This is a genomic window from Streptococcus sp. CF8_St5-11 (assembly GCF_024295625.1).
In the GTDB taxonomy this organism is placed as follows: Bacteria; Bacillota; Bacilli; order Lactobacillales; family Streptococcaceae; genus Streptococcus.
Map to the genome: position 1 here is coordinate 173,014 of NZ_JANCOJ010000001.1, position 57,671 is coordinate 230,684.

Below are 57,671 nucleotides of genomic sequence, written 5' to 3' on the forward strand. Positions count from 1 at the left end.
AGGGCTAAAAAGGCCTCATCTGCACTTGGCGAAGCTAACTGCCAATCGTATTTTGAAGTGATCATCTAGCTTTTGGTCTCCTCTTTTTCTTATCTGAATATTATAACATGAAAGGCTAAAATGGCGGGAAATAAAAGGTCGACTTATACAAAAACCAAAATCAACATTTTGCCTTATTTTTGTTGCATTTAACTTGACTTATCACACTAAAAGAATATAATAATGTTGATAATAATCTTTTAAATATGCAATGGGATGATTATTCTGTTAAAATTTGCAACGTTTATTATCACTTTAACATTATGACGCTTGTCATTTCCCTTGTTTTTCTATCTAAACAAACGTAGTTAGAGGGTTTGAGCTGATTTTGTCGGTGGGTTTGTTTTCTTTTAATGCATAAAGAGGAGCATATAATTCATCGATCTATCCTAAACTGAGGCAGCTGGTTTCATGGAATAGAAATTAGAAGCCTTTCTATTTTGGGATATATCACTATATAGAAAAGCCTCGGAAAGGGCAGGCAGAAGAAAGGAAATGAGGCCAATTGAAATCTCTTTATAAAAAGATAGTTGCATTTGTAGCTATCATCGGCGTGGTAGCCTTGGGCTTGTCTGTGATCAAACCCGTAAGTGCAGCCACTGTTTCACCAACCGTCACCAACTTAAAGGCCCAAGCAAGTGGACAAAAAGTTATCTTTTCATTTGACTGGGATTTAACTGGTAAATCAGTTAAAGACGGTGATACGTTTACTATTGATGCTCCAGAAGGTGTCAATATCACTGAAGTTGCAACTCAATCACTCCAAGCAAATGGAGCTGAAGTCGCAACCATTTCGATGACAAACAAAAAGATTACTTTTACCTTTAAAAAAGCAATCGAATCCATGAACCAAAATGTGAAGGGTGGTTTCTCATACAAAGCAGAATGGGATAGCACTCCAGGAAATCCTGGAAACAAGACTGCCACTTCTAAAGTAGGTTCAGAATCAGTTGTCATCACTCGTCCTGATGGACCTGGCGTATTTGAATCTGTTTTGAACAAGTACAACCTTACTGGTGACTATGTAGCTAAGCAATTCAAACTAGACGCTTCTGAAAACTATGCATGGTTGAATGTTGGAGATGACTACTATCTGACAAAATGGTTCATCCGTATCAACGGGGATGGTAAGAAACAAGCCATCACAAACCCTGTTGTATCAGATAAAATCCAAGCTCCAGCAGTCGATTACTCAAAAATCACTTTTGCTCCTGCCGCAAACCACGCTGCAAATGAATTCTTTGTGGGAACTTACTTGAAACCATCCTTCACTTTAAGAAAAGGTGGACAAGTGGTGGCTTCTGGTTGGGACTTCTGGAAACATGTTAAATTCGATGCGGACGGCAATGGATTTACCGTGAATTTATCAGATGTCAGTGATGTCTTTAAAACAGCATCTAGCGATGAATTGATCGTTGAATACCAAACATTAATTCCTAAGACAACCATTCGCGTTGACAACAATGCTACATTGACAGCTGATGAAATCACAACACCTCAAACTGACCCAGCCTTCTGGAACAACACTGAATTGAACTTCTGGGTGAGCGGTGATAAAACTGTCACTGTTCAAAAAGAATGGGTTGGTGATGAGGAAGCTGACCGTAAAGATATCACGGTTCAATTGTATGCGGACGGGAAAGCCTTGGATGGGTTAACACAAACCCTTACAAAAGCTTCTGGCTGGAAAGCAGAATTTACGAAATTGCCAGGTATCAAAGACGGTAAGAAGATTGAGTACTCAGTAGTGGAAACTAACACTCCAGAAGGTTACACTTCTAAAGTTGAGAAAATTGATGATGACAACGTGATTAAAGTGGTCAACACATCAAATAAACCAACTACAACTACGACAACAACTACGACTACTACAACCACAACTACTACGACTCAAGAGCCTACAACCACAACTACTACGACTCAAGAGCCTACAACTACAACTACTACGACTCAAGAGCCTACAACCACAACTACTACGACTCAAGAGCCTACAACTACAACTACTACGACTCAAGAGCCTACAACTACAACCACTACGACCCAAGAGTCTACAACCACAACCACTACGACCCAAGAGTCTACAACCACAACCACTACGACTCAAGAGCCTACAACTACAACTACTACGACTCAAGAGCCTACAACTACGGTAACAACTACTGATGAGCCTAAGACTACTTCAACTACTTCTGAAGAGCCTAAGACTACAGTAACGACTACCGATGAACCTACGACTACTTCAACTACGACTACAACACCAGAAGAGCCAGAAAACCACAATAGTAGTGAGGAAGAAACAACAACTACGACTACAACTGTAGAACCTAAGACTTCTTCAACTACAACAGAAAATCCAAATAAACCTAGTCATTCTGGTACCACAACGACACCAAATGCGCCAGGTTCAAATGGTGGAAACAATGGTGGACGTCGCAAACCGCTTCTTCCAAATACAGGTGAAGTTGTTGCATCTGGACTTGTCTTCTCAGGAATTCTTGTCTTAGCAGGTGCTGTTGGAATCAAACGGAAATTGACTGATAACTAATCGTATCATTAGGAACAGTCCTTACTTCTATCAACCCCCTAACGAAGAAACTTCTACTCTCATTCATAGAAGTTGAAACAAATAGAGAGAACCGAAAGGTTCTCTTTTTTATCCTATTTTTCTTTAATAGATAACAAAAACAGCTCAGGGACCTTCATCCTGAGCTGTCGTTTTTCCTGTTTTACCATTTTTACTGATCCAATTTCACAACCTGTCCATCTTTGACTTTGAAATGATAGGAAATGGATTCATGATCTTTATTCTTGAAATCCAGATAATAGAAATCATAGTCACCATCTGGAAGAACACTAGCATCCAACTTTTTAGCGGCAGCTTTTAAATCCTTTTCTTGGATGGCTTGATCGTCTTCTACTGAGATCATCATACGAACCATCCCCTTTTGAATAAGGGTGGCGTACGGAATCTGGTAATAACCCGCAAAATCGTTCTTTCCTTCTTGCCTATTTTGAGCCGCCAGTTCTTCCAATTCTTCTGCAGCCTCCTTTTGATAAGAAGAATCAACATTGGAAAGAAAATGAAAATAAGAGAGCGTCAGGCCTAGATCCTGCTTTTTAAGCTTATCCAGTAGTTGGGCCTCTTTTTTCTGTACTGCCTTCTGCTCTGTAAAAACTTCTTTATAACTTGGAGTGGTTTGTCCATAGGGATCAGACCAGTCATTTTGTAAGAAAGCATGCACCTCAAGAGGTACGGTTTGACCGTCATAGGTTTTCTCCGAATAAGTAAAATCGACATTATAACCTGGAATTTCTAAAGCTTGCCAGGAAAGACGATTAATTTTGACATTCCCATGCAGACCAACCTTAGCAAGCTCACTGCTGACAACTTCCTTCGCTTTTTTATAATCACTCGGTTTCATGATCTTACAACTGGAAAGAAGGAGGCAACAAAGAATAAGTGGAATTCCTGCGAATAGTTTGAAATAGTTGGGCTTCATAGCCTGACCTCCTTGCTAAATTCGACCTAATCGATTAATTTTTTACAGCATATGAGAACATTTTTTTAATATCTTCTTTCATCTTTTTATTAGGAATTTTCTCTAAATCCATATATTTGAAGAATTCTTTATCATTTTGAACGACATGAACCTTCCCATCTTTAGTATACTCAGCTGGTATGGTAAGGTTACCGAAGGACTGGCCAAAATCTCTAGAGACCACGTAGTTCTGTACTTCATACAAGCGTCGCAATAATGAGAACTCTGTAGTATCCTTACTTTGATTTAATTCCTTTTTAAAATATTGGAAAAACTCCTTTTTATTATTCGCGAGATGTTCTTGGCCATCTTTTGAAAATTCTGCTGGTATCTTATGATACTGTAGGACATCGTACCATCCACCTGAACGCTGCTCTGGAACTTTATAAAGCAGTTCCAAAAATGAAATATCAAAGTTGAGATCTTCTGGTCCGAGAAAGTATAGGTAGGCATTCTCCCCTTTTGTATATTCTTCACCCCATTTTACAGTAGTTGGATTATTCCCTTTGCTTAAAATCGAATATACTTTCGGATAGAGTGTTTTCAATGGGATGTCCTTAGTCTCATCACTACGATCTGTAAATAACAAACGTGAATGTTGGAGCTGCAATTGTCCTCTTTCAAAATTGTATTCAAATGGATGCAAGTCTTTGTCGCTTTCTCGATTTTCTTTTTGAACTTGTTCATAACCTTTGCCTGATGAGGTTTTCCAAGCGAACTTTCCATCCTTAACATTCATTAACCCTATACGAGATTGATACTCTGTTTGTACATAGATATTTCCAGGTTCTACAATATATTTGTCTTTCTTATCGACAAGAATATCAATCGGAATGTATGTTTCTCCATCATCTGTATCCAACAACATAGAAGAAACTTTAACAGATAAGGGGATATAATTCTTATTCATATCTCGTACTATCTTAAAAACATCATATGTTTTCTTCACTAAGCGCTTGTCCTTGGTATCATAGACATCAATGAGCCAGTACTCTCCCTTTTGTGCTTTATTTGTAGTTAGGTAAGGAACTTGATTACCACGAATATAATATTGAAAATAGAGACGTGGGTCAGATTTTAATTTGTAACTTTCTTGTGCAATGTACCGTTCACTATTTCCACCATTTATAAACCATTCTACTTTAACTTTTGAATTATACGAATATGCTTCTAGCGCCTCATCCACTTCCTCTTTATTATCCCATTGAATGGCTACTGCTTTCCCACCTGCAATAAATTGGGAGTCAACTATGTTTGGACGAGGTTTCCAAGTTACAAATTGTGAGATTTCACGCTTATGAATTTCATATTGGATAAACCATCCACCTGCTAAAGTAACAAGTAATACAAATATCCAAAACTTGATTGATTTAAAAATCTTCTTCATTCTCTCTTTTCTACTTCCTGTCCGCATTTTTTCCCTTATTTGTTCGTCAGTTTTTTTTAAAAGTTTTCCGATTTTTCCAACCACATATGAATAAATTTCTTTAATAATATATTGACAACTGAAGCTTCTTATAATTTCTTAAACTAACTAACTTTTACAATAAGCTGACTAAAGATTAGGATTTTTCTCTATTTTTGAATGACCCATTTGGCGTCACCATAAACGATCGTAAACGGCCCATCCCCATCTGTTAAATAATTAATTTTATATTTACCCGACTCTCCTGCCTCAAGGACTGTTGGCTGTTTGTAATTTAAAGTATTATTCAACATATAAGCAGATTTGCCATGGCCATCATAGAGATCTACATTTGTATAATCTGGAGTATTTTCAATACTGAGAGGTGTTGTATTCGATAGGGTGAATTCGACGATCAATCGATGTTGTTTTTTCCTTGTATCGATACGGTCTTGATCATCCTGAACATCCAAATTTGGATCGTCTGTTACACTATTCAGTGTAACTTCTAAGCCATTTGCAAATACAACTGGCTCTCCAATTGCATATTTTTTGACCGGATTTTGTGGATTAAAATCTTTTAGCTTTTCACTTCCCTTTCCTTCATCAGTAACATTATCAGTATTGATGGACCAGAAGATACTATCATCATTTCCACCACCAGATTGATTAGCTTTCTGCATTTGTTGAGGAATTTGTAACAAGAGTGCCAAATTTTTAGTATCAATTTGGACTTGACCTTGGTTAGTCACCTCCATTTCGATCGTTATTTCCGTACTACCAATCATATTACCGGTTGAAAAACTCGCATTAAAATTTTCCTTTACTAAATGTTGTAAGATGGTAGAAAGCATTATATAAGAAAGATGGTCTCCTCTGTTGTCTTTTTCAGCATAGTTTTCGTGTAGTTCATCTAACCAAGCATACATGGTCTCATTTGGATTCTTGGGATCAGCACTCAATCTGTACCCTTTTCCTCTTGGTAATTGCCTTGGGCTATAGGCTGGTGTTTGAATTTTAAGGATTACCTTATTCCCCTTAACTGCATATCCCTTTAATTCGTAACTCTTTTCAGTAGGGAGAGCATTGGTCATTAATTTTAAATACATGGGACCATAGATTTTGAGGGGATATTTTTCTCCTAGGTACTCAAAATAAGTATTTGAATCAAAAGTACTATTACTTTTTTCTATTTTAGGAATAATATAGTCATTCCAGATCCTGTTATACATTTCTTCCTGACTCATTACTCCACTAGCCTTGACAACAGTGTCCATTTCATCTTGGTCAATATAAATCGCTTCAACTACTTGCAAAGCCTTTTGGACTTTTCCCTCTTCATCGAGAGGAGTTTCATTCTGTTGCAGACTATATATTGAAATACCATCGCTATCATCTGACCTCATATATTGTGGAAGTTTTTCAAACGTTATGTATCTGATACTGTTCTTTGCATCCCAATCAAATGATGCAGCTGGTCCTGTCTTGTCAAAATGAATGTTTTTTCGATCGATTTTCTTCTGTACTTCTTTATTCGAAGAACCTTGTTTTTCTACAGTTCCTTGTTTGCAGGCACTCAAACATACTGGTATAAGTACCGAACATAAGACAAGGCCCCATTTTATTTTCTTCTTCATTCCATCTCCTCCTAATCTCATCCTCATTTTACCATCAATCCCCCCTTTTGTCAGTCAAATAGATAAGAGGCTGGGACAAAAGTCCTAGCCTCTCAATTATTTTTGGATTGTCGAGCAAGACGCAGTGGTTGAGTGGGCTCTACTACGCTGATTTCATCAGATTTTACAGCCCTACTCAACTGTGCGGAGGTGGGACGACGAAATCGAATTCTAACGAATTACCAATTTCTGTCCCACTCTCTTTATTTCATATAAATCATCCCTGTACAGGCTTGCTCGGAAAGTTCGACAAAGCCGAGAGACTGGTAAAAGGCTAGATTTTCCTCGCTACGTTCAGTGGCAAGAAGCCGTTGGTAGACATTTGGGAAAGTCGCTAAAGCCTCTGTTAAGAGTTTCTTTCCAATGCCTTGACGCTGGTGATCTGGTCGTACCAAAAGGTCCTGTACAAAAATGACAGAGTGGCCATCACCTACCAAGCGAATGTAGGCGACGAGCTCTTTCTCATCATAGACTGCTAACTGCCAGAGACTAGCTTTGACAGCTTCTTCTAACATAGCTGGGTTGTTGGTATAATTGGTCCAACCGACCGAACTGTAAAGTGCGAGTAGGTCTACCATGGCTGGAATTTCTTGTTTGTAATGTAACATCTTAACTCCTTTTTAACCGATAGTGCTGGAAGAAGGCGATATCCCGATAAGGGGACTCTCGGCAAACAGCTAGCTCCATCTTGAGCATAGACTTTCGCCATCCTTCTTGGCTCTTGAAGCGATTGTCCTGTAAGGCGTAAAAGACTCGAATTCCTTGGTAGTCCTGAACTTCGAGGGCTAGATCTTCTACTGCTCTATCTAGATCATAGGCCTGTGCCAAACCCATGGAGTGAGTTTCCAAGTCCTGACCTGCTAAGAGATCAAGCGCCTTCTGAGGATCATTTTCAAAGACGACGGTCTGCAGGACGCGGCCAACCTCATTGTGCTTGACGATAGAGAGCAGGCCACCTGGTTTCAAGAGATGGGTGAATGCCTTGAGAATCACCTTGCGATCCTCCACATACTCCAAGACATTGTGGCAAAGGATGACATCAAAACTGGCATCTTCAAAGCTCTCTATCTGGTCCAGACTCCCGACGAATTGCTGATAGGGATGGTCCTGGGCCCGCAAGGCCACCATTTCCTCGTTTGGTTCCACAGCAAGGACTTGATTTTCTTTCGCTAAGTGATTGGCTACAAGGCCAAAACCACTCCCGAAATCAAGCACCCGTTTTCCCTTGATGTCCTTCAATTGTTCAAAAAGGATATCATAATAGATCTGTCCCCAGGGTTGCCGGAGGTTTTCTAAATAAGCTTGAATATTTGCGGCCATCTGGTTCCTCCTATTTGAAATTGAACATCTTGCTGGCTAGCTTGTCCGAGATGCGAGGGAAAAGGGTATAGAGCTTGTGGGTCAGGTTCAAGAGCCAAGGAAGATTGAGCTCGCGTTTTGCTTTTCCAAAGTTCTTCACGATCTTCTTGGCTACAAAGTCGGGTTCCAAAATGTAGCGGTCCACAGCTTTGACATAGCTTCCATCGGGGTCTGCCTGATCAAAGAAAGTGGTCCGAATAGGGCCTGGATTGACCGTCGTCACATGGACACCAAAGGGAATGAGTTCCAAACGCAGAGCATTGGAGAAGCCAATGGCCGCAAACTTGGTCGCCGAATAAAGGCTGGATTTGGCTGTTGCGACGAGACCCGCCATGCTGACGATATTGACAATGTGCCCCTTGCCTGCTTCCTTCATGTGCGCACCCATCAAGCGTGAAAACTGCATGAGGGCAAAGGTATTGACCTCAAACATCTCCTGCACCTGCTGGTCAGAAATGCGATCAAAGGCCTCAAAAATCCCATAGCCTGCATTGTTGACCAAGATATCGATCTGCCCATAGCGCTGATAGAGCTCTTCTACCAAATCTTGGACGGCTGAGGAATCAGTGATATCGATCCCAATGCATTCAGCTTGAGGATGACTGGCATAGAGTTGTTCCAGTTTTTCTTGATTTCTGCCTAGGAGAATCAGCCGATCTTCAGGGAGGAGCTTGACCATTTCTTGGGCCAAGCCTCCACTTGCTCCTGTTATGAGAATGGTTCGCATCTTAGATCTCCACTTCTTCCAAATCTTTGACGACATAGACATTTTCAAAAATGCTGGATGCATCCTTGCGCAATTGGCTGATGTCTTTTGATAAGAAGCGAGCACTGATGTGGTTGAGAAGAAGGCGCTTCGCTCCAGCTTCACGCGCTACTTCTGCTGCCTGCATATTGGTCGAGTGACCGTGTTTCTTAGCAATCTTCTCATCGCCCTTACCATAGGTGGACTCATGGACGAGGACATCTGCATTGACTCCAAGGCGGACACTGGCATCCGTCTTTCTGGTATCTCCAAGGATCGTGATAATCTTACCAGGTCGAGGAGCTGAAATATAATCAGCAGCAATGATCTTGGTGCCATCTTCCAGGGTGACATCTTGTCCATTTTTAACCTGACCAAAGAGCGGTCCAAATGGAACGCCCGCTGCCTTGAGCTTATCTGCGTCGAGTGTTCCTTCGAGGTCCTTCTGCATGATCCGATAACCGACACAGAAAATGGTGTGGTCCAAAGCTTCCGCGTAAACCGTGAATTTATCAGTTTCTAAAATCTTACCCAGAGAATGTTCATCGAATTCATGAAAATGGATGCGGTAAGGCAGACGAGAGCCTGATACGCGAAGACTAGTCATCACAAAGGATTTGATCCCTACTGGTCCATAGATATCCAGATCCGTCTGCTCTTCATTGGCCTGAAAGGCCCGACTAGAGAGGAAACCTGGCAAACCAAAAATATGATCTCCGTGTAGGTGAGTAATAAAGATCTTGCTAACCTTTCGCGGACGAATGGTCGTTTCTAAAATTTGATTCTGTGTCGCTTCGCCACAATCAAAGAGCCAGACTTCATTGATCTCGTCCAGCAATTTGAGCGCTAGGCTCGATACATTACGGGCTTTTGAGGGTTGCCCAGCTCCCGTTCCTAAAAATTGAATGTCCATTGTCTACTTTCTATCTATATAAATCATGGCCGTCCGGTTCTCTGAACGGAAAGAAAGGTTGCCTGGGTAGGCTTGCGCTAGCTCGAGAAGCTCCTCTTGGTTATATCCTGACAGTTTTAAGCGTCCATCTTCCAAGGTCATCAAGTCAGTTAGGGCTGAGAGGGCTTCTGTTTTAGTGACCCCTTCTGGTTCAGCCTCTTGCAAGCAGATCTTGCCATCTTTTTCAAAGACCAAACAATGTGGAAAGATCTCTGCAATTTCGAATAAAATGGCAGGGGTGATATCCTCTGTTGGATGTTCAGCAAAGACACAGGCTAGCTCTTCATTTGCGTAGGCCAAGCCATAAGACTTACCTGATAAATTGAGGCGGATAAAGGGCTTCCATTCATCAAAGCTTTGCTGAACTGTGAATAAGTCAAATGCCCGGCTCAGGTCCAAGAAATAATCCATGGCCTCCTTGGGACTCTTCTTTTGGTAGAGCTCTGCGAAATAAGCGTTGATCACACTTGGCGGAGGTGTAATCACACGAAGACGTAAGTCCTCAGGGATCGTGCTTAATAGATTTTTCAGATAGACCCGATCGAGGCTAGTATAGCCCCCATATTTTATTGCTAAATCAACGTAATCCGTCATAAAATTCTTCCAACTTCCACTTATTTTTCTCTGCGATATAGCCTTGAATGACCTCGACGCCTTCTTCAAATTCGCGCTGGTCAATGATCGCGACCGTCTCTAAGTCATGTGTCCGATAGGATTTTGAAAAGGGAACCCGAATAGTAAAGGGAACAAAGAGTTCTCTCAGTTTTTCTAGGAACAAAGCCTGCAAATCCTCACGGGCTGTCTCAGAGCGAGCTGAAATCAGGCTAAAAGGGGTCTGGGTTGGGGTAAAGTCCGTTACTTTATCCGCTTTGTTGTAGAGGGTTAAGCGAGGAATCTCCAGCATATCCAGGTCCTTCATGATCGAAAGCACGGTCTTTTCATGCTCTTCATGATTGGGATCGGAAGCATCGATGACATGGACCAAGAGATCCACATTCTTACTTTCTTCCAGGGTCGACTTAAAGCTCGATACCAACTCTGTTGGCAAGTCCTGAATAAAGCCAACCGTATCGGTCAGGGTCACTTGCAGATTGCCTGTTAGGTGGATGCTCTTGGTTGTGGCATCCAAAGTCGCAAAGAGTTCATCGGCTTCATACTGGCTCTTACTGGTCAGCTGATTCATAATGGTCGACTTTCCTGCATTGGTATAGCCGATCAAACCAATCTTGAAGACAGGTGATTCCAAGCGTTTTTCACGAAGGGTTTCCCGGTTCTTTTCAACAGCCTTGAGCTGGCGCTCGATATCGGTGATTTGATTGCGAACGCTCCGGCGGTTCAACTCCAACTGACTTTCCCCAGGTCCACGAGAACCAATTCCCCCAGCCTGACGGCTGAGCATGATCCCTTGACCAACAAGGCGTGGCAAGAGGTATTTGAGCTGGGCCAAGTGCACCTGCAACTTCCCTTCATGACTCCTAGCCCGCATGGCAAAGATATCTAAAATCAGCTGCATCCGGTCAATGACCTTGACCCCAAGGATTTCTTCTAAATTGACATTTTGACGGGGGGTTAGGCGGTTATTGACCACTACCGTCGTGATCTCATCTGCTTCGACCATTTGAGCGATTTCTTCGAGTTTTCCTGAGCCGACAAAGGTCTTAGTATCGTATTTCTCCCGCTTTTGTGTATAGGAGCCCCGGACATCCCCACCAGCTGTTTTAGCCAGGCTCGCCAACTCCTCCATAGACATGTCAAAATTGTCCATGCCTTGAAGTTCCACACCAACCAAAAGGATGCGTTCTTGTTTCTTTTCTGTTTCAATCATGCTGTAAAAACTCCTTTACATCTGCAAGAACCTGCTCCTTGAAGTGGGGGGCAGAAATGGCGTAAAATTTTACTTCCATCCGATTTCGAAACCAGGTCAGTTGCCGTTTGGCAAACCGCCGCGTATTGCGCTTGAGGATCTCACTGGCTTCTTCAAGGCTCTGCTCTCCCTTAAAGTAAGGGAAGAGTTCCTTGTAACCAATGCCTTTAGCTGCCTGAACTTCCGGATGGTCATCATAGAGCCACCGAGCTTCATCCAGCAAGCCCTCCTCTAGCATGCGATCTACTCGGCGATTGATGCGATCATAGATCAAGGATCGATCATCATCTAGACAGATGAGATAGGGTTCATAATCGGTCTCTTCGTTTGCGAGGTCCTGCCCAAAATGAGCAATTTCAAGAGCCCGCATGGCCCGACGGCGATTGAGCTGAGGAATCACAAGTCCTTGCTCCGCCACCCTTTGGTACAAGTCTTCGTCCGACAACAAGTCCAATTGGGCGCGATAGGACAGAATCTCTTCATGAGGAACTTCACCACCTAGATGATAACCTTCGAGCAAACTTTGGATGTAAAGGCCTGTCCCACCTGCAATGATAGGAAGCTTACCTCGGGCTGTGATCTCTTCAATGGCAGTCTTGGCTTCTCTTACAAAATCAAAAGCCGAGTAAGACTCGGTCACCTCCCGCACATCAATCAAATGATGGGGAGCTGCTGCTTGCTCTTCTGGTGTCGCCTTGGCTGTTCCAATATCTAGCTTGCGATAGACTTGTTGACTATCGCCACTGATAATTTCACCATTGAGGGCTTGCGCTAAATCGATCGCAAGAGCTGTTTTTCCAACAGCAGTCGGTCCCACAATCACAATTATCTTGGTTTTCATCGTTTTTCCTTGCAAAATTCACGTTTTTTCGTTACCATATATTATAACATAAATATTTAAAGTTCAGAAAAGGAGAAATTCTCATGGCTAAAGGATTTGGTAAAGGTTTTGTTACTGGTGTTGCTGGTACAGTTGCTGCTGTCGCAGGTGCAGTTTACACATTCAAGAAGAAAGTAATCGAACCAGAAGAACAAAAAGCAGCTTTCATCGAAGAAAACCGCAAAAAAGCAGCACGTCGCCGTGTCTCACACTAATCAAAAGAAAAAACTCCGGGAAACCGGAGCTTTTTTTGCTGAAAAAAAGTCCATTTTGGAAAATTTTCTTTTACTGGTAGGTTTTGTCAAGATAAGCTAATATAAGTAATGCTAAAATAATTAGAATGATATATGTTGTGTTTATTCAAACATATACTGAAACTTTCCGCCGTGAGAAAAGTGCTAGAAACACGATGGTTTCTAGCACTCGGGAGTTTTGAGAGTAAAACAGTTCGGGAAACTGTTTTAGCCTGAGCTAAGAAATTCAAGAGCGAAGGGGCTCAAAAATAATTGAACACGGGCTGCGGATTGTGTCAAAAAGATAAGTTCTCCTGGAATCTAAAGATTCTTCGTCAAACTTCCTATTTTGACTTTATCCGCAGTCGCCCTTTGTATCTTGATTTAGTCATGGAATTTCTTCGAAGTTCGCTGACGTCCGTACTCACCTAAGAAAAGTTTCTATGATGACGTTTATCTTCAATCTAAAAGCTCCGGGAAACCGGAGCTTTTAGATTGAAATTTCACCGTTCTTTGATCATCTTCGTTGCGATCTCCAAGAGTTCCACTCCCATCTGAAAATGCTCGTCTAACAAATCATAGACGGCATCTTCGGACAAGACACCACAAGGTAGATCGTCTGGAAAATCCGCTTGATTGGACAGGTCCAAATCGTCAAAATAGGCCTGACTACTATAATAATCGCGCAGTTGGATATAGCTCTCTTGATGCTCTTTTAGTCGATCCACTGCTTTTTTTGTATCTTCCAAAGTCTTAGCATAGTCATTCAAATAACCTTCCATCCTTTGGATGCGTTCAATTTTTTCCTTTGCAATTGTCATGTGTTACTCCACTTTCACCACTTCTAGATGAGGGCCACCTAAAAGTACCAGATATTTTTCAACGTGCTCTTGGCCATAGGAACGGCGAAGAGCTTCTGCATAGAGATCGAGCTGATCTCGATAGCGTTCGACCAATTGGCCAGGGACCTTGTAGTGATCCGTCTTGTAATCAAAGAGCAGGATTCGGTCTTCTAGCACGATATACCCATCCAAGATCCCCCGCACGACAAAGTCCTCTCCACTAGCCAGATCTTTCTTCAGCATGGCAAAGGGAGCTTCACGATGAACCCGAGGGGCTTCTCTTTGAAGCAAGGTCCCCAAAGGCGTCTCATAGAAAGCGAGAATGGCCTCTAGCTTGATGCGCGCTTTGACCGCTGGCTCTGCTTGGACTTGCTCCAAGGCCTGACGCAGTGTATCAAGAGTGATTGCTGCTTCAAGAGGCACGCGCTGCATGAGTTCATGGACAGCACTACCAACTTGGGCTCCTGTCACAGCTTTTTCTTGAACAAAAGTTGGAAGCTCAAAGTCAGGTTTCACGGTCTTCGCATCCATGATCTGGACGCCATTGGCATCCATGACTGGCTCGTAGAATTTCTTGATCTGACTAGGAGTACGTACACTTGGTAAATGAATGGCTGGAGCATAGAGCTGATTGAGCCGATCAACATTTTCCAAGATATCCAAGGCCCGACGAATATCCTCGGACTGACGGACATCCTTGAGCTGATCCAGGCGGGAATCCTTCTCCTTCTCTAGCGGTTCCAGCTGGTCTGGTGTCAGGTCTTCGTCTGTCACAAAACGCGTGTCATAGGCCAGAGTATTCTTGGTAAACACATCTTGAATGGCAAAGAGCCAGTCCTGATAAGAGGTCCATTCTTTTCGCTTCTCTGGATCTAGCTTGCCATTGCGACTGGTCCCCCAATCGGTATCACGCAGTTTGTCCTCTCGGCCTTTTCCTACCAGATAGAGCTTGAGCTCAGCCCGTGTCATGGCGACATAAAGAAGACGCATCTGCTCAGAAATTGTGGCCAGTTTTGTTTCTTCCACATTGCGTTGGTAGCAAGGCGTTTCGATCTGCAGACGAATAGTCTCTGGAGCAGCTGGATTTTCTGTCTCAACCGGCAAGTTCGCAATGTATTTAAAGCCAATCCCTTTTTGGCGACTGAGAATGATTGGCCCCGATTGATCCTTACGGTTAAAGGCCTTGTCCATATTGAGAATAAAGACATACTTGAATTCCAGCCCCTTACTCTTATGGACGGTCATGAGCTGGACGGCATCTTTTGGTGCTGCAAGAGGGACGCTGGCCAAATCGTGTTCATTTTCGATCACCTTGTCGATCATGGCAATGAAGCGCGACAAGCCCTTAAAGCTGGCTTTTTCATAATCATTTGCCCGAAGCGTCAAGGCATAGAGGTTGGCCTGGCGCTGGGCGCCATTTGGAAGGGCGCCGACATAGTCATAGTAATAGCGATCCTCATAGATTTTCCACAGCAAATCATAAAGCGAATGAGTTTTGGCCATAGCACGCCAAGAAGTTAAAACCTGGAGGAAGTTCTCAATTTTAGCGAAAAGCTTGGCATCGATCAGATTTGCATGCTCTGCAGTTTTTTCAAAGGCTAACTGGACCTTGTGGTAGAAGGCCACTTGCTTTTGCTCTGGAAGCGTCTGCAAGGCAATCCGTGCCAGCTCATCTTCATCAAAGTCAAACATGGGGGATTTCATGAGAGCCACTAAGGGATAATCATGCAAAGGGTTGTTGATGGTCCGCAAGGTATCCAGCATGACCATCACTTCCAGCGACTCTAGATAATGCGCCTGTCCGCTATCTGCCACAATCGGAATATGGTACTGGTCAAAGGCTTCCAGAATGGCGTCATTTCGCGTTCGAGTCGCGGTCAAGAGAGTGATCTCTTTAAAAGGCACTTTTTCCACCCGATGGAGGCGTAAAATTTCTTTGATGACAAGGAGAATTTCTCCCTTGGAAACCGTCTCGAGTCCAGAAGCAACTTCCTCGTCTTCGGTCTTTTCTTCCTGGTCTTGGGACCCATCATAGAGCAAAAATTCAGCCCGATGTTGTGGCAAGGCCATCCGCTGCTTGTCGCTTCCTGCAACTAGATAATGGGTTTGATTGTAGTCAATCTCTCCTACCTCTTCGTCCATCAAATGGCGAAAGACATCATTGGTCGCGTCCAACACCTCCACATGACTCCGGAAATTTTCCTTAAGGAGGATCAACCGCCCTTTTGCCGCTTCTTCTTGGTAGGCCTTAAATTTATCATTGAAAATCTGTGGATCTGCCTGACGGAAGCGGTAAATGGATTGCTTGATATCTCCCACCATGAAGCGATTGTGGCCATTTGACAGCAAATCCAACATCCGCTCTTGGGTGTGGTTGGTATCCTGGTACTCATCGACCATGACCTCATGATAACGCTCTTGAAAGGCTTGTCTCACCTCTGGGAATTGCTCTAAAATTTGAATGGCAAAATGACTGATGTCCCCAAATTCATAAGCTTTTTCTTGAATTTTTCGCTCCAGATAAGCGCGAGCAAAGTCTCTGATAAAGTTCCGGAGCAAGGAGAGCATGGGGCCTTCTTCTTGGTGGAAGGATTGTTGAAATTCCAGCTGATAGAGCTGATTTTCCAAGACTCTGAGGCGATTGATATGTATGGTTTTATCCTGGTTATAGGCTGTGACTAGGTCTTTTAGCTCTTCCTTACGGGCTCTATTGGTCAAGGCTCCCCCATTTGATGCCCGACTAATCGCCACGACTGCCTTTAGGACCGAAGTCAGTTGTTCTTTATTGGTGTGACCTGTCAGGATTCCAATCTGATCAAGCACCTCTTCTACAGCTTCCAAATATTTGGCCTTACCAAATGCTTGGCCCTCATTGGACAAATGAAAGGCAAAAAAGCTTTCTGCCTCATAAAGGGCCTGCTGGATGTTCTCCATCAGATCGCCTTCAACCTTTTCAAAATCAGTCTCCTCATAGCCTTTTAGGAAATGCTCTTCCAGCCATTTCTCCGGATCACTGGTCGACTGAAGAAAATCATAGATCTGGTAGACCTGCTCTTTAAACAAGGATAAATTTTTGCGCTGGCCGGTGAAATTCTTGACCATCTGCACAAAGGCTTCTTGGTTTTCCCCTTGGTAATAGCGGTCAAAAACAGTTTGAAAGACTTCATTTTGTAAGAGGCGTTGCTCACTGGCATTTTGTAAAATGCGAAACTGAGGCGCCAACCCAAGCAAATAGCCATAGCGCGTTAGGACCTTTTGGGTAAAAGAGTCCATGGTTCCGATATCGCTGGTGGCGACATCTGCGATTTGACGGGCCAGGTGTTGCTTGAGCTCTGGGTCATCGCTCGCTTGCAGGGCTTTTCCAAGTTCACTTTCCAAACGCTCCTTGAGCTCTCCTGCTGCCTTGACCGTAAAGGTCGAGATAAAGAGCTCCTTAATCGAAATGCCTCGCTGGATCTGATCCAGTATCCTTTGCACCATGACAAAGGTCTTTCCTGAACCAGCCGAGGCCGACACCAGGATATTGGTCCCCGAACTATAGATGGCATCGATCTGTTCTGGTGTCCGCTTTTGCTCTTTGGTAGAAGCTGCCTCTTGTGCCTGGAGGGCCTTGATTTCTTCTCTTGTCAAAAATGCTTGTTTGATCATTTGTTCAAGACCTCCTTCATCTTCTCGATCCAAGCGGCTTTCACCTTTTCACCGCGTATTCCTTTTTGGTCTAGTTTGGTCAAGAATCGTGCCTGACCTAGGTGACGATCGGCTTCAAATCCTGTGATGGATTTAAACTGCTCCACATATGGTGCGATATTGCGCCCATTTTCACTATAGGGATTGATGGCAAATTGCCCCTTGAGGATCCCTTCTGCTGCTGTTTTATAGAGATAAGCGTTGTACAAGAGGAGCAGGTCCAGTTCTTCCTTACTCAGCATCATGGCCTTGTTCTTATCATAGGCCTCACCCAGATAAGGCGCCTGATCTGCCATAAAGAGCCCCTTGTACTGTTGACTTTTCATGGTTTGGTTGATGGCATCCTCTACTGTCTTGGTCTTTTTCAGATCCACCACAGGATCTCCCATTTCCAAATACATGGCTCCAAAAATCCCCTGCTCCTCTTGGTATTCCTTCAAATCCTGAATCGCAGAAAGATAGGTCGGCAATTGAGAATTCAGGCCATTAAAGAACTTGTCATAGTGGAACTGCGTCAGACTGGACTTGTAGTCCACGACTCCGAGGGCTCCCCGATCCCTCAATTGATCAATCCGGTCCACCTTGCCACGTAGCTGCAGGAGACGGCCATCGGACAATGGATAAGAGGTATGGGCGCTTCCGCCAAAGAGGGTCTCCTCACCGATAGTCTCGATGCCATTTTGCTGGGCGAGGACCCGCCCTGTTGTTTTCGCAGTATCAAGAAGCAAGTTGCGAATAAACTCGGTCTCTCCATTTTCTCCATACAATTGCTGGAACTCTGCTTCTTGGCTGGTTTCTCGAATTGCCTCGTTTAAACGCTGATCAAACGCTTGATCGGAGCTATCTTTTAAGACTTTTTCAAAGATCCGGTGCAAGAAATTCCCATGACTGCGAGCGTCTGGCCGGATGGTTTCATCCTCTTGTAAGCCCAAGACATAGCGCAGATAAAAAGCATACTGGTGCTTGTAGTATTCATTCAAGGCAGAAGCAGATAATGTCAAGGCTTTGCCCTCTGGATAGAGCGCTTGAAGCGTATCCGACTGAAGCTGACGGCTCTTTAATTCCGTTGAAATCTGAGGAATCTGAATGCCTTCAGCGGCTAATTTCTTGCGCAAGACCCGTACCGCCACACCCCAAAAGCTGGCTTCTTCAGGAGACAACTCACTCGTAATTTCTTCTTGATGGAGTTCGATCACGCGCGCTAAAAGTGCTCGGTAGGTACCAATATCATCACTCGAAGCTTGGGCTTGTTTGGTCGTCCATTCGATGGCAATAGGTTTCTTGGTCAATTCGACAAGGTAAGGCGAGACACTATCTTCCATTTCATTGACCAAGCTAGGGGCCGATAGGACCAGTTGGTTGGTCGCCGCATTGAGGAGCGAAACCGCCACAAAGCGATTTTTCTTGAGATTTTCACTAGTCACCACCTGGAGCTCTGTTCCTTCTTGGGTAGCCTCATTCAGCTGCTGGCGCTCTTCTTCACTGAGTAGAGAGGTGTTCTGAGCAATCTTTGGAAAACGCTCCTGGGTCAGCCCGATCGCGTAGACATAAGGCGCTGTCAAGGGTTCAATCAAGTCATAGGACTGAACCGTCACCACATCGACCGTAGCAGGAACTGTCCGGTATTGAGACAATTGCATCCCCGATAAGAGGAGGGCCAAAAAGTCATCCACTGTCAGCTCTTGGTCCTCAAAGACCAGGTTCAACTCCTCTAAGACATGGAGAAAGGCCTTCCAGACCTGGTCATAGCGCTCCTGCTCCTCCAAAACGAGATCCTTGATCAAAGCTTGTAGATTCTGAGAAAGTTGAGCCTCTTGCAGAAACTCTGTAAAGGCGGTTAAGAGATGGGTCACCTTTTGTTTGCGCTGTGAAAAGAAGGGAGCTAGAGGTTCTACGACGCGTTCCCGGAGAGTATTAAGCTCTTCCAAATTAAACTTGCCCTGACGATTGCTAGTAAAAGGCTTGTGAAATTTTGTAGCACCCTTTACTTCCGCAAAGCGAAGGTATTGCTCAAAAGCATCGACTTCTTCTTGCGTCAGATCACTATACAGACCCGTTTTTAACAGATTGATGACGTCTTCTGTCTGGTAATTGAACTGCTTGATCCGACCTAATGATTCAATGACCTGAATCAAGGGATGGTGGACCATAGATTCACTTCGTCCCAAGTAAAAGGGGATCTGATACTGGTCAAAAATGGTCTTGAGCTGCAGTTGATAAGCTTCTACATCGCCTAACAAGACTCGAATATCCCGATAGCGGGCCCCATCATGAAGACGCTGACGGATGGATTTAGCGACAAATTCCAACTCTTCTTTTTGCGTGTTGGTTTGCCAGAGTTGGACCGCTGTTCGATCGTGTTCCTTGAGCTCATTTTCCACTTGTGAAAAATCGTAGCGCGCTTCTAGCATGCGGGTAATGCGACTAAAGGAGTCTTCGATCGCTTGCCCACAATACTGGGGCTGTACCTCAAAATTCTTTGCCAGCTGAAGGAGAAAGTCAACACTGGCTTGGTAAAGATTGCCCTCTCTAAAGCTTGCCCGATAGGCTTTTTCACTGGCATAGACCCCGATGAAAATCTCCACCCCTTTTCGGTGAAGGAGACTGATCAAAGCCTCTTCTTCTGCAGAAAAACGCGTGAAGCCATCGACAACGATCGCCACATCCTGTAATTGCTCTTCCAAGTGCCCTGCTTCGACCTGATTGCGGAAAAAGGCCATCTTGGACTGGGATTCATACCGGTGCTGGACCAGCATCTCAGAGACCGCTTCAAAAATCGCCAAGAGGTCCTCTCTTTTTTCAGCTTCCTCGAGCAACTCTAAATCGGTAAAATCCATTTGGGCCGTCTGTAATTCATGATAGAGCTGGACCAATTGCTGGATAAACTGAGGATCCTTGCGCAGGGCCCCGTAAACTTTAAGATCCTGGTCCTTCATGTGGGAAAGAGCTTTAAAAAATAGCATACCGAGACCGATGTCATCTAAGGGTTGCTCTTCAAAGACCTGGTTCAGGATGAAATAACGGGCCATTTGGGCAAAGCGCGTGACGGTAATGGCAAAAGAAGCCTGACCTTCTAAATAGGACAAGACCTTGGCTTCTTTTTCAAAAGAAAGAGAGTTGGGCGCAATGTAAAACACACGCTTGCCCTGTTCTACTAACCCTACGGCTTCTTGTGTCAGGACCTGGATCAAGGGGGTCCGAACATCCGTATAGAATAATTTCATCCGATCCGTTCTCCTTTTGGCATTTTCTTGAGAGCTTGTTATCTTCTTATTATATCATTTTCACAGGAGGGACTAAAGCAAGAAGTCATGCTCCTCTTGGCCCAATATTAGGAGATTTATGCTACAATAAAAGTTGAAGAGACAGAAAGGATACCACCTATGACCAGCATTTATGATTTTTCTTTAGAAAACCAACAAGGAGAGGAGATTCCCCTTTCCCACTACCAAGGCAAGGTCCTCATCGTGGTCAATACAGCAACAGGCTGTGGCTTGACCCCGCAATACCAAGGACTGCAAGATCTATACCTGCGCTACCAGGAAAAAGGGCTTGAAATCCTAGACATTCCCTGTAACCAATTCATGGGGCAGGCACCAGGAACTGCAGAAGAAATCAATAGCTTCTGCAGCCTCAACTACCAGACCACCTTCCCACGATTCGCCAAAGCCAAGGTCAATGGTAAAGAAGCCCTTCCTCTTTATGACTGGCTTAAAAGCCAAGCTGCCGGGCCACTAGGCAAACGCATCGAATGGAACTTCGCAAAATTTGTCATCGACCGACAAGGCCACGTCGCCCAACGCTTCTCCTCCAAAACAGAACCAGCTGCTATGGAAGACTTGATCCAAGAATTACTTGAGAAATAAGCAAAAAGCCTGAAAGTGAAGTCAGGCTTTTTGATGAATGACTATTTATTTTCGAGACTTTCCGCTGTGAGAAAAGTGCCTGAAACAATAACGTTTCAGGCACTCGGAATTATTGAGACCTTAGGCTCAATAATTAGTCATGGAACTTCCTGGATTGCTGAAATCATCCACTGGATAATTTCACCTGACGTCCGTACTCACCTAAGGAAAGTTTCTAAGAAGTCATTATCCATAAGCCAAAAAAGCCTGAGCCAACGCTCAAGCTTTTTTTATTAATCAATTTCAAGTCCACCGGTGTAGAGGCGGTAATAGGTTCCACGTTCTGCCATCAAGGAAGCATGGTTGCCTCGTTCGATAATACGTCCGTGGTCCATCACCATGATGACATCGGAATTGACAATTGTCGATAGACGGTGGGCGATGACAAAGACTGTCCGACCTTCCATCAGGCGATCCATCCCTTCTTGCACCATTTTCTCTGTCCGCGAGTCAATCGAAGACGTCGCTTCATCCAGAATCAAGACAGGCGCATTGGCAAGGGCTGCACGGGCAATGGCGATTAATTGTCGTTGACCATTTGATAGGCCAGCCCCATCATCCGTCAAGACTGTCTCATAGCCCTGATCCAAGTGCTTGACAAAGGAATCCACATTGGCAATCCGAGCTGCTTCAAGGATTTCTTCCCGTGTTGCATCAGCACGGCCATAAGCGATGTTTTCCGCTATCGTACCAGTAAATAAGTGGGTATCTTGAAGAACGATTCCGAGGGAACGACGAAGAGAATCTTTCTCAATCAATTTAATATCGATTCCATCATAAGTGATCATTCCGGATTGGATATCATAGAACCGGTTGATCAAGTTGGTGATAGTTGTCTTTCCTGCACCAGTCGCTCCGACAAAGGCCACTTTTTGTCCCTTATCCGCGTACAAGTTGATGCCATGAAGGATTTGTTTCTTCCCATCATAAGAGAAATCAACATCATCAAAGACCACATTTCCGACCATCTTCACAAGCTGGTAATCTCCATTCGGACGTGGGTGTTTCCAAGCCCATTTGTTGGTTTTCTGATCGGTTTCGACCATTTCTCCATCGACCAGTTCATAATTGACCAGCGTCACTTTTCCTTGGTCGACTTCTTCTTCTTCATCCAAGAGATCAAAGACACGATCTCCACCAGCCAAGGCCATGAGGACAAAGTTCAATTGTTGAGAGACCTGGGCAATGGGACCTGTGAAGGAACGGTTCAATTGCAGAAAGGCCATGAGACCACCAATGGTTAAACCACCGACGCCGTTTAGCGCAAAGAGTCCACCGATCAAGGCTGTCAGAACAAAGGAAACATTTCCCAAGTTCCCAAGAATCGGCATGAGGACATTGGCATAGCGGTTGGCTTGGTAAGAGGATTCAAAGAGTTGGTCATTGATCCGATCAAAATCTTCAATGCTTTCTCTTTCATGCACAAAGGCCTTGACTACCTTTTGACCAGACATCATTTCTTCAATAAAGCCGTTCTCAATCCCCAAGTTCTTTTGTTGGGCCCCAAAGTAACGACCTGATTTACCAGAAACATCCTTGATGATAAAGACCATGACGATAACCATGAAAAGAACAATCAAAAACAGGAGTGGACTAACCGTCAGCATGGTAATCGTTACCCCAAGGATGGTAATCGCTGAGGATAGAAGTTGAGGAATGGATTGTTCAATCGCTTGGCGAAGGGCATCAATATCATTGGTATAGATAGACATGATGTCCCCATGTTGGTGGGTATCAAAGTAACGAACGGGCAGTTTTTGCATGCGAGCAAACAACTGATTTCGAAGACTTCTAAGTGAGTCTTGTGAAACAGTCGCCATAATCAAGGTAAAGCCATAGTTGGCAAGTACCCCGATCAAACAGATCAAACCAACTCGTGTCAAGAAGGACAAGAGCGGTCCAAAATCATGGCTGTTGCTTGTCAGCATGGGCTCCACATAGACATCGACCAAGGACTGAATCGAAGCTGTTACATTGACCGTCGCAAGAGACGATAGAATGATTAAGATAAAGGAAACAATCAAGGATACCTTGTAGTTTTTCCAAAGGAAGTCGAGCAGGCGAAGGATAGAGCCTAGATTTGCTTTTTTCTTAGTTTTCATCTGCTTCTCCTTTCCCTTGTGTTTGCATTTCATATACTTCTTGGTAGATGGCATTGGTCGCAAGCAATTCCTCGTGACGACCGATCGCATCGATTTGGCCATCATTCATCACAATAATACGATCTGCATCTTGAATAGAGGAAATCCGTTGACCAATGATGATTTTGGTAATCTCTTTCAAGCTGGTTGCCAATCCTTGACGAATCAAACTATCTGTCTTGGTATCGACCGCTGAAGTCGAATCATCCAAGATCAAGATCTTCGGATTCATAAGAAGGGCACGCGCGATACAGAGACGCTGGCGTTGACCACCAGAGACGTTGGATCCCCCACGCTCAATCATGGTGTCATAGCCCTCTTTGAAATCTTGAATAAATTCATCGGCTTGGGCAATCTTACAAGCTGCGATGATCTCTTCATCCGTCGCCTCTTTATTTCCCCAGCGCATATTTTCTTTAATCGTACCAGAGAAAAGAACATTGGTCTGAAGAACCATGGCCACTTGCTTACGAAGGGAATCAAGATCGTATTCTTTGACATCGTGGCCTGCTACTGTCACCCGACCAGACTCGACATCATAGAGACGAGGAATCAACTGCACCAAGCTTGATTTTCCTGATCCTGTTCCTCCCAAGATACCAATCACTTCCCCTGAACGAATAGAAAGATTAATCCCTTGTAAGACATGGGTCTTGTCGCCATTTTCATCGGTATAAGCAAAGGTCACATCCTCAAAGTTGATGGAGCCATCAGCAACTTCTTTGATCCCATTTTCTGGAGAGTCAATCGTCGTTTTGGTCGTCAAGACTTCATTGATCCGCTCGACAGAGGCCATGGAAATCGACAACATGACAAAGATCATCATAAACATCATGAGCGACATGAGAATGGTCATGGTGTAGCTAAACATAGAAGTCAGATTCCCAGTGGAGAGTTGGCCACCAACGATCAGATGAGCCCCAATCCAAGAGATCAAAAGGAAAGAAGCATACATGGAAAGCATCATAGCTGGGCTACTCAAGACAACGATACGGATAGCCTTCATAAACATGTTATAAATCCGGCGTGAAGCTTTTTTGAATTTAACGGTTTCATCTGCTTCCTTAACGTAGGACTTCACCACTCGCATATTGGTGATGTTTTCCTGAATGCTGTTGTTGAGATTGTCATAAGCTTCAAATACTTCTGTGAAGAGTGGATAAACAATCTTCATGATGATGCTTAAGACAGCTGCCAAAAAGATGGTCACATAGACAAAGATCATGGCCATTTCCGGATTGATCAAGAAACAAGCCACAATGGCAAAGATCAAATTGAGCGGTGCCCGTACACAGATCCGGATCACCATTTGATAGGCATTTTGCACATTGGTTACGTCCGTCATCATCCGAGTGACTAACCCACCTGATGAGAACTGATCAATATTCTCAAATGAGAAGGTTTGAACCTTTTTGAAAATGGCCCGACGAAGGTTTTTAGCAAAACCAGCCGATGCATAGGCGCCATAACGGGCAGACTGCATCCCACAAAAGAGGGAGCAAAAGGCACAGACCAGCATGAGCCCACCGTAAAACAAAATATTGTTCATGTTTCTTTGTTGAACACCTTGGTCCAAAAGACTCGCCATGACAAAGGGAATCGAAATCTCAAACATGACTTCAAAGACCATGAACAAGGAAGCCAAAATCGAGGGCTTCTTGAATTCCTTGATCTCGGAAATTAAGGATCGAATCATTATTACCTCCAATGTTATTCATACTTTTTCCTGCGGTAGAAGCAAAGCTTCTTTCCATCGAAAATAGGTCAAAACACACAAAATTCCCTGAGGGAAAGACCCTAGGGATTACGCGTTTTTTATAGTTTTCATTGTAACCTAAATTGCAAAAAAATGCAAGATTTTTAGACAGAATCCGTTTTTCTGTTGATCTAGTACAAAAGAGGCTGGGACAAAAGTCCTAGCCTCTCAATTGTTTTTGGATTGTCGAGCAAGACGCAGTGGCTGAGTGGGCTATACTACGCTGATTTTATCAGCTTTTACAGCCCTACTCAACTGTGCGGAGGTGGGACGACGAAATCGAATTCTAACGAATTACCAATTTCTGTCCTACTCTCTTTTCTATTTATTCAGCTAAGAGCACTTCTTTGATGGTTTGTTTTTGGAGTTTTCTGTTGGATAGATAAAACAGGCTTTCATAAACCACCGCAAAACCAAGCAAGGTCCAGAAGCACACATTCCCATCAAAGTGATGCTCAATCTTTTCAGGAACCGTATCTTTGATCACACCGATCAAAATTTCCATGATACCGTATTGGTAAACCGTCCCAAGAACAAATCCTAGATAAGCCCAGAAACGATAGGGAGCGAGAATATGACTTTGGCATTCACGATCGGTGTAGCCAAATGCCTTCATCAAAGCTAAAGTTTCGCGACTTTCTGAGACAACAATCCCCAATGACAAAAAGAGTATCGAGAAAGAAAGGATCAAGCCGATCATGATCATCATGGTTTGGATGATGTCATCTGTGTAATCTCTTAAGCCAAAGGACAATTGGACCATGGCCGCAAAACACATAGAGCCAAAGACCACAAAAAACAAGATCGATTTTCTCCCCCATATCAGTGACGAGGACAGCTCTTTTAGGAAAGATTTGTCTTTCTTGGGAGCCCTCTTTCTCCTTTTGACCTTGATCGGACTTGGGGACTTTTTCAATAAACGAAGCGCCGGGGTTTGTAGTTGTCTTCTAGCATATCCAATCGCGAGAAGCATAAAGAAGGTCGTTGGCAGGATCACCAAAGCAAGCAAGAGCTGCCAGTGAAAATGAATGGTGATTTCTGGCAAAATCCCCTTCTCATTACGAAAGTCATAAAAATGTCCCATCATGAGAAATGAAGCGAAATAGCCAAGAAGCGCTCCAGCTCCAAAACTGAGTCCAAAGGCCCAAAATCGTTTCGCCAACTGGCCATTGCTATAGCCCAAAGCCTTTAAAATCCCTAATTGTTCCTTGTGGTCATCAACAAATTGTTTGATATAAAAACACATGAGAAGGATCGACGTCAAGGACAAGACGACCCCACTGACCATGGCCACCATCCAGGAAAGCGAAACCTGGGCATCATAGTAGGTCTGAATCATGGGATTGGTTTTCGAAATCTCCACCTGCTCGATATCCAGGTAAAAATTCAAGAAGAGATTGGCCACAAAGACCGCACAAGCCCCAATGATACTGACGACAACTAATTTTCGAATATCTTTTACTGAAAACATAGCTTACCATCCAATCTCATAGGCAGTCTGAGGCTGATCATTGGTCACAATTTCGGTAATCTTGCCACTATTGACACGAATGATGGTTCTGGCCATATCCGCAATATTTTGGTTGTGCGTCACCATGATGAGGGTAAAGCCCAGCTTTTCCTTCAATTTCCAGATATAGTCGAGAATCTTGCGCCCTGTTTCTTCATCGAGAGCTCCCGTCGGCTCATCTAAGAAGAGTATCTCTGGCTTTTTGGCCAAGGCCCGGGCAATAGACACTCTCTGCTGTTCCCCACCAGACAATTCACTCGGATACTTGTCCAGCTTATCGCCAAGTCCCAAATCCTTGATGATCTGCAAAAAATCATGATTGTCTGCCAGATCAGCTCCCATCTTTACATTCTGTCTGACCGTCAGATTCGGCAATAGATAATACTGCTGGAAAATAAAGGCAATCTTCTCACGTCTAAAGTCCGTCAATTGAGCATCCGTGAGTTGTGATAAATCTTGTCCTTGAATGAGAATATGCCCTTCGTCTACCTTTTCTAAGCCTGATAACACATTTAAGAGAGTTGATTTCCCCGATCCAGAAGGGCCAAGGATAACCACATCATCCTGGTCTTGAATCTGCAAATCAATCCCCTTTAAAACCTTGGTTTGGCCGTAACTTTTGTGCACATTTTCTAGTTGAATCATTTCTTTCCTACCATTTCTTTGATGAGAGATTGACAAACCTCTGTCAGTAATCCAATCACTTCTTCCATGCCGAACTGATAAATACCAGAAGCAACCATAGAGGCCATCCCGTGCGAGTAGATAAATAGATGCTGGTACAAGCGACTAGCCTCCTCTACAGTCAAAGGATAGTCTGCAACGATCGAATCCAGAACCAATTGGTAACTATGATCCTTCATGGGAAGAAAATCTTGAAAGCGACGAATCGGCTCTTTGCTAGGATTTTGGAAAAGCAATTGAAAGAGTTGGGGTTCTTTTGAGGCGAAAAGGATATAAGCAACCCCGACGGATCGAAAAGGCTTCTCATCTTCCAAGGCCTTACGAATATACTCCACCACGACCATTTCCGCAGCACCAATAACCTCTGCTTGTAACTCAGCCATATTAGCAAATTGCCCAAAAATGACTCTCGGTGTGGCTCCTAGTTTCTCCGCTAATGCTCGAGCCGTCAAACTAGCCATTCCCTCTTCTCTCACCAACTGTAAAGCCGTCCCAATGATAGCCTCTTTACTAAATTTGACCTTAGGTGGCATAAGACTCCTTTCGCGCAACATCTGTTGCGCAACGCTTGTTGCATAAAAGAATACCATAAAAAAGAAAGACTTGTCAAGAAAAATCTGAAAATCACAAAACAAAAAACCAGACCACCGATAAGAGTGGAATCTGGTTTACTAACAAGATTCTAAGGCAAATCATTTCCCGCCGCCAAGTAGATTTGGTACCATTCCTTGCGAGTTAGGGTGACTGTTGCTGCTTTTCCTGCTTCAAGGACATGCTGGGGCTTGGTCGTTCCGATGACCGCCTGCATCTTACCAGGATAGCGGAGGACCCAGGCAAGGGCGATAGCTGTCGGTGTGACCTGATATTTTTTCGCCAAGTCAGTAAGGACGTGATTGAGGGCCGCAAACTCTTCCTTGCCGACAAAATTCCCCTTGAAATAACCATGCTGGAGGACAGACCAAGCTTGAATCACCGTATCGGTTAAGCGACAATACTCAAAGACACTGCCATCTCGCACAGCTGCTTTTGGCCCTTCCATGTTGACATGAAAACCGGCTTCAAAGCTAGGCGTAAAGGCGGCACTCAACTGCAACTGGTTGACCTTGAGTGGTTGTTTGACAGCTGTTTTGAGCAATTCCATCATCATAGGATTTTGATTGGACACCCCAAAATGACGGACCTTGCCCGCTTTCTCCAAGTGATCAAAAGCTGCCGCCACTTCTTCCGGCTTCATGAGGGCATCCGGTCGGTGAAGGAGGAGACTATCTAAGCGCTCGATCTGCAGACGCTCGAGGATGCCATCGACGGAGTCCAAAATATAGTCCTTCGAAAAATCAAAATAGGTAAAGCCGTCTTTGCGAATCCCACACTTGGACTGAATCCACATCTGGTCCCGAAGATCCGGACGGCGCTTGAGAACCTTCCCCAGCAGGACCTCACACTGGCCATCGCCATAGATATCTGCCAGGTCAAAGGTGTTGATCCCAATCGACAAGGCTGCCTCCACCAAGGCCTCCACCTCATCTTCACTCATCTGACTGATCCGCATCATCCCAAGGACAATCGTGGACAGACGCTCATTTTCAGTAAACTCAATATAGTTCATGTCCGCCTCCTTTTCTGTAGTTCTATTGTAGTGAAAAGGCTTGCAAAAGTCAATCTGAAATCAAAAAGCCCTCAGAAACAACTGAAGGCTTACAGATTGAAATAGAATGCCTCATTCGTCGTCATCCAACTCCACTTCTCCATGGATTCGGATGTATTCTTCATTTCTGCGGTCATCTTCTGCCCAAACTGGGTCTCTCACATCATCCATAAATGGAATTTCCTCCAGACTCAGCTCATTAGCCTGTTCATAACTCATCGATAGGATATCTTCATGCCGATTTTTAAATTCCTCCACACTTAACCAGCTCTCTTTGTCATCTTCGCTGATTTGACCCTCAATGGCAGTCGCAATTTCTATCGCCATAATATAGAAAGCACGTTTATCAACGGTTAGGAGTTCAAGGTGCTTAGTAGCGATTCTTAAACATTCACCTTTCTCACGAAAGTCCGACATCATAGCATCTTCGTAGTCTAGCTCTATATCTTCATATTTATGGGATAAAAAATCATATTTTATCCCTTCCTTAATCTGAACATTACTCCATCTATTATCATGCATCCACTTATTTAATTTTAAGTGGATAGAAAGTTTCTCGATTGGTAAATCTAGATACCCTGCATACGACAAGTCAGGTTCTATTCCATCTTTTTCCCCAAACCACATTCTCTTTGCTAGTTCTAAATAATCAAACGGAATTTCTTTTGTATAGTCACCTTTAATATAAATTCTCAATCTTCTTCCTCGTCGTCATAAACACGTTCACCATGGATTTTGATGTATTCCTCACGAAGTCGTTCTTCTTCATCCCACAAAGGATCCTCTACAAGTTTCAAACTTTTCAGTTCCTCCACGCTGATATCAGTTGCTTGATCGTAACTTAGTGATAAGACATCCTTGTGCAACTCCTTAAAAGTCTCTACATTCATCCAGGTCTGCTTATCATCCTCACTGATCTGTCCATCAATAGCAGAAGCTACCTCGACTGCCATGATATACATAGCACGTTTATCAACCGTTAAAATATCCGCATGAGAGGTTGCGATACGTAGATAATCCCCACTCTTCCATCCGTAATGAAATTATTTTCAAATTCCAATTGAATATTTTCATCAGAAAACGAATTCCAAGGATCGCTCTTGTTGTATGGTATATGATTCCATCGTTGATCCTTAAATCGCCATTTATCAAATTGAACTCCAAAAAAGAAATCATCTTGTAGCATCTCATCATCACCCACATTAGAAGTAGTAATCAAATGGCCATTCCATTCTTTAAACCACATCTTCCAAACAAGATCTCTTGTCGTAAAGGTTATTTTTTTCTGAAAATTACTCTTGATATATAGTCTCAATCGTCATCCTCATCGTCATAAATACGTTCGCCATGGATTTTTATGTATTCTTCACGAAGACGTTCTTCCTCTTCCCATAGAGGATCTCTTACTGGCACCATTGTCTTTAATTCTTCCAAACTAATTTCAACCGCTTCATCATAAGTCAGTGAAAGAACATCCTTGTGCAACTTCTTAAAAGTCTCTACATCCATCCAGGTCTGCTTGTCATCCTCGCTAATTTTTCCATCAATTGCACTTGCTACCTCGATTGCCATGATATACATAGCACGTTTATCAACCGTTAAAATATCCGTATGAGAGGTTGCGATACGTAGATAATCCCCACGTTCTCTCCACTCTGTAATGAAAGTTTTTTCAAATTCAAGGGATATGTTTTCATATTTAAAGGAATTCCACGGATTTTTTAAATCATAAGAGGGAATATTATTCCATCTAGAGTCACAAAAACGCCATCTATCAAAGCTTACTACAAAGTAAAAATCATCTTGTAACATGGCATCATCACCGACATTTGAGTATGTAATAGGATGACCATTCCATTCCTTAAACCACATTTTCCAGAGTAACTCACTTGTCGTAAAGGTTATTTTTTTCTGAAAATTACTTTTGATATGGAGTCTCATTCGTCTTCCTCATCGTCATAAACACGTTCACCATGGATTTTGATGTATTCTTCACGAAGGCGCTCTTCTTCTTCCCATAAAGAATCTCTTACTGGCACCATTGTCTTTAATTCTTCCAAACTAATTTCAACCGCTTCATCATAAGTCAGTGAAAGAACATCCTTGTACAACTCCTTAAAAGTCTCTACATCCATCCAGGTCTCTTTATCATCCTCGCTAATCTGCCCATCAATGGCAGATGCTACTTCAATAGCCATAACGTATAAAGCGCGCTTGTCAACCGTCAAAATATCTACATGAGTTGAGGCAATTCGAAGAAACTCCCCCTTTTCGCGGTCGTCGGAAATAAAAGCATGTTCAAATTCAAGTTCAATATCTTCATATTGCAAGGACAACCAAGGATTGCTCGGAATTATAAAAGAAGCCTTATCCCATCTTTCGTCAACTGAAGCCCATTTGCGCAACTCTGCTCCGAAATAAAAGTCATCTTGTAGCATCTCATCATCCCCGACATGTGAGAAACTTATTTCTTGACCATTTCTTTCTTTAAACCACATTTTCCATGCGAGTTCTCTGTACCCAAATGGCACTTTTTTAGTATAGTCTCCTTTGATATATAGTCTCATAAATCTGAGATATCGCCTCCATGTGCTAGTATATATTCTTTTCGACGATTAGCTTCTTCCTCCCAAAGAGGATCGTCTACAACATCCATCGTTTGAATTTCTGCCAAACTTCGTTCATTTGCTTCTTCAAAAGTTAGAGATAGAATATCCTCATGTTTTCTTTTAAACTCCTCAATTGTCAACCAGCTAGCCTTCCCATCCTCGCTAATTTGCCCATCAATCACCTTTGCAATTTCTATCGCCATAATGTACATGGCGCGTTTATCAACTGTCAAAACTTCTAGATGGGTAGTTAAAATACGAAGATAGTCCCCTTTTTCATTATAATCTGTAGCAAATGCGTCTTCAAACTCTATCTCAATACATTCCTCAATATGTGAAAAGAGGCTTCGTACCCCTTCCTTTAGGGGGACACTAGACCATCGCTTATCTGCAGTACTTTTCCTCAAGGATAAATTTACAGAAAAATCCTCTTGTAGTTGCTCATTGTCTCCAGCATTTGAGTACGATACTTGCTTTTCTTCTGGAAACCACATTTTACCAGCAAGCTCTAGATAACCATAAGGTATCTTTTTTATATAATCACCTTTGATGTAGAGTCTCACTCGTCGTCCTCATCATCTAATTCCACCTCTCCATGGATTCGGATATACTCCTCGCGCTTCCTATCCAATTCTTCCCAGAGGGGCTCGTCGATGGCTTTCATAACCTTTATCTCTTCTAAACTAATATCGACTGCTTCGTCGTAGGTCAAATGTAGTAGGTCTTTATGTTTCGTTTTGATTTCTTCAACACTCAGCCATGTTTCTTTATCGTCTTCGCTGATTTGACCGTCAATGGCAGACGCCACCTCAATCGCCATGATATAAAGAGCTCGCTTATCAACCGTTAGAATATCTTTATGAGTCGTGATGATTCGTAGATAGTCTCCTTTTTCTCGTCCATCACTTTCATAAGAATATTCAAAATTTAAATTTAAATTTTCACGCTTAAAAGTCGCCCAGGGATCGTTGCCAACACTAAAATCAGCCATTCCCCAACGCTCATCGTTTGAAGAAAATTTATCTAAAGTCAAACTTAAATAAAAATCATCATCACGTGCATAAGAAAAACTAACCTGCACTCCCTTGCGTTCCTTGAACCACATTTTCCAAGGATATTCCATACATGCTTGATAGATGCTAGTTTCATAGTTGCCTTTAAGGTATAATTTCATAGTTCCTCCTATTTTTAATAATTATTTTGATATGTTTTCCAAATTCTATTAATTATTTCTTCTTTAACGCCCTTTTCTAAATTCTTTAAATCCGCATCTTTATTTACAAAGTTCTGTATAGATTCTTTTCCACTAATTTCACCAACCTCTAAATGAGAATTAACACCGTACCCCGACTTTCCACTTCCAGATTGAACCTGGAACACTCCATCACCATTAGTACCACTGCTTGGCTCCCAATCCACACGAAGCTTCACTTTTCGATTTCCTACTCGGGCTTCAATTAGTTTACCACCCTTGCCAGAAATGGTTCTACTAGTCGGTCTATTGGCCTTCCAGCTGTCATAGTTGCTAGAATAATTGACTTGAATTTCAGCGTTTGCGCCACCTGTTTTACTAATTGCGGATCCTGTAGATACTACGCCACTTAATATGAGTGCATTGCCTGCATCTAAAGCAAGCTCTGCTGTAGTTGTTCCAGCAATAAAGCTTGCTCCACCTGTCTCAGGAGCTAATACTAAACCTCCAGTTTCTGCTGCTACGCTAGCAAAGTCAAGCAGTAAACCTGATAACATCTGACTAACTCCACCCCAAAATTCAGCAGAATTAGCTTCAAAATTTTCTTGAAGAAGTTCTTGATATTTTTCATTGATCATTTTCGTAGAAGCACTATCATACTTCCCATTTTTTAGCACAGAAAAATTATCATTTTTTTGATAATGACGATCTTTATAAGCGCTATTATCAAAAATTTCAATTAAATTCCCTTCATTGTCAATTTTTAGAGTATGGTTATAATCATCAATTATTTTTTTCCACTGTGACCGATCATGTCCTTTTAAGCGTTTGTTTAACTCTTCCCGATAATAGGTATCACCATCCTCTGATAATAACATATCTCTCGACGCTTGATTTAAAGTCTTTGTTAAGGCATCCTGATAGTCTCTTTTAGCGTAGGAAACAACTTTTGTTTGTTTCATTTTGTCAAACCAAGTCATGTCTACACCATCCGCATAGTAATTTCCGTTGCTATCAACTATAATTTGACTTAGTTGTCCTGCTCCTTCAATCGCTAAATTAAGAATTTCAAGACTGTCTGAAAAATACTGATTGACTTGCTCAACAAACCACTCTAATTTTTCAATTTTTTCTTCAAGATCTTTGATTTGCATCCGTGTTTTATCAGCCAATTCGTGAAGTACTCTATTTTCTGATAAATTTTGATCCAGATTCGCGGTAAGAAATGCTCCTACACGATTGAAAAAATCCTCATTCTTTCTAATTAGATCTTGATACTTTGAAAGCTGTTTTTCCCAACTCTGTTTTTGTGTCTTCAAATCATCTAAATCTAATTCTCCATATTTTGATACAACTGTATCTGCGTTTTTGTATGAATTTAATTCAATCTGAATATCGTCGATCGCTTCTTGTAATTTTTTGATACACGGGATAATAATATTCCCAAATAAATTTTTCCCTGCCTCATATGCAGCACCTTGAAGTATTCCTGCTTCGATTTCTGCAATTAAATGATCACTTCCACTAGTAAGTTTTTCTGTAATCTGAGTAGCAATTTGAATATTACTGCTCATAGCTTCAATCAAAGCAGCAGATTCTGATGAACTGTATCTCACTCCCACGGCAAACTATTCCTTTCTCTTATCAATTTTTCTCTCTGAATGTCTAAGTTTTTTAAAACATTCCGAAACTCTTCACTGACACCATCCATCTGTCTAACCACATAATTTCTTGCAATTAAATCCATTTCATTCTTTTCTTGAAAAAATAAGATATTTTGAGATGAAATAGACAACTTTTCTTCTGCTTCTCGTGTGATCAACGAAAGATCTTCTAAAAATTCATCTAAACTTTGTTGATACTCACGACTTAAATTTAAAATAAAATCTTCTTGTCGCTCTGTTTTCACAATTTCTTGGAATAGTTTATCTCGCTTATTTTTATTAACATCCTCCATCATGGTTAGCTTTCCCATCTTTGAGCCTGTTCTACATCACGTTTTTCAAGCACAGCGGCAATTTGAGGAAATTTATTAGCTTGAATTAGAACAGCTTCACTAAATTTACCCACAGCTTGAAGTAAGTGATTATTTACTTCTTTTCCCTTCTCCATACCTGCAATACCAGCAGAATAACTAAACTCTACTTGTTTATTCTCATTTTGTGATACATCAACAACAGCCAACTCACCAATAGCCGCTTGCGCATCAATTGGGCTGGATTTTATTTGGAGTTTATCCATATATTCACCCTCAAATCTTATTATTCCCCTCCATCATATCATAATTTGAAGAAAAATACTCTTTCTTCCATGAAAAAACATACTAATTTTTCTGTAATTTATTAATAGTTAGAGACAAGTCTTTCAAAAGAATTGTAACCTCCATTCAAAAAGCCCTCAGCTGTAACTGAGAGCTTGTTTGATTAGCGATAGCTAAGAGCACGTTTGATGGTCTTCCACGGTCCGAGGTCATCGGTCTGGAGGATTAAGCTCGCGTAGATTCGAGCAATGAGCACTGTTCCCACGATGGTAAAGAGAACCGCAATTCCTAATGAACCCCAAGCTTCAAGACCAGTCGCATAGCCATTGATGGTACGGAAAGGCATGAAGAAGGTGGAAATGAAAGGAATGTAGGAACCGATCTTCAATAAGAAGACATCACCAGCACTTCCCAAGGTAGTCACACCAAAAAAGCTAAAGAGGACTAACATCATCAGTGGCGAAATCGCTTTTCCTGAATCTTCAGGTCGTGCAACTGTGGAGCCTAAGAAAGCAGAGAGCACCACATACATAAAGACTCCAAGGATAATGAAGAAGACGGTATTGAGCGAGATCGCTTCTGCTAGGTGCTGGGTAATTGGAGAGTTTGGAGCGAGAATGTCCTTGACAACAGGGATATCTGCTCTAAAGATCCAAACCGCTACTAAACCAATCACATAGACAAAAATATGGGTAAAGATCACTCCGAAGAGTCCGAGCATGCGTGCGAAGAAATAATCGGTTGCTTTGATACTAGAGAAGACCACTTCCATAATCTTGGTTCCTTTTTCACTGGCTACTTCTTGGGCTGTGATACCAGAGTAGAACATCAAAATCATATAAAGCAACATTCCTAGAGCACCTGCAACCATGGTTTGCACCATTTTCAAGCCTTCTTTTTTCTCATCAATTTTTTCTTTGAGAGAAACCTGTTGAGACAAGGCTGTCAGTTGCTCTTTGCTTAGATTAGCGCGGGCCATATTGAGCCCTTGTTGGACCTGGCTTAATTTCGCAGAGACAAGGGATTTCAATCCCATTTTCATGGCTTGGTCGCCCACATAAGTCGCTTCTAGCTGGCCATCTTTTTCATCGACCGTTAGGTAAGCAGCTGCTTTCTCATCCTTGATAGCTTTTTTAGCTGCAGCTTCATCTTTGTAGTCTAAGTTCAAGCCATCGGTTCCTTTGAGGCTTTCTTTGACAGCTGGCACTTCTGTCACCAAGGCTACCTGGTTTTTGGCTTCTGTAGAAGAACCCGTCAGATAATTGATTCCAATGCTCAACCCTAAAAAGAGGAAGGGACCGAAGACCATTAAGAGGAAACTCCATGATTTCACTTGTCTGATATAGGTTTCTTTCATTACGACAAACATCTGTTTCATACTTCTACTCCTGATTCAAGTTTAAAGATCTCATCAATAGTTGGGGCTTGGTGGTCAAAGGTCGCAAGATAGTGGCCCTTGGTCAAGCGGTCAAATAATTCTGGACCAGCTGATGCATCATCCAAGATCATCTTCCAAGTCCCTTGCTTGGTCATGCTGACCTTGGTCACGTGTGGGAGAGCTTCTAGCTCTTCTTTACTAAAGTCGTTTGAGACGAAGAGGCGAGTCTTGCCATAGCTATTCCGGACCTCTTGGACAGGCCCTGAAAGGACAACCGAACCATCACGGATCATTAGGATATCATCACACAACTCTTCGACATTGGTCATGACGTGGTCAGAAAAGATAATGGTTGCCCCACGCTCTTTTTCTTCAAAAATGACCTGCTTGAGCACTTCTGTATTGACCGGATCCAAGCCGCTAAAGGGTTCATCTAAAATGATCAATTTAGGCTCATGGATCAAGGTGATGATCAATTGAACCTTCTGTTGGTTCCCTTTTGAGAGACTCTTTATTTTATCGGTCAATTTTCCTTTTACTTGGAGTTTTTCCATCCAGGTCGGTAATTTTTCCTTGACCTCAGCAGTGCTCATTCCTTTTAAGGCAGCCAAATAGCGGACCTGCTCAAAAATCGTGAGTTTTGGCATAAGACTACGTTCTTCTGGCAAATAGCCAATTTCCTTGTAGGTTTCTTGGGTGATCGCTTTGCCACCTAGGCGAATCTCGCCACTGTAGTCCAAAAAGCGCAAGATACTGTGGAAAATAGTTGTTTTCCCGGCACCATTTTTCCCAACTAAGCCAAGGATATGCCCTTGTTGAGCTGTCAGATCTACTCCGAAGAGAACCTGCTTATTCCCAAAGCTTTTTTCTAAATTTCTAATTTCTAACATAGATGACTCCTCTACTCTTTATAATAACGTTTGGTAATCTTGTATTGTGAGACCAAGATATAGACATAAATCAGTGATACCACTACTAATGCTAACAAGATATCTGTATGGAAAGCAATGCCAACTAAGAATATCGCAATTAAGGAAATCGGTAAGATATAATTGCTTAACTTAATGATAATTTCATAGTTTTCCTCGTAGCTAATCTGCTTTTCTGCTTCATCCATCATACTCATCATAAATTCACGCACTTCCTTGGCATTGGCATTGCGGGGAATCGGTTTTCCATAAATCAGATGGAAGGTCTTGCGAAAGAAGATATCCGATAGGAAAAATAGGGCAATCAAGACAAGAAAGAGATAGAGCATGGTAAAGTCTCCAAAGATAAAAGCCATGTCCCCAGCGCCAGGTCTATCTAAGTAAACCAATTGACTATAAAAAATGACGAATAAAAAGTAGGGCAAGATCATGATGCCTTTAAAAATGGTCGCTAAGCCATATAGTTTTTTCTTCTGGATGTCATAGTGATAGGCTTCATCATCGTCTTCTATTTGGAGCATTTTTTGATGGACTTTTCTCGCGCACATCAGTAAGGTTATCGTGAGTATAAATGCGACTAAGAATAAAACTGCTGAGCCCAAAAGAAGTACTTCTTTACTAAAGAAGGATTGGATTTCTAGGGGCTTTTCGGATCCAAACATTCCTGTCAAAAAACTGATAACTCCTCCTATCAAGCCGGAAACTGTAATGATCCCTACATTTCTCCAAAAACGAAAACGGGCTGACCTTTCTTTATACTTCTTTTTCATTGTTATTCCTCTTCCTCTACTAGACTAAAAACATTTTCCACCGGTTCCTTGAATATCTGGGCGATGGTGATGGCAATGATAACCGAAGGGGTGTACTCCCCTCTCTCCAAGAGACTGATCGACTGGCGCGAGACTCCAGCTAGCTTGGCTAGCTCAGATTGGTTGAGACCATCACGCGCCCTCAGCTCTTTCAGTCGATTTTTTAAGATCATGGCTTTCGCCCCCTTATAGTTGAATACCTTGAATATCTTCGATGCGAACTAATTTGGTTTCCCTCTGTTGTTTATGAATCACACGGGTCAGTTTGACCCAATCTTCATCGATATCTATAATTTCATACTCAAATCCAACACCATCTACTGTAACAGTGGCCGTTTGGCCTTTCAATTCTTCTAAAAGTCTAGACATGTCTTGATTTCCTTTCACTTGTTTTTCTAATCGTCTGATGCGTTTGTTCAACCTTTTTATCTTCTTTTCTGAGCTTCCATAAATGATAAGCAGAAAAGGGATAAATAGAATCCATATAGCTCCCATAAGAATACCTCCTCTTCTTTCAACTAAAATCATTGTAACACTTCTTTTTCTTTTTGACAAGTATATTTGTCAAAAAAATAAAAATATTTGTCAAAAATAGCAGGATGGTTGACATGGATATTTTGAGGTAAGAAATAAAAGGCCCGCATTTGCACACCTTTTAGCGTTCCTTTTTCCATTGACAAGATTTAGAAAAAATTTTTATAATGAAGAAAATATTACTAAGGAGAATCTACATGACGATTCGTTTAGCTCAACCAAATGATATTCCCCACTTGCTTGACCTCTTAGAACAGATTCTTTCCGTCCACCACCAAGTCCGTCCAGATATTTTCAAAGAAAAAGGTGGCAAATATAGTGAAGAAGAGTTAAAACAGTTAATGGCGCAAAAGCAGACACCGATTTTCGTCTACGAAAATGAAGATGGCCAGGTCCTTGGACATCTCTTCGTCACCATTAAAGAAGTCTCTGACAATCCTGTGCTTCATCCGATAAAAACCCTCTTCATCGAAGACTTGTGTGTCGATCAAGCAGCGCGTGGGCAAAAGATCGGCGATCAACTCTATCAATTCGCTGTCAACTATGCCAAGAAAATCGGCTGCTATAACCTAACTCTCAATGTTTGGAATGACAATGAAGGAGCCCTTCGCTTCTATCAAAGACAGGGAATGAAGCCTCAAGAAACTGTCATGGAAACAATCTTATAAAACTGATTAAAAAACCGTTGATGCATCTCATCAACGGTTTTTCCTATACACATTTGTTACCGCACTTCTGCGTTTACCTTTTCTTCTAGTGAAGCTTGGATTTTTTCCATGTAGCGTGCGACTTCTTCGTCTGTCAAGCTATCTTCTGGATTTTGGAAGGTCAAGCTGTAGGCCATAGACTTCATGCCAAGTCCTAGTTTTTCACCGGAGAAGACGTCAAAGAGTTTGATAGCTGTCAAACGTTTCACACCTGCAGCTTGAATGGCATCGACTACCTCTTGGTGAGTCACTTCTGCTTTGAGGAGAAGGGCGATATCACGGCTCACAGCTGGGAATTTGGTGATTTCCACAAAGGCTGCGGCTGGTTGAAGGGCTGCTTCAATAGCAGATAAGTTCAATTCTGCCACATAGGTTTCTGGAATGTCATAAGCCTTAGCTGTTACAGGGTGGACTTGTCCCAAGACCCCAATCACCTGGTCACCAAGTGAGAGCAAGGCTGTACGACCTGGGTGGAGACTCTTGATTTCAGTTGTTGCTGTATAAGTCACATCAAGACCCAAGCGAGCAAAGAGGGCTTCCAAAATTCCCTTGGCATAGAAGAAGTCAACTGGAACAGCTGCAGTTTGGAAGTCTTTTTCAGCGACTAGGCCAGTTAAAGCAAAGGCAAAGCTGTTGATTTCGTTTGGCAAGTCTTCTTTTGGATTGCCTGTCTGTTCAAAGACTTTTCCGATCTCGTAGAGGGCCAAATCTTTGTTCTTGCGAGCGACGTTGTAAGCTACGGTATCTAAGATCCCTGAGATCATATTTTGACGGAGAACTGAACGATCCACAGTCATTGGCCACATGAGCTCTGTTAAATTACTTGGAGCAGTCGCAAATTCAACTGCTTTTTCAGGAGTTGTCAAGGCGTAAGTGATGATTTCAGTCAAGCCTGCTCCTTCTGCAATGGTCCGAACTTGGCGACGCAATTTTTGAGTCGCTGTCAATTCACCTGCGGTCCCGTCATCTTTTGGAAGAGTTGCTGGTAATTTGTCATAACCATAAATCCGAGCGATTTCCTCAAAGAGGTCCGCTTCAATGGTGATGTCCCAACGGCGACGTGGAACGCTGACAGTAAAGGCTTCAGCGTTTCCAGAAAGACCAAATCCAAGGCGACGGAAGACATCTTCGACATCCGCGTAGGAAAGCTCTGTCCCAAGGACACGGTTGACGTCTGCAAGGGTAGAAGAAACTTCCACATCAGAAGTATCGAGCTGGCCTGCTGAAACGATTCCCTTACGAACAGTGGCACCTGCAAGCTCTGCAATCATGCTCGCTGCCGCATCAAGGGCTTCATTGACAGTTACCACGTTGATGCCTTTTTCAAAGCGAGAAGATGATTCAGAACGAAGGTTGAGGCGACCACTAGTCTTACGGATCGATTTGCCATTGAAGACAGCCGCTTCAAGAACAACACGAGTAGATTTTTCAGAGATTTCTGTAGCTTCTCCACCCATGACACCTGCAAGAGCTACTGGTTTGTCCGCAACCGTAATCACGAGGTCACTTGCTTCTAACTCGCGTTCTTCCCCATCTAAGGTTACCAATTTTTCACCAGCACGCGCTTCACGCACACGGATCTCGCTTCCTTCAAAGGTATCCCAGTCAAAGGCATGCATCGGTTGACCAAAGTAAAGCAGGATATAGTTGGTCACGTCGACCACATTGTTGATCGGACGGATACCTTCGTTCATGAGGAGATTTTGCAACCATTGTGGACTTGGTGCGATGGTTACATTGTCCAAGATACGAGCTGCATAATAAGGAGCCTTGTCTGTGTCAATGCTGACAGAAAGAGCATCGGCTGCAGCTTGGTCTGTTTCAGTCAACGTAAAGTCTTTGAAATTGACTGCCTTATCATAGATCGCTGCTACTTCGTGCGCTACTCCACGCATAGAAAGAGCGTCTGCACGGTTGGGAGTGATGGAAAGTTCGATGATTTCATCATCCAAGTCTAGGTAAGAGAAGACTTCATCCCCTGGAACAGCATCTTCTGGCAAGATTTGGATGCCATCTGCGAATTCTTTTGGTACAACAGAGTCAGAAATCCCTAATTCACCAAGTGAACAGATCATTCCGAGAGATTCCAAACCACGGATTTTCCCTTTTTTAATCTTGTAGTTGTCCGCGATACGAGCACCTGGAAGAGCCACCATGACCTTGATGCCTGCTCGAACATTTGGTGCTCCACAGACGATTTGACGGGCTTCTTCTTCACCCACATTGACTTGGCAGACATGAAGATGAGTTTCTGGCACATCTTCGCAAGACAAGACTTCTCCGACGACAATTTTTGAGAGACCAGCAGCAGGTGATTCCACACCTTCTACCTCGATCCCTGTGGTTGACATTTTTTCAGCCAACTCTTCTGATGGCACATCCACGTCCACCAATTCTTTTAACCATTTATAACTAACTAACATATGTAAGATACCAAGGGCTAAGCTGAAATCTAGATGACTTTCCTAGATCTCTATCCACCCTCGTTTTGATCCTTTCATTTTGTGTTTTCCAGCTTGAGGCTGGCTTAGGAAAAGGACTCAAGCCTTTCCTTTCTCTAGAATAGAAGTTTCTCGTCCATTCTATATCAGTTTCTTTCTCAACAACCAGTCTGTATCCACGGTATCTCCGGTTATATACTGGTGTTCACTAAATCGTTCAAATCCAAAGCGATAGTAAAAATCTTGCGCCTTAAAATTGCGTTCCCAGACACCTAGCCAAGCCCACTCAAAGCCACGGCTCTTGGCTTGATCCAGCGCAAAGCTAAACATTTCCTTGCCATAGCCCTTGCCATGATGTTCTTTTTTGACATAGATCCGCTGGATTTCAAAAGCATTGTCCATCTCTACTGGCTCTGTTTGTGCCTCTCCCCAGTTAAACTTGAGAAAACCACAAATTTCCTGATTGTGATCAAGGACAAAATAGGTCTCTGATTCAGGTTCTGCCAAATCCTTTTGGATTTGCTCTAGCGATAAAACCGTCTGGTAATAATCTTCCATATCGGCATCAGCGATGTAGGGACCAAAGGTATCCCCATAGGTTTCCACCTCTAATTCCCTTAAAATTTGAAATTCATTCGGCTTAACTTTTACTAACATGATGATTTAAATTGTTCTGAAAAACGGATATCCCCTTGATAGAAGCCACGGATATCATTGATTCCGTAACGAAGCATAGCCACACGCTCTTGACCAAGTCCAAAGGCAAATCCTGAATAAACTGTTGGGTCAATACCACTCATTTCAAGGACACGTGGGTGAACCATACCGGCTCCCATGATTTCAATCCAACCAGTTTTCTTACATACGTTACATCCAGCTCCACCACATTTGAAGCAAGAAACGTCTACTTCAACCGATGGCTCGGTAAATGGGAAGTAAGAAGGACGCAGACGGATTTGACGTTCTGCCCCAAACATCTTTTGCACGATCAATTGAAGCGTTCCTTGAAGGTCTGCCATAGAAATGTTCTTCCCAACGACCAAGCCTTCGATCTGATGGAATTGATGGCTGTGGGTCGCATCATCAGTATCCCGACGGAAAACACGCCCTGGAGAGATCATCTTCAATGGTCCCTTGCTGAAGTCATGCGCATCCATTGCCCGCGCCTGTACTGGTGAGGTATGGGTCCGAAGCAAGATTTCTTCTGTGATATAGAAGGTATCCTGCATATCCCGCGCAGGGTGATCTTTCGGCAAATTCATGCGTTCAAAGTTGTAGTAGTCTTGCTCTACTTCAAAGCCGTCCACGACTTGGTAGCCCATCCCGATAAAGATATCTTCGATTTCTTCACTGGTTTGGGTCAAGATATGACGGTAACCACTAGCAACCGGACGACCGGGAAGGGTCACATCGATGCTTTCGCTAGCTAGTTTCGCTTGGACTTTCTTTTCTTCCAAGAGTTTGGTTGTTTCTTCAAAGGCAGCCGTCAAGACATCGCGGGCTTCATTGACGTGTTTCCCGATAACCGGACGCATCTCTGCAGAGACATCTTTCATCCCTTTGAGGATCTCAGTCAGAGATCCTTTTTTCCCAAGGACAGAGACCCGTAGTTCTTGCAATTCTTTTTCATTTTCAGCAGAGATCTGCTTCAAAGCTGCCAGCGTTTCTTCACGAAGCGCTTTTAATTGTTCTTCAATCGTTGACATATTTCCTCCATCATGGTCCATCTACAGACATAGAAAAAAACCGCGTGCCTTCTCCTAATCGGAGCGTTGACACGCGGTACCATCCGTTTTTTATCTGTAAACCAGACCTTAATTTCTAAATCCTTGCGCAAGTGAATTCACCCAGCTTTCATGCAAAGAGCTTTCAGTCACGGCTCTTCTCCCTGTCGCACTTCCCTTGAGGTACTAGTCTTGCAGATTTCTATTCAATTACTATCTAGTTTATCAGATTTTTAGTTAAAAAACAAGTTAGATGAGACTAATTTCAATAGAAGAAGGAACAGGACGCAATGCATTATTTATTTGCCTGGTCTGCTTCATCTGCTTTCCTTTTCATTAGAAGAGTTGCTGCTTGGTTAAAACCATCACACCAGCTATACCATTTTGCTTCATACTTCTCTTGAGGTAAGATACGATGTTTTAAATCCAAAACAGAGTCTATCTTTCTTTCCTCGCAAGCTTGCGCATAGAGAGCATACAAGTCATCGCCACCATCTCTATCAAACTCAGCAGAAATCGTATCCCGACCTGCTAATAAAGCCTGATAAGCCCTATGATGCCCGTCTGTAATCAAGAAGCGATTTCCAAATGCAAGAACACTAATTGGATCCACATTGATGATTTCTGCCGACTGATCCAGCATCTGGATAGCTTGTAACTTCTTTTCTGATAAATATAGTTGGGTCGGATGAAGATCTGTTATCTTGACTTCCACTTCTTTCTCCTCTATCATGAGTAACAAAGCTGGTCGTGAGCACTGGTAAACATTTTTAAATGTCACAATTTAAAGACCTACCAATGCTAAATTCCCCTGCCATTCTTGTGATTCGATTCCTTTTTATTTAATGACTTGTCCAGCATCTTTCAAGACAGATTCTGGAATAGTAATGCCCAATTCATCTGCGACTTTTTTATTGATGACAGATTTTCCTTGGCTAAAGATTTCAACAGGTGTATCCGCAGGTTTTTGACCTTTCAAGATCTTCGCAGCCATTTTACCAGTTGCTACTCCAAGATCATGTTGGTCGACAACGACTGAACCAAGACCACCAGCTTCTACCATAGCTGTCGCACTTGGGAAGATTGGTTTTTTAGCTGTTTTGTTGGCTTCGACAACTGTTGAGAAGGCTGATGCGATAGTATTGTCGATTGGAACCCAGATGGCATCGACTTTGCCTGACATTACAGACACAGTGGAAGCAATTTCGTTTGTAGAAGGAACAGAATAAGGAACAACCTTGTAGCCTGCTTTTTCAGCTAATTTTGTAAATTCTTCTACTTGAGATTTGGAATTATCTTCACTGGTTGAGTAGAGGATCCCAATGGTTTTCACGTTCGGAGTCAATTCTTTGATCAATTTCAACTGTTGCTCAGTTGGATTGTGGTCAGATACCCCAGTGATATTGCCACCTGGTTTTTTCAAATCTTTGACCAAGTTTGCGCCGACCGGATCAGTGACAGCTCCCATAACGATGGGTTTGTCTTTGGTTGCACTAGCCAAACCTTGAGCAGATGGAGTTGCAATTCCAATCAAGACTTGGTTATCCTTGTCTACCAATTGTTTACTCATGGTTGCAACTTTGTTTTGGTCGCCTTCTGCATTGAGGAAATCAATGTCCACTTTGTCTTTGTCATAACCTTCTTCAGCTAAACCATCTTGAATCCCTTTGTAAATCAAATCAAGCGAAGGGTGGCTGACCAACTGCAAGACCCCAACTTTAGCCTTTTCATTGCTGCTTGCTGCCTTGTTATCCTTACCTGCTGTAGCTGAATAGATCGCTGTCCCAATGACTGCTGCTGCAATCAAACCAATAATTCCCATTAAACGTTTATTTTTCATTTTTAATACCTCTTCTATTATTTCATTTTCTTCTTTTTTCCATCATCTAAAGACTGCGACGCCATCGTTTCTTCATCTCTTTTCTCCCTTCTCATCTAAAACAAAAAATACGCCCACACATAGCAAAAGCTATGTGAGGACGTGTCATCGCGGTGCCACCTCACTTATGGGAAAAGGATAGTCTCCCCCATATCTCTGTCTTGTCTAGCAACAAGTTGCACGATAAGGTGTGCCAACCGAATTTTTATTGTTTCAAATTCATCTCATCATTAGTCCAATTTCATAAACTGCCGCTACCCACTCTCAGCAACCGTAGGCTCTCTTGAAACTTTCATTTACTACTTTTCTAATTTCTTACATTTTAAAGTTTTCTTTCAAAAATGTCAATACTTTTTCAGTATTTTTTTGGAAACGTTCGCATTTTCTATTGAACAGCCCCTAGCTTCTTTCTGGGATTTCCTCTCTAATTTTGATATAATTTACTAGAATAAACGCTAGAATGATGAGGAATCCCATGTCTTTTGATGGATTTTTTTTACACCATATGGTGCAAGAATTGAAGGCCGAACTCTTGAGCGGTCGCATTCAAAAAATTAACCAACCCTTCGAGCAAGAATTGGTGCTCCAAATCCGAGGCAATCGGAAAAATCAAAAACTCTTGCTCTCAGCCCATTCTGTCTTTGGACGGATTCAACGGACCCAGACCAACTTTGAAAATCCTGCCTTTCCCAATACCTTTATTATGGTCATGCGTAAATATCTTCAAGGCGCTGTCATCGAAGGGATTGAGCAATTGGAGAACGACCGGATTCTCGAAATCCGTGTCTCCAATAAAAACGAAATTGGAGATGCCATTTCTGTCAGCTTAATGATCGAAATCATGGGCAAGCACAGTAATATTATTCTCCTGGACCGCACCAGCAATAAAATCATCGAGGCCATCAAACATGTCGGCTTCTCACAAAATAGCTACCGGACCATTCTTCCTGGATCAACCTATGTAGCCCCTCCGAAAACCGACGCGGCCAATCCTTTTACAATTGGAGATGAAGCCCTCTTCGCCCTTCTTCACAAGGAAGAGTTAAGTCCCAAAAACCTTCAAAAATGTTTCCAAGGTTTGGGGCGAGATACGGCTCAAGAATTAGCCAAGCGACTTGAGACCGATGAAAAATTAAAGACCTTCCGGACCTTTTTCAAGACACCTTCTGAGCCTCGCCTAACGACCAAATCCTTCTCGGCTATCCCCTTTGCGGATGCGACCAGTCAAACGTTTGAGACACTTTCAGATCTGCTAGATGACTATTACCGAGACAAGGCTGAGCGCGATCGGGTGCAACAACAAGCCAGTGAATTGATCCGCAAGGTCGAAAACGATCTTGAAAAGAACCGAAAAAAATTAGCCAAACAAGAAGCTGAGTTAGCGGCGACCGACAATGCGGAAGAATTCCGCCAAAAAGGAGAATTGCTGACAACCTTCCTCCACCAGGTACCAAACGACCAAGACCAGGTTGTCCTGGACAATTACTATACCAACGAACCCATCACCATCCAACTCAATAAGGCTCTGACCCCCAACCAAAATGCCCAACGCTACTTCAAACGCTACCAGAAGTTAAAAGAAGCCGTCAAACATTTGACCATCCTCATTCAAGAAACCAAGGAAACCATTTCTTATCTTGAAACGGTTGAAACAGCCCTTTCTCAAGCGAGCCTGGCTGAGGTGGCAGAGATTCGAGAAGAGCTAATCCAGACCGGCTTTATCAAACGGCGCAACCGCGAAAAAATTCATAAACGGAAAAAACCTGAGAAATACCTGGCGAGTGATGGAAAGACTATCATTTTAGTGGGTCGCAATAATCTGCAAAACGATGAACTGACCTTTAAGATCGCTAAGAAAGATGAACTCTGGTTCCATGCAAAAGATATCCCGGGAAGCCACGTCGTCATTACAGGAAATCTCGATCCATCGGATGAAGTGAAGACCGACGCTGCAGAGTTGGCGGCCTACTATTCCAAGGCCCGTCTCTCAAACCTGGTCCAAGTAGATATGATCGAAGCTAAGAAACTCAATAAACCAACTGGTGGAAAGCCCGGCTTTGTCACCTACACAGGCCAGAAGACTCTGCGGGTCACCCCAGAAGAAGAAAAAATCAAAGCCATGAAACTAACGGACTGATTTCAAAAATAAAAGAGAGTGGGACAGAAATCGGTAATTCGTTAGAATTCGATTTCGTCGTCCCACCTCCGCACAGTTGAGTAGGGCTGTAAAAGCTGATGAAATCAGCGTAGTAGAGCCCACTCAACCACTGCGTCTTGCTCGACAATCCAAAAATAATTGAGAGGCTAGGACTTTTGTCCCAGCCTCTTTTTATTCTGCTTTATTGATGTCTTCTTTGACCTCATCAACATTGAATTTGGCAAAGAGGTACTGACGGTCTTGAACTGGGAAACGTTGATCCAGCTGATCGATGGCTCCCACCTCTACAATCCCTTCTGTGATGACAAAATCCATGACATGGCCACCAAAGGTGTGGTCATCTGAAATAAAGTGCAAATGATAACCAGCCACGCTCACGCCATGGAAAATTTCTGGTGTCCAAAAACCGACGATGGTTCCAGTGACATTTTCCCGTGTATACTCTGGCTGATGGGTTGCAACCTCTGCAAACTTCATCTCTGGTGTTGATTTTGGAATCATACGGACATGCATCTTGGCAAAGTCACCACGAATCTTAATGGAGCGGAAAAGATTTTCCCCATCGTAATAAGATTCAATACGGGCTTCCAATTCCTCGTCCGTCATTTCAAAGCGTTGGCGGAAAATGACTTCTGCTTGGTGAGGGACGACTGCTGCATAAGGAACCTTGGCATCCGGAGAAACTTCGACTATTTCAGGATGGTCCCCTGATCCCTTGGCCTGATATGCCTTACCATCTAATACGATCAACTCTCCATCAATAGAATCAAGCGTCCCAACTCCTAGATCTCCGTGTTCCAAGAGTTCTCCAATCGTAAATGAACCCCCGTACAGACCCGCCATTAGGGCACCTAAGGTATTGTATTGAAAAAGTTTCACTGGTTCCATGTTTTTCTCTCCTCATTCTATCTTCTACCAGTATACCACAAACTATTCCGAATCTTCACGATATGGTTTTGATTAGAGGCTATCATAGAGGGTTTGCATCTGCACATCGTCTGGTACGATCGCCAAATACTGGTTCGCCACTTCACGCGCCTTCGTCACATCTCCAGCCTCACGCAGCAAATAAACATAGGCTTCGAGGAATTCTGGGTTGTCTTTTAAATCCTCATAAAGCTCTTGGTAGGCTGAGACGGCCTCTTCTGTTTTCTCCAAAGCAGCCAAGGCACGGGCAATGTTCCACCGAGTGACAACTGTTTCTACTTCTTCATTTTGCCAAGCCAAGACTTGGTCAAAGCGTTCCTGTTCTAAATAAAGGGTGGTCAGGCGAAGAGCAATCTCTTCGAGATCATCTGCCACTTCTTTAGCCTCTAATAGATAAGCTTCTGCTTGCTCAGGCTGGTGAAGTTCATAAGAAAGCTGAGAAGCAAGGAGCTTCAATTGGGCATCAAATGGATTCTTCTGGATCCCTTGTTTAGCAATCTCAAGTGCTTTTTCACGGTCATTTTCAGACTGTAAAGCTAAAGCATAACCATACTCATAGCCCTCAAAATCAGGCGACAAGGTATCAATTTGTTTGTAGTAGATCAGGGCTTTTTGGAATTCTTCTTGGTCAGACAATAAGGTCGCTAATTCGTAAGCAATCTGGTCATCAAACTCAATCTCCAGAGCTTTCTCTAAGAAGGGAACAGCTGCTTCAAACTTACCAAGATTGGCATAGGCAAAACCAATTCGTTGATAGGTGGAAATTCCTGTTGCTTCCAAAATCTCCCGATTGTCCAACTGGGCATACTCTTGGATAGCCTCTTGGTAGCGTTCCAATTCCAGATCAATTTCAGCTAGGCCTAATTGAATGATGGGATCATCAGACAGACGGGCTGCTTCAACTAATTTTTCACGCGCCACATCTGCTAAGCCTTCCATCTGATAGAGATCCGCCTTAACCAAGAGACTGGCCACATACCAGTTAGAGTCTGGCTCAATTTCTTCTAAATAAGCAAAGGCCTCTTCCATTTGACCTTCCTCTGCAAGGATGGTTGCCAAACTTAGATACACTTCTGGATAGGTTTCTGCAATCTGTTCATAGATCTCCTTTGCCTGAGGGTAAAAACCGATACTTTCAAGATATTGACCTAAATCCAATAATTGTGCTTCACTATCTTCTAACAAAGCCTGTTGAAATTGAACTTCTGCTTCTTCTAGCTCCTGCCGATCGAGAGCCTCTACCATTTGTTGACTATGACTCACTGTGTGTTTCCTCTTCTACTTCATTATGTTCTTCATACAAACCACTGACAACCTTATACCATTCAAAGATAGCTCCGATCACCACCTTAGCAGATGCATAGACTGGAATTCCAAGGAAAACTCCCCAGATTCCAAACATAGATCCTGACGTCAAGAGCACAAACAAAATGGTAATCGGATGGATATTTAACTGGCTTCCCAAAACCAAAGGTGATACAAAACGTCCTTCAATGGTTTGCTCCACTGCAAATACAATCAAGACCTTGATAAACATCTCTGGTCCTGCTACCAAGCCCAATACTAAGGCAGGTAACATGGCTAAGAAACTACCCAAGTATGGGATCAAATTCAAGATTCCCGCAGAGATCCCCAGTGTCACCGCATAGCGCAAGCCAATGATCTTAAAGAAGATGATGAACATAATGGCGACGACAATGGCTACCGTAATTTGCCCTCGAACGTAGTTGGAGAGTTGGGTATTGACATCTGAGAGAACTTGTTCAGCCGATTTACGAATCTTAGTTGGTAAGAAGCGAACAATGTGGCCCTTTAAATTATTTCCATCTCGAAGAAGATAAAAGACAATAAAAGGCATAATGATCAAGGCAACAATAACTTGCGAAGCCACTCCGATCAAGTTGCTGACCCAATTGACAGCCCGCCCAGAGATCGAACTGGCCCAAGTAGTAATATTTGCAGACAATTCCTTGGTGATCTCATCTAACTGAGGTTTGATATCTGAGGAGACGCGATTGTCTAGAAAATCGTCGATGGTTGCATTGGCCTTCTCCAAATAGGTTGGCAGGTTATGAAAGAAACTCACCACTTGTCGTTGGACAGCTGGAATCACGACAGCCAGACCCCAGATTAAGAGCACTGCAATCAAGAAAAAGACGAAGGAAATCGCAAAAATCCGCTTAAGACCTTTTCTTTCAAGAAAGTCGACAATAGGATTGAGCAAGTAATAGAGCAAACCAGAAATAATGACTGGCAGCATGACAGCTCCTGCAAACTCAAAAATCGGAATAAAAATAAAGGTGATCTTACTCAAGACCAAGAGGTTCAGACCCAAGAGCAAGGTAACTAAAAATACGGTAATAGCCTTGTTGTCTAAAAACCATCTAAAAAACCAGGACATACTAAACTGTTTTTCTTTATTATCCACGGAAAACTCCTTTTCATTTCAACATGTATCTATTTTAGCATTTTTTGAGCGCGAAGTTACGAAAAAACTAGTAAAATCAGAAAGAAAGGCCCTCTCCTTTTCAACTAGCAATTGCCTTCCAATAGGACCTTTGATATAATAAACCTAACAAATCTTACGAGGTGACCTATGTCTCAAACCATTTATTTCGGTACCTATACCAAAAAAGAATCCAAAGGAATTTACAAGGCACAATTCGACCCTGAAACAGGGGCATTGAGCCATCTTGAACTAGTGGTAGCTGAGCCTAATCCAACCTATATCGCTTTTTCTAAAAAAGGCAATCTTTATAGTGTCGGAGCTGAAGATGGAAAAGGGGGAATCGCTAGTTTTACAGCCGATTTTCAGCCGCTCAATCACGTTGTCGAGGAAGGGGCTCCACTCTGCTATGTCTCTGTCGATGACAAGCGTCAACTGATCTATGGAGCCAACTATCACAAAGGCCAAGTTCTCGTATACAAGATAGAGGCAGATGGGCGTTTGTCCTTTGTCGATGAGGACACTCACCAAGGAAGTGGTCCCCACGCCAATCAAGCAAGTCCGCATGCCCACTATGCAGACCTTACGCCAGATCAGTACTTGATCACGTGTGACCTAGGAACAGACAGTTTGCATGTCTATGATGTCAGTGAGGAAGGAAAACTTACCCTGATCAATCAGTACCAAACAGCTCCAGGTGCAGGACCTCGTCACCTTGTCTTTCATCCCCACTACAAGACTGCTTATCTCATCAATGAATTAAATGCCACAATCGACGTCCTCTTTTATGACGGTATGGGTGAATTCGAACACTTCCAAACCGTTTCCACACTTCCATCCGACTACGATGGTCAAAAATGGGCTTCTGCTATCAAGCTCTCAGCCGATGGAAAATTCCTTTATGCATCTAACCGTGCTCATAATTCCATCGCTGTCTTTAAAGTTGTAGCAGATGGCAGCTTAGAACTCATTGAAATTGTTCCAAGCCAAGGGCTCAATCCACGTGATTTCACTATTAGTCCAGATCAAAACTACCTCATCGCAACCCATCAAGATTCACCTAACGCAAGCGTCTTCAAGCGAGATCTAGCTAGTGGAAAATTGACTCTCCTATCCCACGACTTCTATGTCCCAGAGGCTGTTTGTACTGTTTTTCATTAAGTCGTTTTAGTTGTCAAAGCTCTAAAAAAATGATTAAATAAATGAGAAAAAGGCGCGAGCCTGATTTCATAACTTATATTTTAGGAGATCCAAGCATGAATCCAATGGACTTATTTAACCAAGTAAAAGAAATGATCGAAAAGAAAGATTTCGATGCTGCAAAGAAATTTGTTGAAGACAACAAAGACAACCTCGGTGACTACCTTGAACAAGCAAAAGGGCTTGTTTCTGGAAATGAAATGGTCAGCGGTGCCTTGGACAAAATCAAAGGCTTATTCTAATAACACGACTCCTCAACGCTGTAGTTGAGGAGTTTTTGTTTGGCTCGATAACAAAAAAATCCTTGAGAAAACTCAAGGATCTTTTTAGTCTAGTAAACTAGCTTATTTTTTCAAGTTGTAGAATGATTTCAATCCACGGTATTCAGCTACTTCACCAAGTTGATCTTCGATGCGAAGCAATTGGTTGTATTTAGCGATACGGTCTGTACGTGAAAGTGAACCAGTCTTGATTTGTCCTGCGTTTGTTGCAACTGCGATGTCAGCGATTGTTGAATCTTCAGTTTCACCTGAACGGTGTGATACAACGGCAGTGTAACCAGCTTCTTTAGCCATTTCGATAGCATCGAATGTTTCAGTAAGAGTACCGATTTGGTTAACTTTGATAAGGATAGAGTTAGCACATTTTTCTTCGATACCACGTGAAAGGTAGTCAGTGTTTGTTACGAAGAAGTCGTCACCAACCAATTGAACTTTACCACCAAGACGTTCAGTAAGAGCTTTCCAACCGTCCCAGTCGTTTTCATCCATACCATCTTCGATAGTGATGATAGGGTATTTATCAACCAATCCTTCAAGGTAAGCGATTTGTTCTTCAGCAGTACGAACAGCAGCTCCTTCACCTTCGAATTTAGTGTAATCGTAAACTTTGCGTTCTTTATCGTAGAATTCTGATGATGCACAGTCAAATCCGATAAATACGTCTTTACCTGGAACATAACCAGCAGCTTCGATAGCAGCGATGATAGTTTCTACACCATCTTCAGTTCCGTCGAAACGAGGAGCGAATCCACCTTCGTCACCAACGGCTGTTTCAAGACCACGACCTTTAAGGATTTTCTTAAGTGCGTGGAAGATTTCAGCACCCCAACGAAGAGCTTCTTTGAATGTTGGTGCACCAGCAGGTACGATCATGAATTCTTGGAAAGCGATTGGAGCATCTGAGTGAGAACCACCATTGATGATGTTCATCATTGGAGTTGGAAGAACTTTAGTGTTGAATCCACCAAGGTAGCTGTAAAGTGGGATTTCAAGGTAGTCAGCAGCTGCACGAGCAACGGCGATAGACACACCAAGGATTGCGTTTGCTCCCAATTTACCTTTGTTAGGAGTACCGTCAAGAGCGATCATAGCACGGTCGATAGCTTGTTGATCACGTACATCATAGCCGATGATAGCTTCAGCAATAATGTTGTTTACATTGTCAACAGCTTTTTGAGTACCAAGACCACCGTAACGAGATTTGTCACCGTCACGAAGTTCAACTGCTTCGTGTTCACCAGTAGAAGCTCCTGATGGAACCATACCACGTCCATGAGCACCTGATTCAGTATAAACTTCTACTTCAAGTGTTGGGTTACCGCGTGAGTCTAGGACTTCGCGAGCGTAAACATCAGTAATAATTGACATTTCTTACTCTCCTTATTGAGTTATATTTTTTACTCCTCTATCATATCGTAATTAGGCTATTTTTTCAAGAAAAAACAAGGAAATCTACAAAAATTGAGAAGTTTTTAACAAGAAAACGGTTCCACTTTCTTTTTTTCTTCTATTTCCCTCCTTATTTAATTTTTTCGCATTCTTCTATTCTTCTGCTGCGCTTTATGCTATACTAAGCTTATGACAGATATTAATAAAACAATTTTAGAAAAAGCTGCTGGTCCTACTCGATTCAATCCGGATGAGCAACGTCGATTTTTGGAGACTTATGAGGAGCGGGTGATTGCTTCATGCACCTTGGAGGAGGCAAGGGACAAGATATACCTGGAGCAGTATTCGACAATCCTCACTGATATTTCAGATCGCTTTCATCCTGTTTTGGTCAAGATCTCCCCAGCTTTGGATGAAAACAGCCAGCTACAATATTTGAAAAAAACCAAGGATCTTGGACTTGTGGCAAGCATCGTTTCGGATGACTGTCGTCATTCTCCCTTTGGTCTCATCATCCATACTGACCACCCATCTGGAATTTCACCAACAAACATGAATCTCCAGTATCCAAATTTATTTGAAAAGAAAGAAGAGACTGCCAGTCCAGAAAAGAAATCATTTTGGAAACGTCTCTTTAGCTAAAGAAAAACCAATGGAAGGGAACATCTCCTTTCCATTGGTTTTTTAGTTTGCTTTTATTTTTAAAAGGTTCCCAATATTTCGAGCACAGGAAATCAGATTCCTTTCAGCATGAGCGAGTGCATCTGCTACCTCACAAGGACCAGGTACGATAGAGAAGGCAGCTTCAATGTGATGACTAGGAAAAGCAGGCAAATCCTCCGCTAAGCTACCACAAATAGCTATCACTGGGATCTTCTCTGGTGTTCGTTTGGCCACCCCGACAGGTGCCTTCCCAGAAAGGGATTGGAGATCCATCCTACCTTCCCCAACAACGACTAGATCAGCTTTTTGTACTTTGTGATCAAAGTCAATCAAATCGAGGCTTTTTTCAATTCCTGAGGAGATCTGACCACCGGAAAAAGCGACCAAGCCAGCAGCCATGCCACCTCCAGCTCCGGCACCAGGCATGGACAATATTCGTGCATCTACTAATTGGTAAAAACCCTGCATAGCCTGATCAACAGCTGGAAACAGAAGGGGATTTAATCCCTTTTGCCCACCAAAGATATAGGTCGCTCCTTGACTGCCACAGAGAGGATTGGTTACATCCGTTAAGACTTGGAGCTCGATGTCTTCTAAAACTTTTGGAACCGCACTGGTATCTATTCTAGCCACACGACCGAGCGAAGCCCCGACAGGACGAAGCAGATGGCCTTGTTCATCATAGAAGGCTACCCCAAGTCCAGCAGCCATCCCAATCCCACCATCATTCGTTGCAGAACCGCCAATTCCCACACAGATTGTTTTAACCCCTTGGTCAACCAATTGCAAAATAAGTTCACCAATGCCTCGTGTTTCCAGTTCAAGAGGATTGCGTTTTTCAGCTGGGATAGAGCCTAAGCCAACAAGAGAGGCCATCTCAAAAAATGCCATCTCATCTTTTTGGTAGTAAGCCATTGAAACAGGCTTCCCAAATGGTCCTGTTACCTGAGTATGCTTCTTGGTTAAATTCAGAACTTCAGCAAGTGTATCCATGGTTCCTTCACCACCATCCCCTATGGGAAGAAGGTCAAAAGTTGCATCTGGTAGAGCCTCTTGAAATCCTTTTTTTAAGGCTTCTGCTACTTGTTTGGCGGATAAGGATTCTTTAAATGAATCCGGTGCTAGTAGGATATGCATCCTGTTTCCTTTCTATGCTGGTCTAGAATTTCAAGAACAAGGCTTAGATCGCTCGTTTCAATACGGTATGGAGCTCGTTCGGCTACGATTGGCTTTGCCATAAAGGCAATCCCGATTCCGGCTGTTTCAATCATGGGAAGATCATTGGCACCATCTCCCATAGCAATCGTCTGACTTCGTGGAATATGATTTTCTCTCGCCCATGTCAGGAGGGAGTCTTTTTTTCTTTCAGGGGTCACAATCTCTCCGAGCACTTTCCCTGTCAGACGGCCATCAAAAGTCTGCAAACGATTAGCACGAACCAGATCAATTCCTAAAGACCTCGCGATAGGATCGATGACTTCATGAAATCCCCCTGAAACAAGGCCAACCTTGTAACCTCTTTGATGAAGTTCAGTGATTAAGGTCTTAGCTCCCGGTGTAACGTCCATCTGCTCTATAATTTTCGGAAAAATAGAGGCCTCTAAACCCTTCAATAAAGCGACACGCGCCTGTAAAGATGCTTTAAAATCCAACTCTCCATTCATTGCTTGTGCTGTAATCTCTGCTACTTTTTGTCCCACGCCAGCTTCTTGAGCTAGTAAATCAATTCCTTCTTGTTGAATCAAAGTTCCATCTACATCCATAACGAGGAGACCTGTTACTTCTTTCATCGCTTTCCTTTCTTATTTCTCCCTTACTATACAAAAATAGGGTTTAAATTTCAAGTTTCAATGATCATTTGAAGATAAAAAAACGACCTCCTAAAAAGTCGTTTTTTTGTTATTAGAAGCGAATTTGCTCCCGGGTTTTTTCATAGGAAGTAACAAAGCGATCGGTTACACCAGCTTCTACCATTTCCAAAGCATCTGAGATGACTTTGAAGGAAGCTGCATAGTCGTATTCTCTTTCAAAAATATAGAGTGACTCGTCAAAGGCTGCCTGCACATGATCATCAAAGGAACGATAGCGATTTGAGTATTGCAACAACTGCTCTGTTAAAGTAGCATTTTGTACAATTCGATAAGTCGCTTCTTCCAATTCATTCATATCATTGGTCAAAATATCTAACAAACGATTGGTTGATTCGATGTTGATTTTATCCCCTTCCAACTCATCCATCAAAGCCTCTGTATTGTTGCTTGCTGTGAAGAATAATTCCAAGAATTCTTGAGGGATTCCTGGCAAGTTTCGCTTGTCCATATAGCGTTTAATGGCATGCAAACGGTTGGCATAGATATTGACTTTTTGGCGAGCATTGGCATCGTCTTTTTCAATTTTTGAAAGGGAATCACTTAAGCTGATTTGCTCATCTTCGATTTCTTTCAAGCGAGCCTCAATAGCTTCTAACTCTTCTTCTACGATAGAATAAGCTTTTTGTGTTTCAGATGAATCTTTCAAAGCATCTTCTACCACATTTTCTTGTGAAGATAGCTCAGCTTCTAACTCTTTTAATTGTTGACTGAAAGCTTCATTCAAGACGAATGTTTTACCAAGGCGTTCCACTTCTGCTGCAAGGTTGCTATTGTTATCTTTTGCGTGTTTCAAATAGCCAGGCAGTTGTTTCACTAACTTCTTCACGACTTTTTGTGATTCGATTTCACGAGTAAAGATGTGATACAATGCATCGATTTCCTCTTGAATTTGCTCATTTTCGTAAATAGCATTGTCCAATTCAAGCGCGGATACATTTGCCATATTGTTCTTCAAGGAAGCATGCAACTGTTGGAAACGAGATTCAATATCTGTTTCAGTGAAGTGGTAGCCAGATTCCAAAAGCTTGCGGTAGCCACTTTCCAAATCCTCTAATTGGTCTGGAAGTTTTGACTGAAGAGCAGTGACAATTTCTGGCACTCGCTCAACAATTTGTTTTAAGGCCACAATATGATTCTCAGCTGTATCAAGGATTTCAGCCGCTTCAACAGGGTCACCTGAAGAATTCAAGGTGACAAATTGTGAAAACTCAGATTGAATATTCCCAATTTGCTTTTCAATTTCAGGAAGCGCACTGCCATAACGATCTGGGTCTGAAGTGACTTCTTTTTGAAGTTCTTCAAACATATCCAAGGCATGAACCACACGACCGCTATTCTTTTGTTCCTGCTCTTCCAGATCAGAAAGGGCTTTGCGAATCGCCTTGATATCTTCGTCGATCAATTGGATCTGA

53 protein-coding genes and 1 pseudogene (2 of these 54 only partly in view) are annotated in these 57,671 nt (G+C 42.7%); 8 read left to right on the forward strand and 46 right to left on the reverse strand.

The window, feature by feature from the left end:
- A protein-coding gene (gene recJ / locus NMM13_RS00850) for a single-stranded-DNA-specific exonuclease RecJ (protein ID WP_254726924.1) crosses the window boundary here: on the reverse strand, positions 1-65 show its 5' end (the start). The gene continues 2,161 nt to the left of window position 1, outside the view; 65 of the gene's 2,226 nt are visible here — the first part of the coding sequence; its start codon is at positions 63-65; its stop codon lies off the left edge, out of view.
- Between the two features lie 479 nt (positions 66-544).
- Between recJ and NMM13_RS00855 the strand changes: the two genes are divergently transcribed.
- Positions 545-2,584 carry a Cna B-type domain-containing protein gene (locus tag NMM13_RS00855; protein WP_254726928.1) on the forward strand — a complete coding sequence of 680 codons (2,040 nt, stop codon included), beginning with the start codon at positions 545-547 and terminating at the stop codon, positions 2,582-2,584.
- A 190-nt stretch (positions 2,585-2,774) separates the two neighbouring features.
- On the opposite strand, the gene NMM13_RS00860 is transcribed toward NMM13_RS00855, so the two are convergent.
- The 10 genes from NMM13_RS00860 to miaA all read right to left on the reverse strand — a co-directional run bounded on the left by NMM13_RS00860 (position 2,775) and on the right by miaA (position 12,420).
- Positions 2,775-3,539: a hypothetical protein gene (locus tag NMM13_RS00860; RefSeq protein ID WP_254726931.1), complete on the reverse strand. Its 765-nt coding sequence runs from the start codon at positions 3,537-3,539 to the stop codon at positions 2,775-2,777.
- A 34-nt stretch (positions 3,540-3,573) separates the two neighbouring features.
- A complete protein-coding gene (locus NMM13_RS00865) occupies positions 3,574-5,049 on the reverse strand; it encodes a hypothetical protein (RefSeq protein ID WP_254726934.1) in 1,476 nt (491 codons plus the stop codon).
- A 104-nt stretch (positions 5,050-5,153) separates the two neighbouring features.
- Positions 5,154-6,620 (reverse strand): hypothetical protein, encoded by a 1,467-nt coding sequence (locus NMM13_RS00870; RefSeq protein WP_254726937.1) that lies wholly within the window; start codon positions 6,618-6,620, stop codon positions 5,154-5,156.
- A gap of 242 nt (positions 6,621-6,862) precedes the next feature.
- Complete coding sequence (locus NMM13_RS00880) at positions 6,863-7,267, reverse strand: GNAT family N-acetyltransferase (protein WP_254726939.1); 405 nt, start codon at positions 7,265-7,267, stop codon at positions 6,863-6,865.
- Position 7,268: 1 nt separating this feature from the next.
- On the reverse strand, positions 7,269-7,979 hold the full coding sequence (locus NMM13_RS00885; RefSeq protein ID WP_254726941.1) for a bifunctional 2-polyprenyl-6-hydroxyphenol methylase/3-demethylubiquinol 3-O-methyltransferase UbiG: 711 nt from the start codon (positions 7,977-7,979) through the stop codon (positions 7,269-7,271).
- Positions 7,980-7,989: 10 nt separating this feature from the next.
- Positions 7,990-8,745, reverse strand: coding sequence for an SDR family oxidoreductase (locus NMM13_RS00890; RefSeq protein ID WP_254726944.1), 756 nt, complete (start codon positions 8,743-8,745; stop codon positions 7,990-7,992).
- Between the two features lies 1 nt (position 8,746).
- Positions 8,747-9,676, reverse strand: a complete 930-nt coding sequence (gene rnz, locus NMM13_RS00895; RefSeq protein ID WP_003011107.1) for a ribonuclease Z — start codon at positions 9,674-9,676, stop codon at positions 8,747-8,749.
- A 3-nt stretch (positions 9,677-9,679) separates the two neighbouring features.
- A complete protein-coding gene (locus tag NMM13_RS00900; protein WP_254726947.1) occupies positions 9,680-10,309 on the reverse strand; it encodes a cystathionine beta-lyase in 630 nt (209 codons plus the stop codon).
- Entirely contained in the window at positions 10,293-11,540 is a 1,248-nt protein-coding gene (gene hflX, locus NMM13_RS00905) for a GTPase HflX (RefSeq protein ID WP_254726950.1), read from the reverse strand. Before hflX ends, NMM13_RS00900 begins: the two co-directional genes overlap by 17 nt.
- Positions 11,533-12,420: a tRNA (adenosine(37)-N6)-dimethylallyltransferase MiaA gene (gene miaA / locus NMM13_RS00910; protein ID WP_129824091.1), complete on the reverse strand. Its 888-nt coding sequence runs from the start codon at positions 12,418-12,420 to the stop codon at positions 11,533-11,535. Before miaA ends, hflX begins: the two co-directional genes overlap by 8 nt.
- Before the next feature lie 83 nt (positions 12,421-12,503).
- On the opposite strand from miaA, the gene NMM13_RS00915 reads away from it, so the two are divergent.
- Positions 12,504-12,674 carry a DUF3042 family protein gene (locus NMM13_RS00915; protein WP_003002781.1) on the forward strand — a complete coding sequence of 57 codons (171 nt, stop codon included), beginning with the start codon at positions 12,504-12,506 and terminating at the stop codon, positions 12,672-12,674.
- 521 nt (positions 12,675-13,195) lie between these two features.
- On the opposite strand, the gene NMM13_RS00920 is transcribed toward NMM13_RS00915, so the two are convergent.
- Genes NMM13_RS00920 through rexB form a run of 3 tightly spaced genes read right to left on the reverse strand, consistent with a single transcriptional unit; the run spans position 13,196 to position 20,445 of the window.
- Complete coding sequence (locus NMM13_RS00920) at positions 13,196-13,513, reverse strand: DUF4298 domain-containing protein (RefSeq protein ID WP_254726953.1); 318 nt, start codon at positions 13,511-13,513, stop codon at positions 13,196-13,198.
- 3 nt (positions 13,514-13,516) lie between these two features.
- The gene (addA, locus tag NMM13_RS00925) at positions 13,517-17,182 is read right to left on the reverse strand and encodes a helicase-exonuclease AddAB subunit AddA (RefSeq protein WP_254726956.1); all 3,666 of its coding nucleotides are present in this window, start codon (positions 17,180-17,182) and stop codon (positions 13,517-13,519) included.
- Complete coding sequence (gene rexB / locus NMM13_RS00930; protein ID WP_254726960.1) at positions 17,179-20,445, reverse strand: ATP-dependent nuclease subunit B; 3,267 nt, start codon at positions 20,443-20,445, stop codon at positions 17,179-17,181. Before rexB ends, addA begins: the two co-directional genes overlap by 4 nt.
- Before the next feature lie 159 nt (positions 20,446-20,604).
- Between rexB and NMM13_RS00935 the strand changes: the two genes are divergently transcribed.
- On the forward strand, positions 20,605-21,087 hold the full coding sequence (locus tag NMM13_RS00935) for a glutathione peroxidase (protein ID WP_049498000.1): 483 nt from the start codon (positions 20,605-20,607) through the stop codon (positions 21,085-21,087).
- A gap of 272 nt (positions 21,088-21,359) precedes the next feature.
- On the opposite strand, the gene NMM13_RS00940 is transcribed toward NMM13_RS00935, so the two are convergent.
- From NMM13_RS00940 to NMM13_RS01035, 20 genes and pseudogenes are all read right to left on the reverse strand, one after another.
- Complete coding sequence (locus NMM13_RS00940) at positions 21,360-23,228, reverse strand: ABC transporter ATP-binding protein (RefSeq protein WP_061590967.1); 1,869 nt, start codon at positions 23,226-23,228, stop codon at positions 21,360-21,362.
- A complete protein-coding gene (locus tag NMM13_RS00945) occupies positions 23,218-24,963 on the reverse strand; it encodes an ABC transporter ATP-binding protein (RefSeq protein ID WP_254726963.1) in 1,746 nt (581 codons plus the stop codon). Before NMM13_RS00945 ends, NMM13_RS00940 begins: the two co-directional genes overlap by 11 nt.
- 385 nt (positions 24,964-25,348) lie before the next feature.
- Complete coding sequence (locus tag NMM13_RS00950; protein WP_254726966.1) at positions 25,349-26,494, reverse strand: ABC transporter permease; 1,146 nt, start codon at positions 26,492-26,494, stop codon at positions 25,349-25,351.
- A 3-nt stretch (positions 26,495-26,497) separates the two neighbouring features.
- A complete protein-coding gene (locus NMM13_RS00955) occupies positions 26,498-27,178 on the reverse strand; it encodes an ABC transporter ATP-binding protein (protein ID WP_254726969.1) in 681 nt (226 codons plus the stop codon).
- The gene (locus NMM13_RS00960; RefSeq protein ID WP_227197886.1) at positions 27,175-27,750 is read right to left on the reverse strand and encodes a TetR/AcrR family transcriptional regulator; all 576 of its coding nucleotides are present in this window, start codon (positions 27,748-27,750) and stop codon (positions 27,175-27,177) included. Before NMM13_RS00960 ends, NMM13_RS00955 begins: the two co-directional genes overlap by 4 nt.
- A gap of 149 nt (positions 27,751-27,899) precedes the next feature.
- A complete protein-coding gene (locus tag NMM13_RS00965) occupies positions 27,900-28,823 on the reverse strand; it encodes an aldo/keto reductase family oxidoreductase (protein WP_254726972.1) in 924 nt (307 codons plus the stop codon).
- 111 nt (positions 28,824-28,934) lie between these two features.
- Positions 28,935-29,558 carry a hypothetical protein gene (locus NMM13_RS00970; protein ID WP_254726975.1) on the reverse strand — a complete coding sequence of 208 codons (624 nt, stop codon included), beginning with the start codon at positions 29,556-29,558 and terminating at the stop codon, positions 28,935-28,937.
- Positions 29,555-30,177 (reverse strand): annotated as a pseudogene (locus tag NMM13_RS00975) (hypothetical protein). The gene NMM13_RS00970 and the pseudogene NMM13_RS00975 overlap by 4 nt, the downstream one beginning before the upstream one ends.
- Positions 30,174-30,803, reverse strand: a complete 630-nt coding sequence (locus tag NMM13_RS00980) for a hypothetical protein (RefSeq protein ID WP_254726978.1) — start codon at positions 30,801-30,803, stop codon at positions 30,174-30,176. Before NMM13_RS00980 ends, NMM13_RS00975 begins: the two are co-directional and overlap by 4 nt.
- Positions 30,800-31,429, reverse strand: a complete 630-nt coding sequence (locus NMM13_RS00985; RefSeq protein WP_254726981.1) for a hypothetical protein — start codon at positions 31,427-31,429, stop codon at positions 30,800-30,802. The genes NMM13_RS00980 and NMM13_RS00985 overlap by 4 nt, the downstream gene beginning before the upstream one ends.
- Positions 31,426-32,034, reverse strand: coding sequence for a hypothetical protein (locus tag NMM13_RS00990; protein WP_254726984.1), 609 nt, complete (start codon positions 32,032-32,034; stop codon positions 31,426-31,428). Before NMM13_RS00990 ends, NMM13_RS00985 begins: the two co-directional genes overlap by 4 nt.
- Complete coding sequence (locus NMM13_RS00995; RefSeq protein ID WP_254726986.1) at positions 32,031-32,645, reverse strand: hypothetical protein; 615 nt, start codon at positions 32,643-32,645, stop codon at positions 32,031-32,033. Before NMM13_RS00995 ends, NMM13_RS00990 begins: the two co-directional genes overlap by 4 nt.
- A gap of 14 nt (positions 32,646-32,659) precedes the next feature.
- Positions 32,660-34,285: an LXG domain-containing protein gene (locus NMM13_RS01000; protein WP_254726989.1), complete on the reverse strand. Its 1,626-nt coding sequence runs from the start codon at positions 34,283-34,285 to the stop codon at positions 32,660-32,662.
- A complete protein-coding gene (locus NMM13_RS01005; protein ID WP_254726992.1) occupies positions 34,276-34,623 on the reverse strand; it encodes a cingulin in 348 nt (115 codons plus the stop codon). The genes NMM13_RS01000 and NMM13_RS01005 overlap by 10 nt, the downstream gene beginning before the upstream one ends.
- A 2-nt stretch (positions 34,624-34,625) precedes the next feature.
- Positions 34,626-34,904 carry a TIGR04197 family type VII secretion effector gene (locus NMM13_RS01010; protein ID WP_254726994.1) on the reverse strand — a complete coding sequence of 93 codons (279 nt, stop codon included), beginning with the start codon at positions 34,902-34,904 and terminating at the stop codon, positions 34,626-34,628.
- A gap of 182 nt (positions 34,905-35,086) precedes the next feature.
- Positions 35,087-36,301 (reverse strand): ABC transporter permease, encoded by a 1,215-nt coding sequence (locus tag NMM13_RS01015; RefSeq protein WP_254726997.1) that lies wholly within the window; start codon positions 36,299-36,301, stop codon positions 35,087-35,089.
- The gene (locus tag NMM13_RS01020; RefSeq protein ID WP_254726999.1) at positions 36,298-37,191 is read right to left on the reverse strand and encodes an ABC transporter ATP-binding protein; all 894 of its coding nucleotides are present in this window, start codon (positions 37,189-37,191) and stop codon (positions 36,298-36,300) included. Before NMM13_RS01020 ends, NMM13_RS01015 begins: the two co-directional genes overlap by 4 nt.
- Before the next feature lie 11 nt (positions 37,192-37,202).
- Positions 37,203-38,000 carry a DUF3169 family protein gene (locus NMM13_RS01025; RefSeq protein ID WP_023918608.1) on the reverse strand — a complete coding sequence of 266 codons (798 nt, stop codon included), beginning with the start codon at positions 37,998-38,000 and terminating at the stop codon, positions 37,203-37,205.
- A gap of 2 nt (positions 38,001-38,002) precedes the next feature.
- A complete protein-coding gene (locus NMM13_RS01030) occupies positions 38,003-38,212 on the reverse strand; it encodes a helix-turn-helix transcriptional regulator (RefSeq protein ID WP_023918610.1) in 210 nt (69 codons plus the stop codon).
- Between the two features lie 13 nt (positions 38,213-38,225).
- Positions 38,226-38,534, reverse strand: a complete 309-nt coding sequence (locus tag NMM13_RS01035; protein WP_254727610.1) for a hypothetical protein — start codon at positions 38,532-38,534, stop codon at positions 38,226-38,228.
- A 236-nt stretch (positions 38,535-38,770) separates the two neighbouring features.
- On the opposite strand from NMM13_RS01035, the gene NMM13_RS01040 reads away from it, so the two are divergent.
- Positions 38,771-39,241: a GNAT family N-acetyltransferase gene (locus tag NMM13_RS01040; protein WP_254727002.1), complete on the forward strand. Its 471-nt coding sequence runs from the start codon at positions 38,771-38,773 to the stop codon at positions 39,239-39,241.
- A 56-nt stretch (positions 39,242-39,297) separates the two neighbouring features.
- Here NMM13_RS01040 and pheT read toward each other — a convergent pair whose 3' ends face one another.
- From pheT to trpX, 5 genes are all read right to left on the reverse strand, one after another.
- A complete protein-coding gene (gene pheT / locus NMM13_RS01045) occupies positions 39,298-41,703 on the reverse strand; it encodes a phenylalanine--tRNA ligase subunit beta (protein WP_254727006.1) in 2,406 nt (801 codons plus the stop codon).
- A 159-nt stretch (positions 41,704-41,862) separates the two neighbouring features.
- Positions 41,863-42,378 (reverse strand): N-acetyltransferase, encoded by a 516-nt coding sequence (locus NMM13_RS01050; RefSeq protein ID WP_254727007.1) that lies wholly within the window; start codon positions 42,376-42,378, stop codon positions 41,863-41,865.
- A complete protein-coding gene (gene pheS, locus NMM13_RS01055; RefSeq protein WP_003018892.1) occupies positions 42,372-43,427 on the reverse strand; it encodes a phenylalanine--tRNA ligase subunit alpha in 1,056 nt (351 codons plus the stop codon). The genes NMM13_RS01050 and pheS overlap by 7 nt, the downstream gene beginning before the upstream one ends.
- A gap of 313 nt (positions 43,428-43,740) precedes the next feature.
- Entirely contained in the window at positions 43,741-44,160 is a 420-nt protein-coding gene (locus NMM13_RS01060) for a chromosome partitioning protein ParB (protein WP_254727010.1), read from the reverse strand.
- A gap of 123 nt (positions 44,161-44,283) precedes the next feature.
- Positions 44,284-45,285: a tryptophan ABC transporter substrate-binding protein gene (trpX, locus tag NMM13_RS01065; protein WP_024055230.1), complete on the reverse strand. Its 1,002-nt coding sequence runs from the start codon at positions 45,283-45,285 to the stop codon at positions 44,284-44,286.
- 514 nt (positions 45,286-45,799) lie between these two features.
- On the opposite strand from trpX, the gene NMM13_RS01070 reads away from it, so the two are divergent.
- Positions 45,800-47,461 carry an NFACT family protein gene (locus NMM13_RS01070; protein WP_254727013.1) on the forward strand — a complete coding sequence of 554 codons (1,662 nt, stop codon included), beginning with the start codon at positions 45,800-45,802 and terminating at the stop codon, positions 47,459-47,461.
- A 192-nt stretch (positions 47,462-47,653) separates the two neighbouring features.
- Here NMM13_RS01070 and budA read toward each other — a convergent pair whose 3' ends face one another.
- The 3 genes from budA to NMM13_RS01085 all read right to left on the reverse strand — a co-directional run bounded on the left by budA (position 47,654) and on the right by NMM13_RS01085 (position 50,837).
- Positions 47,654-48,370, reverse strand: coding sequence for an acetolactate decarboxylase (gene budA, locus NMM13_RS01075; RefSeq protein WP_021153550.1), 717 nt, complete (start codon positions 48,368-48,370; stop codon positions 47,654-47,656).
- 72 nt (positions 48,371-48,442) lie between these two features.
- On the reverse strand, positions 48,443-49,672 hold the full coding sequence (locus NMM13_RS01080; protein WP_031574535.1) for a tetratricopeptide repeat protein: 1,230 nt from the start codon (positions 49,670-49,672) through the stop codon (positions 48,443-48,445).
- Entirely contained in the window at positions 49,662-50,837 is a 1,176-nt protein-coding gene (locus NMM13_RS01085) for an AI-2E family transporter (RefSeq protein WP_254727017.1), read from the reverse strand. Before NMM13_RS01085 ends, NMM13_RS01080 begins: the two co-directional genes overlap by 11 nt.
- A gap of 168 nt (positions 50,838-51,005) precedes the next feature.
- Between NMM13_RS01085 and NMM13_RS01090 the strand changes: the two genes are divergently transcribed.
- Together NMM13_RS01090 and NMM13_RS01095 are read left to right on the forward strand one after the other, a co-directional pair.
- The gene (locus tag NMM13_RS01090) at positions 51,006-52,016 is read left to right on the forward strand and encodes a lactonase family protein (RefSeq protein ID WP_254727020.1); all 1,011 of its coding nucleotides are present in this window, start codon (positions 51,006-51,008) and stop codon (positions 52,014-52,016) included.
- 95 nt (positions 52,017-52,111) lie between these two features.
- On the forward strand, positions 52,112-52,297 hold the full coding sequence (locus NMM13_RS01095) for a hypothetical protein (protein ID WP_049497454.1): 186 nt from the start codon (positions 52,112-52,114) through the stop codon (positions 52,295-52,297).
- Between the two features lie 102 nt (positions 52,298-52,399).
- Here the strand turns inward: NMM13_RS01095 and eno are convergent, their stop codons facing one another.
- Entirely contained in the window at positions 52,400-53,704 is a 1,305-nt protein-coding gene (eno, locus tag NMM13_RS01100; protein ID WP_070466265.1) for a surface-displayed alpha-enolase, read from the reverse strand.
- A 210-nt stretch (positions 53,705-53,914) separates the two neighbouring features.
- Between eno and NMM13_RS01105 the strand changes: the two genes are divergently transcribed.
- Positions 53,915-54,367 carry a DUF1694 domain-containing protein gene (locus tag NMM13_RS01105; protein WP_118095388.1) on the forward strand — a complete coding sequence of 151 codons (453 nt, stop codon included), beginning with the start codon at positions 53,915-53,917 and terminating at the stop codon, positions 54,365-54,367.
- A gap of 42 nt (positions 54,368-54,409) precedes the next feature.
- Here the strand turns inward: NMM13_RS01105 and NMM13_RS01110 are convergent, their stop codons facing one another.
- The 3 genes from NMM13_RS01110 to ezrA all read right to left on the reverse strand — a co-directional run.
- Positions 54,410-55,525 (reverse strand): glycerate kinase, encoded by a 1,116-nt coding sequence (locus NMM13_RS01110; RefSeq protein WP_254727023.1) that lies wholly within the window; start codon positions 55,523-55,525, stop codon positions 54,410-54,412.
- On the reverse strand, positions 55,510-56,178 hold the full coding sequence (serB, locus tag NMM13_RS01115; RefSeq protein WP_049497451.1) for a phosphoserine phosphatase SerB: 669 nt from the start codon (positions 56,176-56,178) through the stop codon (positions 55,510-55,512). Before serB ends, NMM13_RS01110 begins: the two co-directional genes overlap by 16 nt.
- A gap of 112 nt (positions 56,179-56,290) precedes the next feature.
- Positions 56,291-57,671, reverse strand: the 3' portion of a protein-coding gene (gene ezrA / locus NMM13_RS01120; RefSeq protein WP_129299116.1) for a septation ring formation regulator EzrA. The gene runs 344 nt beyond the window's last position; 1,381 of the gene's 1,725 nt are visible here — the last part of the coding sequence; its start codon lies beyond the right edge, outside the window; the stop codon is at positions 56,291-56,293.

Coding starts and splice junctions, on each gene's coding strand:
- NMM13_RS00980 (WP_254726978.1), bottom strand. CDS start 30,803: ATGAGACTCCATATCAAAAGTAATTTTCAGAAAAAAATAACCTTTACG.
- NMM13_RS00915 (WP_003002781.1), top strand. CDS start 12,504: ATGGCTAAAGGATTTGGTAAAGGTTTTGTTACTGGTGTTGCTGGTACA.
- NMM13_RS00985 (WP_254726981.1), bottom strand. CDS start 31,429: ATGAGACTATATATCAAAGGAGACTATACTAAAAAAGTGCCATTTGGG.
- NMM13_RS00995 (WP_254726986.1), bottom strand. CDS start 32,645: ATGAAATTATACCTTAAAGGCAACTATGAAACTAGCATCTATCAAGCA.
- pheS (WP_003018892.1), bottom strand. CDS start 43,427: ATGTCAACGATTGAAGAACAATTAAAAGCGCTTCGTGAAGAAACGCTG.
- pheT (WP_254727006.1), bottom strand. CDS start 41,703: ATGTTAGTTAGTTATAAATGGTTAAAAGAATTGGTGGACGTGGATGTG.
- NMM13_RS00960 (WP_227197886.1), bottom strand. CDS start 27,750: ATGCCACCTAAGGTCAAATTTAGTAAAGAGGCTATCATTGGGACGGCT.
- NMM13_RS00935 (WP_049498000.1), top strand. CDS start 20,605: ATGACCAGCATTTATGATTTTTCTTTAGAAAACCAACAAGGAGAGGAG.
- NMM13_RS01025 (WP_023918608.1), bottom strand. CDS start 38,000: ATGAAAAAGAAGTATAAAGAAAGGTCAGCCCGTTTTCGTTTTTGGAGA.
- NMM13_RS00890 (WP_254726944.1), bottom strand. CDS start 8,745: ATGCGAACCATTCTCATAACAGGAGCAAGTGGAGGCTTGGCCCAAGAA.
- NMM13_RS01105 (WP_118095388.1), top strand. CDS start 53,915: ATGACAGATATTAATAAAACAATTTTAGAAAAAGCTGCTGGTCCTACT.
- NMM13_RS00900 (WP_254726947.1), bottom strand. CDS start 10,309: ATGACGGATTACGTTGATTTAGCAATAAAATATGGGGGCTATACTAGC.
- NMM13_RS01010 (WP_254726994.1), bottom strand. CDS start 34,904: ATGGATAAACTCCAAATAAAATCCAGCCCAATTGATGCGCAAGCGGCT.
- NMM13_RS01005 (WP_254726992.1), bottom strand. CDS start 34,623: ATGATGGAGGATGTTAATAAAAATAAGCGAGATAAACTATTCCAAGAA.
- NMM13_RS00950 (WP_254726966.1), bottom strand. CDS start 26,494: ATGTTTTCAGTAAAAGATATTCGAAAATTAGTTGTCGTCAGTATCATT.
- NMM13_RS01015 (WP_254726997.1), bottom strand. CDS start 36,301: ATGAAACAGATGTTTGTCGTAATGAAAGAAACCTATATCAGACAAGTG.
- addA (WP_254726956.1), bottom strand. CDS start 17,182: ATGATCAAACAAGCATTTTTGACAAGAGAAGAAATCAAGGCCCTCCAG.
- NMM13_RS01095 (WP_049497454.1), top strand. CDS start 52,112: ATGAATCCAATGGACTTATTTAACCAAGTAAAAGAAATGATCGAAAAG.
- trpX (WP_024055230.1), bottom strand. CDS start 45,285: ATGAAAAATAAACGTTTAATGGGAATTATTGGTTTGATTGCAGCAGCA.
- NMM13_RS00880 (WP_254726939.1), bottom strand. CDS start 7,267: ATGTTACATTACAAACAAGAAATTCCAGCCATGGTAGACCTACTCGCA.
- NMM13_RS00920 (WP_254726953.1), bottom strand. CDS start 13,513: ATGACAATTGCAAAGGAAAAAATTGAACGCATCCAAAGGATGGAAGGT.
- NMM13_RS01040 (WP_254727002.1), top strand. CDS start 38,771: ATGACGATTCGTTTAGCTCAACCAAATGATATTCCCCACTTGCTTGAC.
- serB (WP_049497451.1), bottom strand. CDS start 56,178: ATGAAAGAAGTAACAGGTCTCCTCGTTATGGATGTAGATGGAACTTTG.
- eno (WP_070466265.1), bottom strand. CDS start 53,704: ATGTCAATTATTACTGATGTTTACGCTCGCGAAGTCCTAGACTCACGC.
- rexB (WP_254726960.1), bottom strand. CDS start 20,445: ATGAAATTATTCTATACGGATGTTCGGACCCCCTTGATCCAGGTCCTG.
- NMM13_RS01070 (WP_254727013.1), top strand. CDS start 45,800: ATGTCTTTTGATGGATTTTTTTTACACCATATGGTGCAAGAATTGAAG.
- NMM13_RS00885 (WP_254726941.1), bottom strand. CDS start 7,979: ATGGCCGCAAATATTCAAGCTTATTTAGAAAACCTCCGGCAACCCTGG.
- NMM13_RS01035 (WP_254727610.1), bottom strand. CDS start 38,534: ATGGGAGCTATATGGATTCTATTTATCCCTTTTCTGCTTATCATTTAT.
- NMM13_RS01110 (WP_254727023.1), bottom strand. CDS start 55,525: ATGCATATCCTACTAGCACCGGATTCATTTAAAGAATCCTTATCCGCC.
- rnz (WP_003011107.1), bottom strand. CDS start 9,676: ATGGACATTCAATTTTTAGGAACGGGAGCTGGGCAACCCTCAAAAGCC.
- hflX (WP_254726950.1), bottom strand. CDS start 11,540: ATGATTGAAACAGAAAAGAAACAAGAACGCATCCTTTTGGTTGGTGTG.
- NMM13_RS01050 (WP_254727007.1), bottom strand. CDS start 42,378: ATGTTAGTAAAAGTTAAGCCGAATGAATTTCAAATTTTAAGGGAATTA.
- NMM13_RS01030 (WP_023918610.1), bottom strand. CDS start 38,212: ATGATCTTAAAAAATCGACTGAAAGAGCTGAGGGCGCGTGATGGTCTC.
- budA (WP_021153550.1), bottom strand. CDS start 48,370: ATGGAACCAGTGAAACTTTTTCAATACAATACCTTAGGTGCCCTAATG.
- NMM13_RS00965 (WP_254726972.1), bottom strand. CDS start 28,823: ATGAACTATATTGAGTTTACTGAAAATGAGCGTCTGTCCACGATTGTC.
- NMM13_RS01090 (WP_254727020.1), top strand. CDS start 51,006: ATGTCTCAAACCATTTATTTCGGTACCTATACCAAAAAAGAATCCAAA.
- NMM13_RS00860 (WP_254726931.1), bottom strand. CDS start 3,539: ATGAAGCCCAACTATTTCAAACTATTCGCAGGAATTCCACTTATTCTT.
- NMM13_RS00870 (WP_254726937.1), bottom strand. CDS start 6,620: ATGAAGAAGAAAATAAAATGGGGCCTTGTCTTATGTTCGGTACTTATA.
- NMM13_RS00940 (WP_061590967.1), bottom strand. CDS start 23,228: ATGAAAACTAAGAAAAAAGCAAATCTAGGCTCTATCCTTCGCCTGCTC.
- miaA (WP_129824091.1), bottom strand. CDS start 12,420: ATGAAAACCAAGATAATTGTGATTGTGGGACCGACTGCTGTTGGAAAA.
- NMM13_RS00955 (WP_254726969.1), bottom strand. CDS start 27,178: ATGATTCAACTAGAAAATGTGCACAAAAGTTACGGCCAAACCAAGGTT.
- NMM13_RS00945 (WP_254726963.1), bottom strand. CDS start 24,963: ATGATTCGATCCTTAATTTCCGAGATCAAGGAATTCAAGAAGCCCTCG.
- NMM13_RS01020 (WP_254726999.1), bottom strand. CDS start 37,191: ATGTTAGAAATTAGAAATTTAGAAAAAAGCTTTGGGAATAAGCAGGTT.